A 52224-nucleotide genomic window follows, 5' to 3' on the forward strand; every position below is an offset into this window, starting at 1 on the left:
CGCTTCTTAAGCGGTTTCTCTGAATAATACATAATAAGTTGATTTTGTGTCAACTTATTTTAGGACGGGACATTTTTCTCATAAAAAAAGCCTCTCAAAACTGAGAGGCTTTTTTGGTGCGGGCGGGGAGACTCGAACTCCCACACCTTGCGGCACCAGATCCTAAGTCTGGCGTGTCTACCAATTCCACCACGCCCGCGTGGTAATTGTGGGTGCAAATATACACAATACTTACAAATTGCAAAGGAGATATTAAATATTTTTTTTATCAATTTTAATCCAAAAAAAAATCCGTAATTTTGATTAAAATAAATACAATTTAATGGAAAATATTAAAGCATACGTTCAAAAAAATAAAGAAAGATTTATAAATGAACTTATTGAATTATTAAAAATACCTTCAATAAGTGCAGATTCAGCTTATAGCCAAGATGTTTTAAATACTGCTGATGCGGTTAAAGAAGCTCTAGAAAAAGCCGGTTGTAATACTGTAGAAATTTGTGAAACTCCAGGTTATCCAATAGTTTATGGAGAAAAAATAATAAACCCAAAACTTCCAACTGTACTAGTTTATGGGCATTATGATGTTCAACCTGCTGACCCAATTAACTTATGGACCTCTCCTCCTTTTGAGCCCGTAATAAAAGTAACAGATAAACATCCTGATGGGGCCATATTTGCTCGCGGAGCTTGTGATGATAAAGGACAAATGTACATGCATGTAAAAGCTTTAGAGTATATGACTACTAATAATGAGCTTCCTTGTAATGTAAAATTTATGATTGAAGGTGAAGAAGAAATTGGATCTTCAAGTTTAGCTTGGTTTGTTGAAAGAAATCAAGAAAAATTAGCTAATGATGTTATTTTAATTTCTGATACTGGAATGATTTCCAACACACAACCATCAATAACTACTGGATTGCGAGGTTTAAGTTATGTTGAAGTTGAAGTAACTGGTCCAAACAGAGATTTACATTCTGGCTTATATGGTGGTGCAGTTGCAAATCCAATCAATATTTTAACAAAAATGATTGCATCATTGCACGATGAAAACAATCACATCACCATACCTGGATTTTATGATAAAGTTCAAGAACTTTCAATAGAAGAAAGAGCTGAAATGGCAAAAGCCCCTTTTTCATTAGAAAATTACAAAAATGCTTTTGCTATTGAAGATGTTTATGGAGAAAAAGGATATACAACCAACGAACGTAATTCTATCCGTCCAACTTTAGACGTGAATGGGATTTGGGGTGGATATACTGGTGAAGGAGCTAAAACAGTAATAGCAAGTAAAGCCTATGCTAAAATCTCTATGCGATTGGTTCCAAACCAAGATTGGAAAGAAATCACCGAGTTATTTAAAAATCATTTTGAAAATATTGCACCTAAATCTGTAAAAGTAAAAGTTACACCTCATCATGGTGGACAAGGTTATGTTACTCCAATTGACAATATTGGTTATCAAGCTGCTAACAAAGCCTATACTGAAACTTTTGGTATTCCTGCAATTCCGCAAAGGTCTGGAGGAAGTATTCCTATTGTTGCACTATTTGAAAAAGAATTAAAAAGCAAAACTATATTAATGGGATTTGGTTTAGATAGTGATGCTATACATTCACCAAATGAACATTTTGGTATTTTTAATTACTTAAAAGGCATAGAAACAATACCTTTATTTTATAAATATTTTACCGAATTACATTCCTAAAAATAAAAAAGGGTTTCATTCTGTAATGAAACCCTTTTTTATTTAGGTACTATTCTAATTAATTGGAATATAAATTTCTGTCACCCATTTTGTTGGGTTTGATGTGTTTTCTGGTCCAACTTTGTAAATCTCAAAAGGCTCTCCATTTTCTATTGTAACAAAACCTGCATCTGCAATTGCTTTGTAAGCGGCAAGCCAAGCTTCTTCAGAATATTTGTAATCTCCAGTAAATTCAGTTTTAAAAGTTTTTACAGGTTCTAAAAAGCCTGTTAAAACATCCCCAGTGGTTATTATTCTTTCATTCACAGGAAAACAAGTTGAAAACATTGTTGTATTATTTTCTTGATCCCATTTATGATACAAAATAAAAGGTTTTCCATACTTTTCAATAGAATTTTCAATCATAAAACTTGAAACTGTAGAAAGCATATCTTTCATTTTGTTGTTAAACAAATCCGTTTTACACGAGGTAGTTTGATATAAATAAAAACCACCTCCATAATCTACCACACCTTTAAAATTAACCGTATGTTTATCCATTTCTTTAATTAAATACAAGTCTAATAATTCCAATCCTCTATTAAACATTGGCGTCATATTTTTTTCTATTCCACCTTTATAAAGCCAGTATATTTTTTCACTAAAACTATTTTTTCCACGCATTCCCCATGTAACTTCAGTAACGTTTTTAACAGCATTAAATTCCCAATAAACTTCAGGAGTACTTCCAGATCCAAAATCTATTTGTTGAATAATCTCTTTATTTGGTATGAATGAAATAGTTTTCATGGATCCAATACCTTCTTTTCCAGTCCAAGTGTAGGAAGCGCCAACTCCTGAAGTAATTTCAGGATACGATGCAACAATTGAGCTATCCATTTCTAACCAAGGTCCCCAATTTTTCCAATTTTTAAAATCATTAATTTCTTCAAAAACAACTTCAATTGGAGCTTTTATAATCCGAGTACTTTTTATGTTGTATTCAGCATTTAAAGTAGCCACATATATGGAGCCACCTATAATTAAAATCAACAGAAATAATAAAATATACTTAAACGCTCGCATAATAATTGTATTAGTTTTTTGCCTAGCTAAATTAATAAATAAATCAATGAAATTTTAGTAAATTTGGCATTCAATCAAATTTTAATAATATGAAAATTAAATATTTAGTGTTATCAATGCTCTTAGTGTCGGTTTTATTTTCTTGTAAAAAGGAAAAAGAAGCAATTGTAGAAGTGCCGTTTCAATATGAAGTGGAGCAATTTGCAGATATTAAAATACTTCGTTATCAAATTCCTGGTTTTGAAAACCTAACTTTAAATCAGAAAAAACTAGTGTATTATTTATCTCAAGCTGGTATGGCTGGTAGAGATATTATGTATGATCAAAATTACAGACATAATTTAAAAATAAGACGCGCATTAGAAAATATTTACCAAAATTATAAAGGTGATAAAACATCTGAAGACTGGAAAAATTTTGAAATTTATTTAAAGCGAATATGGTTTGCCAACGGAATTCATCATCATTATTCAAATGATAAATTTATTCCAGAATTTTCTAAGGAATATTTTGATAGCCTATTAAAAGAAACAACTACTGAACTTTCGGGAGAAGCATATGAAGTTATTTTTAATGATGCCGATGCTAAAAAAGTAAATTTAGATGAAAGTAAAGGATTGTTAGAAGGTTCTGTTATTAATTTTTATTCGCCAAATGTAACGGCTGCTGATGTTGATGCTTTTTATGCTAATAAAATTGATAAAAACAATGCAACTCCAATCGAATTTGGATTAAATTCTAAATTGGTAAAAAATGATGATGGAACTTTAGAAGAAAAAGTATGGAAAGTTGGTGGGATGTACAGTGCATCTATCGAAAAAATTGTGTTTTGGTTAGAAAAAGCTGTTGAAGTAGCAGAAAACGAAAAACAAGCCGAAGCTTTAAAATTACTAATTGCATATTACCAAACAGGCGATTTAAAAACTTGGGATGATTATAACATTGCCTGGGCTACAAGTACTGATGGAGATATTGATTATATAAACGGATTTATTGAAGTATACAACGATCCAAAAGCATACAGAGGATCTTACGAAACTGTTGTTCAAATTAAGGATTTTGATATGTCTAAAAAAATGGCCGTTTTATCAGAAAACGCACAATGGTTTGAAGATAATTCTACGCTTTTACCTGAACACAAAAAGAAAAATGTTGTTGGAGTTTCTTATAAAACTGTAAATGTAGCCTCTGAATCTGGAGATTCTTCACCTTCAACACCAATAGGTGTAAATTTACCAAATAGTAACTGGATTCGTCAACAACATGGTTCTAAATCTGTTTCATTAGGAAACATTATTGAAGCCTATAATCAAGCTGGCGGAACGGATAAATTAAAAGAATTTGCTTTTGATGAAGCTGAAATAAATGCTGAAATAGAGTTTGGTCAAACTGCAGATAAATTACACACATCTTTACATGAAGTTATTGGACACGCAAGCGGACAAATAAATGAAGGTATTGGACAGCCAAAAGAAACCTTAAAAAATTACGCTTCAACTTTAGAAGAAGCGCGTGCCGATTTAGTTGGTTTGTATTATTTACCTGATGCAAAATTAGTTGAAATGAAAATTTCGCCAAATGCAGAAGGAATTGGAAAAGCTGCTTACGATGGTTATATTAGAAATGGTTTATTAACACAATTAGTTCGTTTAAATTTAGGCGATGATATTGAAGAAGCTCATATGAGAAACAGACAATTAGTTGCTGCTTGGGCTTTTGAAAAAGGAAAAGCGGAAAACGTAATTGAGAAAGTTGTTAAAAATAATAAAACCTACTTTGTAATTAGAGATTACGCTAAATTAAGAGTTTTATTTGGCGATTTATTACGTGAAATTCAACGTATAAAATCTGAAGGAGATTTTGAAGCTGGTAAAGCGTTGGTTGAAACGTATGGAGTAAAAGTTGACCAAGCAATTCATAAAGAAGTTTTAGAAAGAAATGCTAAATTTAAATCTGCTCCTTACAGTGGTTTTGTAAACCCAGTTTTAACTCCAGTAACGGATGCTGATGGAAATATAACAGATATAAAAGTTGTGCAACCAACTAGTTTTGTTGAGCAAATGTTAGAATATGCTAAAAATTACACAACGTTGCCAAACGAAAATTAAAAAATAAAATTTATCAATTTTTAAATCCGTTTCAATTTTTTTGAAGCGGATTTTTTTTAGTGTAATGAAAAAGTTATTAAAGTAAAAATGGCGATAATTAAAAACATTGCAATAATAACTATAAAGCTATTTTTATAATATTTTTTATGAATTTTTATATCTTTTCTGTAACTCCAAATCATAGCAATTGTAAATGCAATTACAAATAAACCTGCAAAAATAAGTTGTCCTTTACTAAACATTTTAATTGTGTATATTTACCGTAAAAGTACAAATTTTTTGTTATGAAAAGGGCATTAATTATCGGAGCAACTTCTGGTATTGGAAAACAATTAGCTAAAATTTTAGTTGAAAAAGGCTATACCGTAATTATTACAGGAAGAAGATTAGCTTTATTAAAAGAAATTAAAAAAACAAATCCTGAAAAATATATAGTAAAAGAGCAGGATGTTACAAATCTTGAAAATAACATAGTGCTGTTTGAAACACTAAAAACCGAGTTTAAACATATAGATTTAATTGTTTACAGCTCTGGAACAGGTGAAGCCAATTACAATTTAAATTGGGAGCAAGAAAACAATGTAATTCAAACAAACGTGTTAGCTGCTGCTCAAATTTATGGATTAGCTTATAATTTTTTCAGAAAGCAAGGCTACGGACATTTGGTGGGTATTTCATCTATTGCATCTATAAGAGGAAACAGACATGCGCCATGTTATTTTGCTTCAAAAGCATTTCAGGCCAATTATTTAGAATCTTTATATATGAAAGGCAAAAGAAGTAAAGCTAAAATTATGGTCACCGATATTCAGCCAGGTTTTGTGGATACAGCAATGGCATTGGGCGAAACTTTCTGGATGGCTTCCGTTGATAAAGCTACTAATCAAATTTATGATGCAATTAAAAAGAAAAAAAGAAAAGCATATATAACTAAAAGATGGGCGTTAGTTGCTTGGGTTTTAAAATTTGTCCCAACATCGTTATTGTATAAGTTTTCTTAGAAAAAATAATCTACTGACAAAAAACATATTTTAAATGAAGAATAAAATAAAAGCTGTTCAAGAATTTCATGAAGCATTTGGTTTAGGAATTCAACAACAACCAATTGCAAATTTAGATGAAAAGAAACTTCAATTGCGATTCGATTTAATGGCCGAAGAAAATGAGGAGTATTTAGAAGCCGCTAAAAATAATGATATTGTTGAAGTGGCCGATGCTTTGGGTGATATGTTGTATATTTTATGTGGAACAATTTTAGAACACGGAATGCAACATAAAATTGAAGAAGTTTTTAATGAAATTCAGCGTAGCAACATGAGTAAATTAGGAGCAAACGGAAAACCTATTTACCGAGAAGATGGCAAAGTTATGAAAGGTCCAAACTACTTTAAACCTAACATTCTAGCTGTAATTTCTAAAAAATAGCTACTATAAATCTAAGTCAACATTATAAAACCCACCTTTATTTTCTTTTCTATTTTTTGAAAATTGGGTGATTAAATAGGCTGTAGTTATAAGGTTTCGTAATTCGCACAAATCAACTGAAAGCTCAGAATAATCATATAAACGTTTATTGTCTTCATATAATACACGCAATTTTCTTTCGGCCCTTAACAGTCGTTCATTTGAGCGAACAATTCCGACGTAATTACTCATTATAGTTTTTACTTCATTTCTATCATGCGTAATTAGTATTTTCTCCATATTTTTTGCAACACCACTATCATTCCAAACAGGAACTCTTGTTGGTTCTTTAATTTTAGGAAACCGTTTCATTAAATTTTCAGCAGCTCTATGCGAAAAAACAAGGCCTTCTAATAATGAGTTTGAAGCTAATCTATTTGCACCGTGAAGTCCAGATTTAGTTACTTCACCACAAGCATATAAGTTTTTAATAGAAGTTTTTCCCTTTTTATTTACATTTACTCCACCACAAATATAGTGCTGTGCAGGAGAAACAGGAATAAAATCTTTTCGAATATCAATTCCTAAACTTTTACATTTTTCAGTAATATTTGGAAAATGTTTTTTGAAGGATTTGTAATCAATATGTGTACAATCTAAGTAAACATTCGGTGTTCCACTTTTTTTAAGTTCACTATCAATAGCTCTTGCTACAATATCTCTTGAAGCTAATTCTTCACGAGAATCGTATTTATGCATAAACCGTTCGCCATAATAATCTCTTAAAATTGCACCTTCACCTCTTACTGCTTCAGATATTAAAAATGCAGGATATTCACCCGGATTATATAATGCTGTTGGATGAAATTGTATAAACTCAACATCAGAAATTTCGGCTTTAGCTCTATAAGCCATTGCAATACCATCGCCAGTCGCAATTACTGGATTTGTAGTTGTTACATATACTTGTCCATTACCTCCAGTAGCAAGCATGGTTACTTTTGCAGAAAATGTTTTTACAATATTTTTTTTCTCATCCAAAACATAAGCGCCAAAGCAGGTAATTTTCCCCCGTCTATTAGTTAACTTCTTATTAACCTGATGCTCTGTTATTAAATCGATTGCATAATGATAGGTTAAAAAATCGATGTTTTCAGTTTTATCAACTTGTTCAATTAAAGCTCTTTCAATTTCGGCACCTGTAATATCTTTGTGATGTAAAATTCTGTCTTGAGAATGTCCTCCTTCTCTTCCTAGAGAGTATTTTCCATCCTCAGTTTTGTCGAATTGTGTTCCCCAATCAATTAATTCTTGCAATCTTGCAGGCGCATCCTTAACAACCATTTTAACTACCTCTTCATCACAAACTCCATCACCAGCAATTAAAGTATCTTGTATGTGCTGTTCAAATGAATCGACCGTTTTATCCCATACTGTAGAAATTCCTCCTTGTGCATATTTGGTATTACATTCGTTTTTTTCATTTTTAGAAATGATAGTTACCTTTTCATTTTTAAATTTATTTGCAATTTTTAATGCAAAAGATAATCCTGCAATACCAGATCCAATTACTAAAAAATCTGTTTTATGTATTTTTTTTTCGGCGTTCATTTACTTTTCTTATTTAGAAAGTTCTAACATTCTTTCTATTGAAACTAGTGCTTTTTTGCTTAACTCTTCATCAACTTCCACAAAAGGAAGTTCGTGTTTTAAACATAAATATAATTTTTTCATTGTATTCATTTTCATATAAAAACACTCACTACAATTACAGCTATCATCTTCAACTGGAGCCGGAATTAATATTTTATCAGGAGATTCTTGTCTCATTTTGTGTAAAATACCAACTTCTGTAGCCACAATAAAAGTTTTAGCTGGACTAGTTTTTACGTAATTTAATAGTCCTGAAGTAGATCCAACATATTTGGCTACTTTTAATAGATGTGCTTCAGATTCAGGATGTGCAATTATTTCAGCTCCTGGATTTTCAGCATATAATTTCAAAATTTTATCAATTGAAAAAGCTTCATGAACCATACAAGCGCCATCCCAAAGTAACATTTCTCTTCCTGTTTTTTTAATGAGCCAAGCTCCTAAATTTCTGTCAGGAGCAAAAATAATTGGTTGATCTTTTGGGATAGAATTTATAATTTTTTCAGCATTAGATGATGTACAAACAATATCAGTTAATGCTTTAATTTCCGCAGAAGTATTCACATAAGAAACTACAATATGATTTGGATGTAATTTTTTAAAAGCCTCAAATTCAGAAGGCGGACAAGAGTCTGCTAATGAACAACCTGCCTTTAAATCTGGCAATAAAACCTTTTTAGTTGGGTTTAATATTTTAGCAGTTTCAGCCATAAAATGAACTCCTGCAAAAACAATAATATCTGCATTTGTTGTTGCAGCTTTTTGTGCTAATGCTAAACTATCTCCAACAAAATCTGCAATGTCTTGTATTGCATCTTCTTGATAATAGTGTGCTAAAATAACAGCATTTTTCTTTTTCCTGAGTTTTTTTATTTCCTTAACATAGTCTATGCTTTTTGGAATTTCAATATCTAAAAACCCTTTTTCTTGGATGTTTCTTTTAGCTTTTTCAAGTAGTGTCATAAGTTTTTTTATTTGATAAGGTCAAATAATATACCAAACAATCGGATTAATATCCGATTGTTTGGTATCTGCAATTTATAAAAAGTTATAGTTTTAGACAAACTATACTTTGCATATAGGTTTTATTGAATTTTATATCTCCAGCCAAATTTATCTTCAGCTAAGTTTCTTTGTATATCTGTAATACTTTTTTTAATAAAAGATGCGTAACTATTTTCTACTTTAGGAAGTTCAAATTTTTCGCCTTTATGAGCAAAACCTAAAATTGGACTTATTACGGCTGCCGTACCTGCTCCAAACATCTCTAAAAGTTCTCCTTTTTTTGCTGCTTCAACTATTTCTGCAACTTTTACAGGTCTTACTTCAACTTTAATTCCTTTATCTTCGGCAAATTGAATGATACTTTTGCGCGTTACTCCATCTAAAATTCGTTCACTAGTTGGCGCAGTTAGCAAAGTGTCATTCACTCTAAAAAACACATTCATAGTTCCTGCTTCTTCTAAAAGTTCGTGTGTTGAAGCATCTGTCCATAAAACTTGTTGATAGCCTTTTTGAGCAGCTAATTTAGCTGGATAAAAAGAAGCTGCATAATTTCCTGCTGCTTTTGCGTAACCAACACCTCCGTTTGCAGATCTACTATATTTGTCTGCTATTTCAACTCTTACTTCTCCGGCATAATATGCTTGAACTGGCGAGCAAATAATCATAAATTTATAGTTAGTTGAGGCTGATGCCGAAACACAATTTTCGGTTGCAATTACAAATGGACGAATGTATAACGAGTTTCCTTCCCCTTTTTGAACCCAATCTTTATCTAATTTTAATAATTCTGTTAATCCTTCAAAGAAATATTCTTTTGGAAAAGCTGGCATATCCAATCTTTCTGCAGATTTATTTATACGTTCTTGGTTTTGATCTGGTCTGAATAACCAAACGTCATTATTATCATCTTTGTAAGCCTTCATTCCTTCAAAAACAGCTTGTCCATAATGAAAAACTTTTGCAGAAGGGTCAAAAGCTATTGGTTGATATGGTCTAATTTTTGGTGTTTGCCAAGCTCCATTTTCATAATCACATTCAAACATATGGTCTGTAAATATTTGACCAAATTTTAAATTGTTAAAATCAACAGATGATATCTTTGATTTTGATATTTTTTCAATATGTAAAGCCATAATTCATATTATTTTAATTTAAGCAAAATTACTTAATTTTTTTTATTCATAATTTTGCTTTGTACAAAGGGTACTGCCTTATTTTTAATATATTTGGGTAAAAATATTCAATAAAATAATAACATTAAAATAAAATTACATTATTAGTTGGTTTTAATTCTCTTTTTTTGATTTTAATATAAAAATTTTATTTTTATATTTTATTAAAAACACTAATAATTAGTTAGTTATATACATATACTCTTGGAAAGAAAAGTAATAGTAACCGCCGATGGATCTTCTACAATTCATTTAAGTGAATGGGATGAAAATTACCATTCAAAACACGGAGCCATACAAGAAGCAAAACACGTATTTATTAAAAGTGGTTTGTCGCTTTTTTCAAATGCTAATATTTCAATTTTAGAAATAGGATTTGGAACTGGCTTAAACAGTTTTATTACATTTTTAGAAGCTAAAAAATTTAATTTAGAAGTTGATTACGTGGGTGTTGAAGCATATCCTGTTTCTGCAGATGAAATTAAATACTTAAATTATGTAGAACAATTAGAAGCAACTGATTTTGAAGCTGTTTTTGCAAAAATGCATCAACAAAAATGGGAATTAAAAACTGAAATTTCACCAGTTTTTTCACTCACCAAAAGGCAACAATTTTTTAATGATATTAATGATGAAAATATATTTAATTTAATTTATTTTGATGCTTTTGGAGCGAGAGTTCAGCCAGAATTATGGACTGAAGAAATTTTCTCAAAAATGTATAATGCTTTAAAAAAAGAAGGTGTTTTAGTAACATATAGTGCTAAAGGAAGTGTGAGACGAGCTTTACAAACTGTAGGGTTTTTAGTTGAAAAATTACCTGGCCCGCCTGGAAAAAGAGAAATGTTACGTGCAACAAAAAAATAATAACTAGTATGGATAATAGATTTAAAAAAAGAAAAAAACCAAATTATAAAAGAGGAATTATTTTAGTTTTAGCATTGTTTTTAATATTGTATTTATGGTTAAATGCAGAAACAATAATTACAGCTTTGTTTCATAAACAATAATTACTTTTTATAGGTTTTACCTTTCCATTCGTATTTTTTAAAGTTAGTAATAACCGCAATAAAAATGATGAAAAAAGGATATAACAAACTAATTATAGGGAAATATTTAAGAGACTTTTTATTTTTTAAAAATTGAGCAGTTTTATTAATTAAAATAAAATCAAATAGTGTTTTTTGAATAAATATTATGAATCCAATTTTCCAATAAAGAGGGTTTAATAAAGCCATAGTTATTGTTAATAACACTAATAAATTCTCTGCAAAAACAGTAATTCCAACAAATTTTGCAAAGTTATTTTTATAAGAAGTAGATTTTGATGCCCAACGTATTTGCTGATTTAAAAATTGCTTCCAAGTTTTTTCAGAATTTGTTAAAACAATTGCATCTTCAGATTTTAAAAAGTGTGTTTTAATTGGATATTTTTCTGTCATTTTTTCTAATAAAAAAATATCATCACCGCTTGCTATATTTTCATTTCCTGCAAATCCGTTTAATTCAATAAATATTTTTTTAGAATAACATAAGTTGGCGCCATTACACATAAATGGTTTTTTAATTCCAAAACCGCCAATGGTACTTCCAATTAAGCTAATAAAATTTAAATTTTGAAAATGAAATAAAAAGGAGTTTTTATTATTGAATGAAACAGGTGCACTTATTAAAAATGGTTTTTTTTCTTCAATAACCTGGTTAAAATTTTGCAACCAATTTATTGGAACTTCACAATCAGCATCAGTTGAAACAATCCAATCGAATGTTGAATTTTGTATTCCTGTTGAAATGGCATCTTTTTTTGGTGAATTTGATATTCTTTTATTGTTTAATAAAACAATTGGGAGTTGTGGGTTTTGGTTTATAAAATTGGTAATTATTTTTTCAAATCCATCAATAGAATTATCGTTTACTAAAAGTATTTCAAACAAATTAGCTGGATAATTAATTTTAGAAATTGATTGTAAAAGGTTGGGTAAATTTTCAACTTCGTTTTTAAAAGCAATTACAATTGAAAATGTATTTTTCGGTATAAATTTAATATTCTTAAAGGTTTTAAGATTATTGAAGCCAACAATAAAACCAATAATTAATGATGAATATAGTACCGATATTACAATAGCAATGTACATCATTCGCTTTTTTCAAGTTTAAAATTCAACACAAAAATACTTCCAATAATTGCTGGAATTGCAAAATTCAACATCCACATAATTGCTGTAATTGTAATAATAGTGAGTTCATTTACGCCAACAAAACTAAATAACCAAACAGCCACAGAACCTTTTATTGCCCAATCAAAAATTGCGATACTTGGAATTATGGAAGCTAAAAAATACATGCAAAATAGTAAATTTAAGGCTGTAAAATACTCGATTTCAACAGAAAATAGGCTCAATAAAAATATAAATTGATGCGAGAAAAATAAATATCTTAAAAGTGAAAGTGCGAGTGTTTCAACATATAATTTATTAGAAATATTTTTAAGATAATCTTTCACTTTTTTCAACTTTAATTTATAGCTAAATACAATCGCAATAACAATTAAAGCAATAAAAAACAGTGTTTTCAACATGTTAATTTCAGGATATTGAAAACTATAGGTTCTAACTAAAAAAAGCAAACCAAAAACTCCAAAAAGCACAGTGATAGTAAGTTGACTTAAATTTCCGAGAAGGTTTAAAAGCGTTATTTTCTTTCTTTTTCCTTTTTCAAAATAAATTGATTTTGCGCCATATTCTCCAATTCTATTAGGCGTAATTATGGATGCAGTTAATGATGCAAAACATTGTTCATAAGCTTCAAAAAAAGATATTTTATTTTCAATACTTGCTAATTTTTTCCATTTAAAAATTTCTAATAACCAATTGGCATCTGTAAAAAGCAATAAAATTAAAATTGCCAAAATTCCTTTAGAACCAACTATTGAAAGTTGTTCCAAAAATGCATGAAAAGGCAAACGCTCGTTATTGGCAATTTTTACATATAAAAAATAAAAAGCACCTACAACAATGAGTAGCTTAACAAGTAAAAAAAAGGTGCGTTTATATTTGTTCAAGATATTGTACATTTGGTTTTACAAATAAACAACTTATTGAGTTCAGAAAAAATCATATTAGGAATTGATCCTGGAACCACTATTATGGGTTTTGGGTTGATAAAGGTGGTCAATAAAAAAATGGAATTAATTGTTTTAGATGAATTAATTCTAAAAAAATATGACGACCATTATATAAAGTTAAAATTAATTTTTGAACGTACTATTCAATTAATTGAAACCTATCATCCCGATGAAATTGCAATTGAAGCTCCTTTTTTTGGTAAAAATGTGCAATCCATGTTAAAATTAGGACGTGCACAAGGTGTTGCAATGGCTGCAGGTTTATCTCGTGAAGTTCCAATTACAGAGTATTCGCCAAAAAAAATTAAAATGGCAATTACTGGGAATGGAAATGCCAGTAAAGAGCAAGTGGCAAAAATGCTTCAAAATTTATTAAAAATTAAAGAATTACCTACAAATTTAGACGCAACTGACGGTTTAGCCGCTGCTGTTTGTCATTTTTATAACAGCGGGAAAATTACATCAGGCAAAAATTATACAGGCTGGACAGCCTTTGTAAAACAAAACGGAAACAGAGTAAAAGAGTAGTTAAATAACCACATCACACTCATAAAATTCATATTTTTTTTCAATCACCAATTGACGGTGTTCTCTAAATAAATGATATTCTTTAGAGTTTTCCATTTTAACTCTATCTTCTTTAGAATTCCAATATTCCACTAAAAAATATCTATTTGGCTCATTTCTATCTTTAAAAATATGAAAATGATCTAATCCGGCAGGTTTTGCTTCCGTCAATTCTTCAAATTTTTGAAGCTCAACAAACGTTATCCCTTCACCTTCTTTAACTTTAAAAGAAACAATATATGTATACATAACAGCTGTAGTTTTCTCAAATTTACAATACCAAATTGGTAAAAAAGGTAACAAAAATCACCTTTCATACTTTTTTTTAAATGTGTACATTTATAGCACTCTAATTTTTTTATTTTGGCTGGAATTTATTTACATATACCTTTTTGTAAGCAAGCATGTTACTACTGCGATTTTCATTTTTCCACCTCTTTAAAAAGAAAAGAGGAAATGATAAAAGCTTTAGAAAAAGAATTGCTTTTAAGAAAAGATGAATTAAAAAATGAAATTGTTGAAACAATTTATTTTGGAGGTGGAACACCATCATTACTTTCAATTGAAGAATTACAATTATTAATTAATACCATTTATAGTAAATATAAAGTAGCAGAAAATCCCGAAATTACTTTAGAAGCAAATCCAGATGATTTATCTGAAATTAAAATAATTGAGCTCTCTAAAACTCCTATAAACAGATTAAGTATTGGAATTCAATCTTTTTTTGATGACGATTTAAAATTTATGAATCGAGCGCATTCAGCCGAAGAATCAAAAAAATGTTTAACAATTGCAACCAAATATTTTGATGATATTACCATTGACCTTATTTATGGTGTGCCAAAAATGACAAATAAAAAATGGCAGAAAAACCTAAAAATGGCTTTTGACTTTGGAGTTCCTCACATATCAAGTTACGCTTTAACTGTTGAAGAAAAAACAGCATTAGATACTTTTATTAAAAAAGGAAAAGTACCGCCAATTGATGAAAATTTAGCATTAGAACATTTTAATATTTTAATTAAAGAAACTGAAAAACAAGGTTTTATTCAATATGAAATTTCAAATTTTGGAAAACCAAATTATTTTTCAAAACACAATACTTCCTATTGGTTGGGGAAAAATTATTTAGGTATTGGTCCGTCTGCACATTCATTTAACGGAGCAGAAAGAGCTTGGAATGTTTCAAACAACGCCAAATATATAAATTCAATAAATGAAAACAAATTACCAATTGAAATAGAAAAATTAACTGGAAATAATAGGTTTAACGAATATATTATGACTGGTTTACGCACAATTTGGGGCGTTGAATTTGAAAAAGTAGAAAAAGAATTTGGCGCTTTGCGATTAGAATTGTTGAAAAAGAATGCAGAATCTTTCGTCAAAAAAGGTTTATTAGAAATTCAACTGGGCGCTTTTTCAAGTCCAATATTAATTACAACAAAAAAAGGTAGATTTTTAGCCGATGGAATTGCAAGTGATTTGTTTATTGTTTAATAAGGGAAAAAGTGAACATAGAAGAATTTAGAGAATATTGCTTATCAAAAAAATATGTAACGGAATGCTTTCCGTTTGATAATGTTACTTTAGTTTTTAAAGTTGCAAATAAAATGTTTGCACTTTCAGGATTGGAACATCATCCTTCTACTGTAAATTTAAAATGCAATCCTGAAAAAGCGATAGAATTACGCGATCAATACAACGATATTATTGAAGGTTATCATATGAGCAAAATACATTGGAATACAATTACTATTGAAGGAGGTTTATCAAATGAATTTATTAAAGAATTAATAGACCATTCTTATGATTTAGTAGTGCAAGGATTAACCAAAAAATTACAAAAAGAACTTGGCTTTTTATAATTTATTAGTGTTTCTTTTTATATTCAGAAGGTGTAACACCTTTTACAGCTTTAAATTTTCTATTAAAATTAGCCAAATTATTAAACCCCGATTTATATGAAATTTCTGTAATACTTAAATCGTTATTTTTAGCTAATAATTTACAAGCATTCCCTATTCTAATATCAATTAAAAAATTAACAAATGTTTTTGTAGTTCGCTGTTTAAAATACCTACAAAACGCATTTGGAGTCATATTTGCTATATCAGAAACTTCATTTAAAGTAATTTCTTTATGAAAATTATCCATGGTGTATTTAAAAATATCACTCATTCTTTTCCCTTCATCACCAGCATATTTTTTTAAATTTATCATAGATGATAATTTTCTTTTTTTGGCAGAAGAAATTAAATTTAAAATTTCTAAAAAAGCAATAAACTGTTCATATTTGGTGAGCGAATTAATATTTAACAATAAAGTATTCAATGCTACTTTATTACTTAGTACCTCATAGCCTAAAACAGCATTATTAAAAAAGTTTTGAAAATGCTCAAATTCAGGTAAATCAAAAAAGCTCTCGCCATAAGAATTTTTAGAAAAAAACACAGTACTCATTTCACATTCCTGTTCAAAAGCATCATCTCTTTTAAAAACGTGCGGTAAATTTTCACCAATTACAAAAATGTCATTTTTTTTAAATTCCCCAACACAATCACCAATTATATAAGTGCCTTCTCCAACAACTACCGAACTTATTTGTATTTCTTTATGCTGATGTAATTTTTCGTAAAAAGTATCACCCTTGTATTGCTCAGTATACAAGGTAACATTTTCAGGCTTTGGAATTGTAAACGGTAAAACTTTCATTCAAAAATATATACATCAAAATTAATCATTTTATTTCAAAATAACACACAATTAAGGTAAAATAATATTATTAAAAGTGATTTTAGATACTGAATTCATTAAAATATCCAAATAAATTTGTATAAAGTGAAATCATAAAAACAACCATTTACAAATAATTTTTTGTTTCTTTTTTTCCAAAATTATTAAAACAAAATCAGATTTTTTTTAAAATAAATATTTAATAAATTATCTTTGGGGTGTTACCACAAGCGGTCGTGCTTTCGTTTCAATCTTTTTTTGCTATACTTGCAAAAAAAGGATACCACCTCAATCACTAACACAAAACAATTAATTATTAAAAATGATTACAGGAAAAAATTACATTGGAAATCTTCTATCTTCTATCGGAAAAGTAAACTTTAAAACATTCAATCCACAAACAAATTTAGAAAATACGGTTGTTTATTCAGAAGCGTCCACAATAGAAATTGAAAAAGCAATTGAATTAGCAGAAGAAGCATTTCAAGAATTTAAAAATATTTCAGGTATCAGAAAATCAGAATTTTTAAATGAGATTGCTAATGAAATAGAAGCTTTAGGAAACAAATTAATTGAAACCTATTGCTCTGAAACAGGTTTGCCACAAGACAGAGCAATTGGTGAGCGAGGGAGAACAATTTTTCAATTACGTAGTTTTGCAAATTTAGTAAAAGAAGGTTCTTGGGTAGAAGCCTCAATAGATACGGCCGATTTAAACCGTCAACCAATTCCAAAAGTAGATATTCGCAAAATGCTAGTTCCTTTAGGACCAGTTGTAGTTTTTGGAGCAAGTAATTTTCCCTTGGCATATTCTACTGCTGGTGGAGATACTGCTGCCGCGCTAGCCGTTGGCTGCCCGGTAATTGTTAAATCACATCCAATGCATGCAGGAACCGGAGAATTAGTAGCATCTGCAATTATAAAAGCTGCTGAAAAAACCAATATGCCAAACGGAGTATTTTCAAATTTAAATAGTAGTGGAATTGAAGTTGGTATTACTTTGGTAAAACATCCAAAAGTGAAGGCTGTTGGATTTACAGGAAGTATTCGTGGAGGAAGAGCTTTATATGATATGGCTGCTCAACGTCCAGAACCAATTCCGGTTTTTGCCGAAATGGGAAGTGTAAATCCAGTAATTATTTTACCGAATGCAACTAAAAATAAGGGAATGGAATGGGCTAAAATTTATGCCGGATCTATAACTATGGGATCAGGACAATTTTGCACAAATCCAGGATTAATTTTAGGAATTAAAGGGGACGGTTTAACGCACTTTATTAAAAATTTATCTGAAGAAATTGTAAAAATTGAACCAACGTGTATGTTGCACCCAAATATTATTGGCGCTTATGAAACTAATAAAGCCAAAATGCAAACACAAAAAGGATTACAAACTACTGCAACTATTGAAAAAGAAATTTTAAAAAATTACGGAAGACAAGTAATTACCACCGTTGAAGGTGATACTTTTTTAAACAACACAGCATTGCATCAAGAAGTTTTTGGACCATTTTCTATGGTTGTTCAATGTGAAAATACTGAACAGTTAGAAGAAATTATTTCAAAATTAGAAGGGCAATTAACAGGTACTATTTTAGCTGAAAATGATGAGTTAAAAAATTACACACAAATTGTGAGTGCACTTCAAAATAGAGTTGGACGCATTATTTTTAATGGTGTTCCAACTGGCGTAGAAGTTTGCCCAGCAATGGTTCATGGTGGTCCTTATCCAGCTTCAACAGATAGTAGATTTACAGCTGTTGGAATAAATTCTATAAAACGTTGGGTACGACCTTTTAGTTACCAATCTTGGCCAAATGAATTATTACCAGATGAATTAAAGAACGAAAATCCGCTTAGAATTTCTCGTTTTGTAGATAGCGTACAAACTCAAAAAGCACTAAATAAATCGTAATTAACTTTTGTTATTTTAGCATTTAAAAACAAATAATCATTTTTTATGTAAATTGGCAAATGACTATTATCGATATTTTAATAAAATTGAGAAAAATTGTACGCTCTGTTAACTTAGAAAGTAAACAAGTTGAAAAAGAACAAGGTGTAAGTATTCCTCAATTATTATGTTTACAGTTTTTAGCCGAACAAAAAGATTTTAAAGCAAATGCTACGCAACTTAAAGATTTTTTAAATTTAAATGCTAGTACTATTTCTGGGATTTTAAGACGATTAGAAAAAAAAGGGTTGGTTGCAAAACTTCCAAAAGCTTCAGATAAAAGAATAACGCTATTATTATTAACTACTAACGGAATGAAGTTAATTAAATCTGCGCCTATTACATTTCAACAAAAATTAAGCGAAAAACTACAAGCACTTCCTCCTGAAAAATTACAAACAATTATTGATGGAATAGATATATTAACTAATATTATGGAAGTTGATAAGGTTGATGCTTCGCCAATAATAACTTCTGAAGAATATCCGATCAATTAAATATTCTTTCATTTTTATAGTTTTTGATTTTTATCAATTTTCAATTTGTTCTGCACAAAGGATGTGTTATTTGTAGAAAACAATCTTAATTCATACGAATTAGCATAGTTACTATAAATTTTATTGAATTTTGATTATTAAACCTTCCCTATATTAATAGTTTCTATAGAAACTATTTTGTATTTTAGCAGAAATCATAAATAATTAAATACATATATGTTAATAATACCAGTAAAAGAAGGTGAAAATATTGATAGAGCTTTAAAACGTTATAAAAGAAAAACAAGAAATACAAAGTTGCTAAATCAATTAAGAGAGAATAAACAGTATATAAAAAAATCTGTAAAAAAAAGAAAGCAATTAGGAAAAGCTTCCTATATACAACATTTACGAGATCAAGAAAATCTATAAAATGGAGAATTTTAAAATCTATAACAAGTCACTTAAACCAACTGAACAAGAAAAGGATGAAGTTGTTCAGTTTTTGTTTCAGCATCTGCAAGAGTATGGTGATAAAACAGAAGACATCAGCAAATGTTTTGATTTTGCTATGAGAGATTCTAAAGAGGGCCTTGGGGGATTTGTATTGATTCTTTTTGAAAATAATGAAATTAATGGAATTACCATTGTAAATAAAACAGGTATGGGAGGTTTTATTCCTGAAAACATACTTGTTTATATTGCAGTTCATGAAAATGCCAGAGGAAAAGGTATTGGAAAAAAACTAATGAATAAAGCCATTGAATTGGCTGATGGTGATATTGCCTTGCATGTAGAACCTAACAATCCTGCAAAACATTTGTACGAAAAATTAGGGTTTGAAAACAAGTACTTAGAAATGCGACTTAAAAAGCAACACTAAACTTCATTGCTTTTAAGATATTGCTGTTTTGTGGTTTATATGATCAATTTATTGGCCATAATTTTTTTAGTAACGTATTTAGTCGTTAAAAAATAAACTAGAAAAAAATTATGATGACAAATTTATTAACTATTGAAGAAATAAATTATTTAACAAATTTTAGAAAAAAACTACATCAATTTCCCGAATTATCAGATAACGAGCAGCTAACAGCCCAATCTGTTGTTAATGAACTAAAATTATGTAATCCAACAACTATATTATCTAAACTTGGTGGAAACGGTGTTGCCGCTATTTTTAAAGGAGATTTAGAAGGTGAAACGTTGCTTTTTAGAGCAGAGTTAGATGCGTTACCTATTCAAGAAGAAAATACTTTTGAGCACACATCTAATTACCCAGGGATTTCTCATAAATGCGGTCACGATGGACACGCTACTATATTAATTGGTTTGGCCAGAATGTTAAAAAATAATCCACCTTTAAAAGGCGAAGTTATTTTATTATTTCAACCAGCGGAAGAAAATGGAAATGGTGCTAAAGCCGTTTTAGCGGATGAAAAATTTAAATCAATTATACCCGATTTTGTTTTTTCATTACATAATGTTCCTGACTTTGAAAAAGGTGCTATAATTGTAAAAAACAATTCATTTACCCCTTCAGTAACAAGTTTAAAAATTACGTTAAAAGGAAAAACTTCTCATGCTGCAGAGCCAGAAAATGGTATTAATCCAGATATAGCTTTACAAGAATTAATAGTTGCAATTAAAGGATTGGCTGATAACAATTTAGAAAGTGAAACCTTTACAGTGGTAACAACGGTTTATGCTACATTAGGATCTGAAGATTATGGAATTTCAGCAGATTATGCAGAGTTACATTTTACAATTCGATGTTGGACCGCTAAACAATTGAAAAATTTAAAAGAAATTTGCGCTAATTTAGTACAAGTTATTAGTAAAAAACACCAGCTTAAATACTCAATGGATTGGATTTATGAATTTGATTCAAATAATAATGATGATAAAGCAGTTGATTATATAATAAAAGCAGCTGCATCAAATTCTTTTAACATAATTAAAAAACAAACCCCATTTAAATGGGGCGAGGATTTTGGCACATTCACTCAACAATATAAAGGCGCCATGTTTGGCTTAGGCGCAGGTAAACAAACACCTGCTTTACATAACCCAGATTATGATTTTCCAGATGAAATTACTTCCTATGGAATACAAATGTTTTACGCAATAATCAAATTAATTCATGCATAATTCAGTTATTCAAATTAGCAAATCAGCACTAAAAAATAATATAGATTTTATAAAATCATTAATTGACACATCTGTAACCCTATCATCTGTAATAAAAGGAAATGCTTATGGACATAGCATTTTAGAAATGGTTCCTTTGCTTCAGGAATTTAATGTGAATCACTTTTCGGTATATAGTTCTTTTGAAGCAAAACAAGTATTTAAAGTTGCAAAAAAAGACTTTACAATACTAATTATGGGAGATATAAGCAGTAGCGATGAAGATTGGATTATTGACAATTCCATAGAATTCTTTGTTTTCAATATAAATAGATTGAAAAAAATGCTTTCAAAAGCAAAGGAAAAAAAGAAGGTTTTAAATATTCATATTGAGATTGAAACTGGAATGAATCGAACAGGATTTAATCAAAAAGATTGGATTCAGGTTATTCAATTAGTAAATGACCATAAAGATTTTATAAAAGTGAAAGGCTTATGCACTCATTTTGCTGGTGCAGAAAGTTTAAATAACTATGTTAGAGTAAAAAAACAGCAAATAGTTTTTAATAAAGCAATTAAGTTTTTTAAAACTCAAGAAATTGAACCTCAACAAATTCACTGCTCATGTAGCGCTGCTGTTTTAGCATTTCCTACTAAAAATTATGATATGGTTAGAGTAGGAATTTTACAATATGGTTTGTGGCCAAGTAGAGAATCTTATATTGCTTACATATCTAAATTTAAAATAAATACAAATCCTTTAAAACCAGTTTTAAGTTGGAAATCGTATATTATGGATATAAAGCAAGTGCCTAAAGGTGATTTTATTGGATATGGCAATTCTTATTTAGCAGAAAATGAGACTAAAGTAGCTTCTATTCCAATTGGTTATGGTTATGGATATAGCAGGGGCTTAAGTAATTTAGGACGTGTTATTATTGACAACAACAGATACAGCGTAATAAGTACTATTAACATGAATATGTTTTTAGCAGATATAACTTCCAATGATTCAATTGCAATTAACGATGAAGTTATTTTAATTGGATCTAGTACTGATTTAGATATTTCTTTATCTTCCTTTTGCAATATGACAGATCAACTTAATTACGAAGTACTTTCAAGAATAGACAAAGACATCCCACGAAATATAATAAAATAATTATGGCATATATTACTTTAAACAAAAAATCATTAGCAATAAATTATAGCTACCTACAACAATTGTTTAAAAAAAACAGTATTGAATGGGCTCCCGTTTTAAAGATGCTATGCGGAAATAAAACCTATCTTGAATATGTTTTATCATTAGGTGATGAACAAGTTTGCGATGCTAGATTATCTAATTTAAAAAAAATAAAAGCTATAAATCCACAGAAAGAAACTATTTACATAAAACCGCCTGCCAAAAGAAGCATTGCTAAAGTAGTAAAATATGCAGATGTTAGTTTTAATACAGAATTTACAACCATAAAATGGCTATCTGAAGAAGCTGTAAAACAAGAAAAAATCCATCGAATTATTATTATGATTGAGTTGGGTGATTTACGTGAAGGGATTTTGGGTGAACATTTAATAGCTTTTTATAAGAAAATATTTGAGCTACCTAATATTACTGTTTCAGGCATTGGAGCAAATTTAAATTGTTTAAGTGGTGTTATGCCAAGTAAAGATAAATTAATTCAACTTAGCTTATATGAACAATTGATTGAAGCTAAATTTGGAAAGAAAATCGACTATGTTTCAGGTGGATCTTCTGTTATGATTCCACTCTTATTAACAAAACAAATTCCAAAAGGGGTCAATCATTTTAGAATTGGTGAAACCTTATTTTTTGGTGTTGACTTATTTTCAAATAAAACAGTTCCTAAAATGAAGGATGATGTTTTTTTACTTTTTGCTGAAATTATTGAAATAACAGAAAAATCAGTGGTTCCTTATGGAGAACTGGAAGAAAACCCATCAGGAGAAACAATTGAAATTGACCATAACGACTATGGAAGAAATCATAGCAGAGGAATTTTAGATATAGGCCTTTTAGATATTTCTAAAACTGAATTTATAATGCCTGTTGATAAAAATATAACCTTTATTGGCGCAAGTTCTGATATGTTGGTTGTGGATTTAAGTCAAACAAATAAAAAATATAAAGTTGGAGATTTAGTGTCTTTTAAAATGAAATATATGGGTGCTTTGCGCATCATGAATTCTGAATATATAGAAAAGAAACTAATTTAATGTATTGTTTTATATCTAGGCTAATAAGAACCTTATTTAAGGTGATAAATTTTACTTCAAAATTGATTTTAAAGCAAAAAAACTTCAGTAAATTTAAACCTTTAATTTTAAAGAAAATTTTAAATAAAAATGAAGTTTATTAAATCTCTTGTATTATTTATTGCAATTACATTTTCAGTTACTGGTTGTAGAACTATCAAATTAGAACCAGTTGAAATTTTAACATTTAAACAAAAGTTAGAAAAGCTTTTCCCAACGGCAGAAATAACTACAATCAAAGAAACTGCACATTTTACAAAAGCCTACCAAATTGTTTTAAATCAACCATTAGATCATAAAAATCCTACTGCAGGAACTTTTAAACAATATGTTTACCTTTCACATGTGGATGAAACTAAACCAACAGTTTTAGTAACCGAGGGTTACAATGCAACTCCGAAAACATATGAATTAACTGAAATCTTTAAAGGAAATCAGGTTCAAGTAGAATATCGTTTTTACGGAAAATCACGTCCAGATACTATCCAATGGAACTATTTAAAAAATGATCAAGCCATTGAAGATTATCATAAAATAGTAACAAAATTAAAACGAATATATACTGGAAAATGGATTTCAACAGGTATTAGTAAAGGTGGAGAAACCGTTTTAATTTATAAAAGTAAATATCCGTGGGATGTTGAAGTTGCCGTTCCTTATGTAGCTCCATTAATTAACACTCAAGAAGATTCAAGAACACAAACTCACATAAATTCTATTGGAACTGATGAATGTAGAGAGAAAATAAAAAAATTTCAACGAGAGTTACTATTGAAGAAAGAATCAATATTAACTGAAATAATGGAATATGCTGAAATTAAAGGAATGACGTACACAGAATTATGTTATGAAGAAGCATTAGAATATGCCGTTTTAGAATTTCCATTTTCGTTTTGGCAATGGGGAGGAAAGTGTGAAGAAATACCAGGTAATGAAGCATCTTCTGAACAAATGTTTAATTATTTAAATAAAATTGTTGGTATTAGCTTTTATAATGATACCACTTATTTTGATTTATTACCATCTTATTACCAACATATGACAGAATTGGGTTATTATGGTTTTGATATTACTCCAGTAAAAGATTTATTAAAAATTGTTCATAAACCAACTAATTTACGCTTTGCCCCAAAAAATGTTGATTTGACTTACAAGCCAAATTACATAAAAGAAGTACGAGATTTTGTAGAAAATAAAGGAAAAAAAATACTATATATTTATGGTGAATACGATACCTGGGGCGCTTGTGCTCCAAACCCAAAACCTCATGTTGACGCCTTAAAAATGATTTTAAAAGGAGGTTCTCACAGCACAAGAATTAAAAATTTCTCCAAAGAAGATCAACAATTAATTTATAATAAACTGCAAGGCTGGCTAGGATACAGTGTAACAATTTACCCTTTAGAAAATTAGCTAATTATTTTTTGTTGACTTTTATAAAAAGCATCTGCTTGAATTTGTAAAATTTCACGAGCCTTTTGCTTTTTATAATTATACAACTCTTCTTCTTCAGCTAACTCTTCATAAATGGCTTCATTTAATTTAGCATCGGTATTTAAAATATTTGCTCTTTGACTTTCTTTTTGGTATACCCAAGTTTTAATAGCATTATCAATATCCTGAATTTTATAATCGTACTCCCCTTTTGGCGCTATTAATTTAGAAAATATTGGAGAAGTTTCAATTGCTAAAAATAATAAAAAAATAAAAAATGATGGTAACCAAGGTAGTTCATTTAAAGCATTAATTCTGGCCATTAAACCATCAAAGCCGTCAATAATAGGCTGTGATTTAACAACTTGGCCATTTTGTTTTGCTACTAAAGCCACAATTTGAGCTTCTTTTTCATTAATTTTTATTTTATTCTCATTTTTTAATTGTTGCAACTCTAATAAAGAAGCATCATGTTTCTCCCTCTTTTCTTTGTAAACTGGCCCTTTTCCTAATAATTTTGTTCCTGCTGTTCCTTCTGCTTCAGAAATGTAGGTATCATATAAGGCGTTAGATTCAGCTTCCTTTGTTGCAATTTCTTGTTTTAATTGGTTGATGTCATTTTGAAAAGCAGTGATTTCAGGAGTAAATTGATTTGCTATTTGATTTTTATTCGCTAAGGTTAATTCATTCTTTTGAGTTAATATAACTTGGTTAATTTCCTTTTCGAATATTTTCATTTCCAGAGGTTTAGATATAACTACAGCTATAATAATTGCTAAAACTATACGTGGTGTTGCCTGCCATATTTCTTTCCATTTATTGTCTTGTTTTTTTATTGTTGAAACAATAAACCTATCTAGATTAAAAATTAACAAGCCCCAAATTAACCCAAAAAAAACAGCTGTGTAATACGTATCAAAAACAGTAAACAAAGCATAGCTTGATGCAATAAATGCCATTACAGCAGTAAAAAATACCGTACCCCCTATTCCTGCAAATTTAATTTGTTCAGCTTTTGAACTTGTTTTTAAAATATCGGTATCTGCGCCAGAGCACATCCAAAAGAATTTTTTAAGCATAACATAGTAGTTTGTTATGCAAATAACGCAACTATTTTATGTTTAGTATATTAAAATATTCATAATTTAAATTTATAAAACTTAAAGTACTATATTTTATTGCGTTAGGGATAGAAGAGAAAAGCCCACAGCCTTAGCGAGGACTTGAAACGTATAGCCCGACCGAAGGTAACGCCCAAATTATTGAAATTAAATGGGGTTGTGATACCAAATTTTTAAATGTATTTTTGCGTTTCTAAAAAACAAATAATGAGTTTATCTAAAGAATTATTAGTACGCAGCGATAATAAATGTGAATTATGTGGCGCTACTGAAAACTTAAATGTCTTTGAAGTAGCACCATCTGCAGAAAACATTGTGGCGTGTTCTACTTGTATTGACCAAATTGAAAACGAAGAAAATGTAAATGCAAATCACTGGCGATGTTTAAATGATAGTATGTGGAGTCAGGTTCCGGCCGTTCAGGTAATGGCTTGGAGAATGTTAACTCGTTTGCGTTCTGAAGGCTGGCCTCAAGACTTATTGGATATGTTATATTTAGATGATGAAACGTTGACTTGGGCAAAGGCTACTGGAGTTGGAGAAGACACCTCAAATAAAGTTATACACAGGGATAGCAATGGTGTAATTTTAGAAGCTGGCGATTCGGTTGTGTTAATTAAAGATTTACCTGTAAAAGGTTCAAGTATGGTTGCAAAAAGAGGAACTGCCGTTAGAAGAATTTCATTAGACCATGAAAATGCAGAATATATTGAAGGAAAAGTTGATGGAATACAAATTGTAATTATTACAAAATTTGTAAAGAAAATTGGATAATTCACTTTTTTAAGCATAAAAAAGGATCAACAGATGTTGAGCCTTTTTTATACTTGCTGATATCTAAAACAATCTTTTATATGGTCGTTCACCATACCAGTTGCTTGCATATGTGCATAAATTACAGTGGAACCAACAAACTTAAATCCTCTTTTTTTCAAATCTTTTGAAATTATATCCGAAATTTTAGTTGTTGCTGGAACATCACTCATATTATTCCACTCATTTTTAATTGGAACATTATTTACAAAGCTCCAAATATATGTTGAAAATGAGCCAAATTCTTCTTGAATTTGTATAAAAGCCAAGGCATTTGAGATAGTTGCTTTAATTTTTAATTTGTTTCTAATAATTCCTGCATTTTGCAATAATTCTTCACTTTTAGTTTCATTGTATTTAGAAATTTTTCTAAAATCAAAATTATCTAATGCAGCTCTAAAATTTTCTCTTTTTCGTAAAATTGTAATCCAACTTAAACCTGCTTGAAACGTTTCTAAAATTAAAAATTCAAATAATTTCTTATCATCATAGACTGGAACTCCCCATTCTTTATCGTGATATTCCATATAAAGAGGATCTGTTCCACACCAATTACAACGCTTTTTCTCCATTATTTAATTATTTACATACCAGCTAAATTACTTAAATTAAACTAAAAAATGGAATAGTTTTTGTAACTTTAATACAATCAATACCAGTTAATTATGAAACCTATATTTAATTGCTTTTTACTTTCACTATTTATAATTAGTTGTGGCTCTAATTTAAAAAGCGTAGCAAATCAAAATTCTGATGAAACCGAAAGCGCTGTTAGAATAGCAAATGACAGTTTAGAATACGAAATTATTATTATAGATATTGGGTTTGAAAATTACTTAAATACCATAGCAAAACCAGCTAGTTTTTATTCGCAGAATTATTATGAAATGAAAAATAAATTTTATGTAACCCAATGGAATATAAGAGCCAGAAACCCTTTAAAATATAATAGTTCAATTTATGAAAACGAAATTGATTATGATTTTAATACAGACTATGGATTGGATGTAAATTACAAATTATACAATTACTTTAAATTTGTTGAATACAAATATAAACAGCGGTTTTAAAACAAAAAAAGCTAGATAAAATCTAGCTTTTTTTGTTTGCTAACTGCCCACAGGCAGCATCTATATCTTTACCTCTACTTCTTCGTACATTAACAATAATATCGTTCATTTCTAAAATACTAATATAATCGCTTATTGCTTGTTGATTTGCTTGTTGAAAATCACTGTCATCAATAGGATTATATTCTATTAAATTTACTTTACAAGGTACATGTTTACAAAATTTTACTAAAGCATTTATGGCTTCTTTAGTATCATTTATTCCTTTCCAAACAACATACTCATAAGTAACTCTACTTTCAGTTTTTGCATACCAATATTCTAACGATTCTTTTAAATCTATTAATGGAAATGCTTTACTAAATGGCATAATTTCAGAACGCACCTCATCAATTGCGGAATGTAAAGAAACTGCCAAATTAAATTTTACTTCATCATCCGCTAATTTTTTAATCATTTTTGGTAATCCCGAAGTTGAAACGGTAATTCTTCTTGGTGAAATTCCTAAACCTTCAGGTGATGTGATTTTTTCAATGGCCTTTAAAACATTGTTATAATTCATTAAAGGCTCACCCATTCCCATAAAAACGATGTTAGAAAGTTTATGATTGTAATACAATAAACTTTCCTGATTTATTGCGGCAACCTGATCAAAAATTTCATCAGGATTTAAGTTTCGCATCTTTTTTAAACGTGCAGTAGCACAAAAACTACAATCTAAACTACAACCAACCTGACTAGAAACACAAGCTGTTGTTCTAGATTCTGTTGGAATTAAAACAGATTCTACTATTAATCCATCGTGAAGTTTTACAGCATTTTTTACAGTTCCATCAGAACTGCGTTGCATATGATCTACTTTTATATGATTAATAACAAAATTACACTCTAGCATTTCACGAGTTTCTAAAGAAATGTTGGTCATTGCTTCAAAAGAATGTGCACTTTTACTCCACAACCACTCATACACTTGATTTCCTCTAAAAGCCTTGTCGCCTTGAGAAACAAAAAAATCTCTAAGTTCTGTTTTTGTTAAAGCTCTTATGTCTTTTTTTTCACTCATTATATTGGTTCTAGTTTATAAAAAGATTCCCGCATTAGCGGGAATCAAACTTAAAAAAATAGTTTTTTCTTAGATAATTAACATCGCATCACCATACGAGTAGAATTTGTATTTTTCTTTTACAGCTTCATCATACGCTTTCATTAAAAAGTCGTAATCAGCAAATGCAGCAACCATCATCATTAAAGTAGATTTTGGTGTATGAAAATTTGTAATCATACAATTTGCAATACTAAAGTCATACGGAGGGAAAATAAACTTATTTGTCCAACCGTTAAATGAATTTAAACGGCTATTAGAAGAAACAGAACTTTCAACTGCGCGCATTACAGTTGTTCCAACAGCACATACTCTTCTTTTTTTATCAATAGCGTTATTTACTATCTCTACTGTCTCATCATTAATTATGGCTTGTTCAGAATCCATTTTATGTTTAGATAAATCTTCCACCTCAACAGCGCTAAAAGTTCCTAAACCAACATGTAAAGTTACTTCTGCAAAATCAATTCCTTTAATTTCTAAACGTTTCATTAAATGTTTAGAAAAATGCAAACCAGCTGTTGGTGCAGCTACAGCTCCTTCATGTTTTGCGTATATAGTTTGGTAACGCTCTTCATCTTCTGGTTCAACCGGTCTGTTTATATATTTTGGAAGTGGAGTTTCTCCTAACTCTTGTAATTTTTTTCTGAATTCTTCATAAGAACCATCATATAAAAAACGTAAAGTTCTTCCTCTTGATGTAGTATTATCAATAACTTCTGCTACTAAACTTTCGTCATCTCCAAAAAATAATTTATTCCCAATTCTTATTTTTCTTGCTGGATCAACTAATACATCCCACAATCTGCTTTCGGCATTTAATTCTCTTAATAAAAAAACTTCAATTCTAGCACCTGTTTTTTCTTTTTCGCCGTACATTCTAGCTGGAAAAACCTTTGTGTTGTTCATAATCATTAAATCTCCTTCATCAAAATAATCAATAATATCTTTAAACAATTTGTGTTCAATAGTTTTATCTTTTCTATTTAAAACCATCAATCGAGACTCATCTCTATGTTCTGCTGGGCGTTCAGCTAATAATTCTTCAGGTAAATCGAATTTAAAATGTGATAATTTCATGTATTATTTTTATTAATTGTGCGCAAATATACAACATCGGCATAGGCGTTGTCAAGTGTTTATGAATAAAACTTTGTTTTTTAGGTTTTTATAGTGTTACTTTTCCAAAATCAGCCCAAAATGTTGGGTAACTTTTTGAAACAACATCAGCATCTTCTATTATAATTGGAACCTTTAATGCTAGTGGAGCAAAAGCCATGGCCATTCTATGATCGTGATAGGTAGCAACACTAATATTCTCTTTTATTTTTGAAGATTTTTTTAAATGTAAGGTTTCATCAGTTATTTCCACTTCTCCACCCAATTTTTCAATTTCTGTTTTTAAAGCAACCAACCTATCGGTTTCTTTAATTTTTAAGGTGTGTAATCCTGTTAAAAAACATTCAATTCCTAACCCAAAACAAGTAACAGCAATTGTTTGCGCAATGTCTGGAGCAGATTTTAAATCTAAAGTTAAAAGGTTAAAATCTCCAATTTTTGATTCGTTTGATAATAGAATTGAATTTTCTTCAAATACTGTTTTTACGCCTAATTGTTGATAAATTTCAGCTAAAACAGCATCGCCTTGTAAACTTGATTGCTTATATGAAGACAATTTAATTTTAGAATTTGCACTTAATGCACATAAACTGTAATAATAAGATGCAGAACTCCAATCCGATTCTACTACAATAGTTTTTGAAGGGATTTCTGGTTTTGGATGAATTGAAATACTATCATCATCCCAAGAAAGTTCAACCCCTAACCCAGCTAATAAAGTCAATGACATTTTTATATAAGGAACAGATGTTATTTCGCCTTTAAACTTTAATTTCAAGCCATTTTCTAGAATAGGTGCAATTAAAAGCAATGCAGAAATATATTGACTACTCACATTTCCTTCAATTTCAACAAAACTTTTAGTTAGTTTTTTTCCTGTAATTTTTAGTGGTGGAAATCCTTCGTTTTCAACATATTCAATATTTGCACCTAATGAAATTAACGCATCAACCAAAATTTTAATTGGTCGTTCTTTCATTCTATGTGAACCTGTTAAAATAATTTCTGAATTTTCTTTTACCGAGAAATAAGCAGTTAAAAAACGCATTGCTGTACCAGCATGTCCAATATTTATTTCTTTTGAAGTATTTGAAAGCGCGTTTTTAACCAATACAGAATCATCTGAATTTGAAACATTCTCAATTTTTAAATTTGGGTAAAACTCTTGTAAAACCAACAATCTATTTGTTTCACTTTTAGAACCCGTAATTTCAATTGTACCAGATACAACTTTTTCAATTTTATTAATTTTTAAGATACTCATTAGTGTAAAATTAGTCGCTTTTAATAAATTTATTTTTAATAGCTTTACTTTTCAGATTATTTTTCAATCAATTCAACCAAAAGTCATGAAAAAATACCTTTTTTTAATTTGCTGCTTTTTCTTTTTATCAGTGCACAAAGTTAATGCTCAAAAAATAGTAACCAAATTTAGTGAAGAATTTTACAAATCTATTCAATGGCGTAATATTGGACCATTTAGAGGGGGAAGAAGTGCTGCTGTAACTGGTGTTTCGGATAAAGCAAATTTATATTATTTTGGATCAACTGGCGGCGGCGTATGGAAAACTACTGATGCTGGAAATACATGGAGCAACATTTCTGATGGCTTTTTTGGCGGATCAGTAGGTGCAATTGCAGTTAGCGAATCTGATAATAATGTAATTTATGTTGGCAATGGTGAAGTTACCGTACGAGGAAATGTTTCTTCAGGAGATGGTATGTGGAAAAGTGTTGATGCCGGAAAAACTTGGAAACATATTGGTTTAGAAAAATCTAGACATATTCCAAGAGTGCGTGTTCATCCTAAAAATTCAGACATTGTTTTTGCTGCAGTTTTAGGAGATTTGTACAAATCATCTGAAGAAAGAGGAATTTACAAATCTGTTGATGGTGGAAAAAACTGGAAAAAAGTATTATTTTCAAATTCCGATGCTGGAGCCGTAGATTTAATTATCAATCCCACAAATCCACGTATTTTATATGCATCCACTTGGAATGTTAGAAGAACTCCTTATAGTTTATCAAGCGGCGGCGATGGTTCTGCAATTTGGAAAAGTACCGATGAAGGTGAAAATTGGGTAAATATTTCAACTAATGAAGGACTTCCAAAAGGCATTTGGGGAATTAGTGGAATAGCTGTTTCACCCTTAAATTCAGATATTATTTGGGCTTTAATTGAAAATAATGATGGTGGCGTTTACAAATCTTTAGATGCTGGTAAAACTTGGAAACTAGTAAATAGCGACAGGGCTTTACGTCAACGCGCTTGGTATTATACGCGCATTTATGCTGACACTCAAGACGAAAATACTGTTTATGTAGTGAATGTTAGTTATCATCAATCTAAAGATGGCGGCACTACTTTTAAATCGTTTAATGCACCTCATGGTGATCATCACGATTTATGGATTGCTCCTGAAGATAATCAACGTATGATTATTGCCGATGATGGCGGTGCGCAAATAAGTTTTGATGCTGGTGAAAATTGGAGTACAATGATGAATCAACCAACAGCACAATTTTACCGAGTGGTAACTGATAATTATTTTCCGTACAGAATTTATGGCGCACAACAAGATAATTCAACCGTTCGAATTTCTCATAGAACAAATAGCGGAACAATTAGCGAGAGTGATTGGCAAAGCACCGCTGGTGGAGAAAGCGCACATATTACTGTTGATCCTTTAAATAATGATATTGTGTACGGAGGAAGTTATGGTGGTTTGTTAACAAGAGTAAATCATAAAACCGATGAAAGCAGAGTGATAAATGTTTGGCCAGATGACCCAATGGGACACGGAGCGGAAGACATGAAATATCGTTTTCAATGGAATTACCCAATTTTCTTTTCACCACACAATAAAAAGAAATTGTATACTGCCTCAAATCATTTGCACGTAACTTATAATGAAGGACAATCTTTTGAAGTAATTAGTCCAGATTTAACAAGAAACGATCCAAAAACCTTAGGAGTTTCTGGTGGACCAATAACAAAAGACAATACTGGCGTAGAATATTACGGAACTATTTTTGCCGCTGTAGAATCTCCTTTTGAAGAAAATTTAATTTGGACCGGATCGGATGATGGATTGGTACATATTACAAAAGATGGTGGCAAAAACTGGGAAAATGTTACACCAAAAAAAATGCCTGAGTGGATGCTAATTAACTGCATTGAAGTTGATCCTTTTATTGCTGGTGGTGCTTATATTGTAGGAACACGTTACAAAATGGGTGATTATGCTCCCTACATTTACAAAACCGAAGATTATGGAAAATCTTGGAAACTACTAATAAATGGAATGGCCTCAGAACATTTTACAAGAGCTTTAAGAAGTGATCCAAATAGAAAAGGATTGTTATATGCCGGAACCGAAAATGGCATGTATATCACTTTTGACGATGGTTTAAATTGGAGTCCTTTCCAATTGAATTTACCAATTGTTCCCATTACAGATTTAACTATAAAAAACAATAATTTAATTGCTGCAACACAAGGAAGATCCTTTTGGTTGATTGATGATTTAACACCGTTGCATCAAATTAATACTGAAATTATTTCAAAAGAAGCTTTCCTATACAAACCAATGGATAGTTATAGAATGGGTGGAAGTAGCAGAATGTCAAAAACTGCTGGACAAAATCATCCTGGCGGCGTTTTAATTAATTATTATGTGAAAAATGTTTCAGAAAAAGATACTATTTCATTGGCCTTTTTTGAAGCGGATGGGAAGCATATTAAAACATTTTCAACCAATCCAGATGAAGATCAAAACGAAGAAAAATTAAAAGTTGAAAAAGGTTCAAACGTATTTAACTGGGATATGCAATATCCTGATGCTGAAAAAATTAAAGGTATGATTTTATGGTGGGCGTCTTTAAATGGACCAAAAGCATTACCTGGAAATTATAAAGTTAAGTTATCTGTAAATGAAGAAATAGTTTCTGAACAGCAATTTACATTGTTAAAAGATCCAAGAAGTTCTGCAACGGATAATGATTTACAAAAACAATTTAATTTTATTATTGAAATTCAGGAAAAGCTAACAGAAATTCATAAAACATTAAAAAATATTACAATAGTTAAAACTCAAATTGAACAACTGAAAAAATCTATTTCAGATAAAGAAAAAAACAAAGAAATTATTGAATTTGCAGATACTATTGTTAAAAACCTTACTACTTATGAAAATGAATTGTATCAAACAAAAAGTAAAAGCAATCAAGACCCTTTAAATTTTCCAATTAAGTTAAATAATAAATTAGCGCATTTAAATTCATTAAGTTCTATAGGAGATTTTAAACCAACAGACCAATCGGTTGAATTTAAAAATGAAATCACTAAATTAATAGATGTTGAATTGTCTAAAATTTATGACATTTTTGAAAATGATGTAAAATCACTCAATAAAAAAGTAAGAGAAAGTGATATTGAGTTGATAAATTTAGATTAATAAAAGAAGTTGTTTTAAAATAATATTTTCGTTAACCCGAACTTGATTCAAATTCTCATAATGTTTAAAAATCAATGTAATGAGATTCTGAATCAAGTTCAGAATGACGTTTTATTTTGTATTATTTTTTTATAAACTTATACCACCCAGCCATAAAAACTCCATAAAATGCTGACATAAAACCAATTCGTTTTACAAAATATTGCCATTTTCCATCTGAAAAAACTTGTTCTGCCATTACTGAAAAACTCATATTTTTTAAAACAGAAAAGCCCACTTCAAAAACAGTAACCAACACCAAAAAAACAATTGCAAACCTAATTGCTATTTTAAAAAACGGTTGTGATTTATATTTATTCATTTATTTTAATTTTTCATTATTTTGATGACGATCGTGATCGCGTTTTGTTTTTACATCCATTTTCTTATCAAAAGCGGCTTGTAAATCTATTCCTGTTTGGTTTGCTAAACATAAAACAACAAAAACAACGTCGGCTAATTCTTCTCCTAAATCTTTATTTTTATCACTTTCTTTTTCGCTTTGTTCACCGTAACGTCTTGCAATAATACGAGCAACTTCACCAACTTCTTCGGTTAATTGCGCCATATTTGTTAATTCATTAAAATATCGAACTCCATGTTCTTTTATCCAAGTATCAACAACTAATTGTCCATTTTTTAAATCCATTTTTCTAACTTTTAAAGTTCAAATATACTGAACTAATCATACTTTATTCTTTTAAATATTCCAAAAAGTCTACTCTTGAAATTTCACGGGCGCCCAAACTATCTAAATGATTATTATACACTTGGCAGTCTAACAATTTGTAATTTTCCTTTTCTAATTTTTGAACCAAATAAATAAATGCCAATTTTGATGTATTGCTTACTTTACTGAACATACTTTCTCCACAAAAAACGTGACCTAAATCTATTCCGTATAAACCGCCAACCAACTCATCTTCAAGCCAAACTTCTACAGATTTTGCAACGCCTAATTTATGTAATTCCAAATAAGCCTTTTCCATTTTACTGGTTATCCAAGTTCCACCCTGTCCATCTCTATAAATATTTTTACAATTTGAAATTACGTCACCAAAATTCTGATTATATGTAATTTTAAATTCATCTTTTTTGAGAATTTGGCGCATACTTTTTGAAATTTTTAATTCGTTTGGAAACAACACCATTCTTTCTTTTGGGCTATACCAAATAATTGGTTCGCCCTCATTATACCAAGGAAAAATTCCACTTTTATAAGCTAACAATAATCTTTCAACAGATAAATCACCTCCAATTGCCAAAATACCATCTTTATTGGCTAAATGAACTGGCGGAAAAATTATTTCTTTTGGAAGTAAATACACTTTTAACTATTTTTTTTACAAATATACTGAAACAAAAAAAGAGAAAAACCGAAGCTTTTCTCTTTTTAAATTATTTTAATTACCTGAAATTAAAAAGGTAAATCATCTGGTTCGTTATCATCAACATCTGATGTAGTTTTAAAACTTTCAATTGGTGCAGATGGCGCTCCTTCACCACCTTCTAATTGAGCAGCTTCAACTCTCCATCCTTGAATTGAGTTAAAATAAACAGCTTCACCTTGTGGGTTTATCCATTCTCTACCTCTTAAATTAATAGAAACTTTTACATCTTGCCCTACTTTGTAATTATTTAATAAATCACATTTATCTTGTACAAATTCCACCATTAACATTTGTGGATATTGTTCATTTGTAGTAACAACCATTTCTCTTTTTCTAAAACCACTTGCTCCAAAAGTTTTAGTTTCATCAATTTTTTTAATTTTTCCTGTAATTTCCATTTTTCTAATTATTTCATTAAAAGTGCTTTCCAAGCACTAACAACATCATTTTTTTCTAAAAGTGATTTCACAAATGTATGTTTTTTTAAAGAATCAATCCCAATAAATTGGGCATGTTCTTTTGCAAACTTATTAACATCTTCATCTGTGGGTATTGCTTCAACATTTCCTAACAAACCTAAATCATTTCCAGATAAAATCGTACTTTCCCTATATTCTATAGGAATAGCATCAACTCCAACTCCTAATGTTGACAATGGTTTTGGAATTTCAAAAAAACCTTCTTTTGCTCTTGAATAGTAATTTCCACCAGCTCTAGCAACTAAATCTAGTTTATGTTGATTAATTGCTCCTTTATCATCTAAATATTTTTCATTAATATGAATTTTAACAACTTCACAAATAACCAAATTTCCAGCGCCACCTTCAGTTCCAAGTTCAATAATATTATTCACTTTACATTCTAGTTGAATGGGAGATTCACCTACTCTAAAAGGCTTCACTTTTTCTGATGAAACCATAGTAAATCCCGCTTTTTTAAACTCATTTACACTTTTATCATATTCTGTACTTGAAAGCGACATTTGCTGAACCATATCAAAATTTACAGTGTTTATGACAACTTCTTTAACGTTTTTCACATTTTCTAACGTGTGTTTTGTGGTATTATCACGCACTCTTCTGGCTGGAGAAAATATTAAAATTGGTGGCTGCGTACTAAACATATTAAAAAAACTAAAAGGCGATAAATTCGGATTTCCATTTTCGTCAATAGTACTTGCAAAAGCAATTGGCCTGGGTGCAACTGCACACTGTAAATAAGTTTGTAATTTTTCTACAGAAATCTCTGAAGGATTGATACTTAACATTTTTTTGATTTTTAACAAATGTAATTATTTCAACTTTAAAATAATATCGATTTAAATTTTAAGTTATTAGTACATATATTTTATATTTGAATAATGGCTTCACAAAAAAACATACAACTTATTAGATGGGCAGTAATTATAGTTTCATTTATAATTGTTGCTTCTATTTTATGGAATACGTATGATTTCTTTCAGAAATTTAAAAATGAAGAAAGAGCTAAAATGGAAATATTAGCTGGCGCTTATGAACGTTCTAGTAGTGCAGATTTAAATGCTGATTTTTCATTAGAAGATAAAATTATTGGGAAAAACCATAATATCCCTATGATTATTACCAATGAAAAGGATAGTATTACGGCTTGGGCTAATTTAGACTCCATAAAAACATTAAAAAGTGTTTATTTGCACAATGAATTAGATATTATGAAAAATCAAAATCTTCCAATTTTGGTAAGCCATAAAAGAAGTAATGTAAAACAATTTATTTATTATAGAGATTCTGATTTATTAACAAAACTCAAATATTACCCTATTGCATTAATTCTTATACTAATTTTATTTGCCAGTGTTATATTTTTATTTTTTAAATCGAACAAAGTTGCCGAGCAAAATAAACTTTGGACAGGAATGGCAAAAGAAACGGCACATCAAATTGGAACTCCTTTATCTTCTTTAATGGGTTGGGTTGAAATTTTAAGATTAGAAAATACCGATGAAAATACAGTTGCTGAAATTGAAAAAGATGTTGTTAGATTAAATACAATTGCCGAACGTTTTTCTAAAATAGGTTCAAATCCTATTCTAAAAAAGCACAATATTATTGAAGCAACAGAAAACTCATTTTTATATTTACAATCTCGCAGTTCTAAACAAGTTGAATTTATATTCAATTCTTTAAACAACAATATATCCGTGCAATTAAATTTACAATTGTATAGTTGGGTAATTGAAAACTTGGTGAAAAATGCAATTGATGCCATGGAAGGAAAAGGTAAAATTTCCCTTTCTATAACAGAAAATGATAAAAACGTTTTTATATTAATTTCTGATAACGGCAAAGGAATACCAAAACATTTGCAACAAAAAATATTTACCCCTGGTTTTACCACAAAAAAACGCGGTTGGGGATTGGGATTATCTTTAGCCAAACGTATTATTGAAGATTACCATAATGGTAAAATAAACGTACATAAATCGGAAATTGGGAAAGGAACGTCCTTCTTGGTTTCTTTAAAAAAATAGTCTATAAATTATCTGAAATAGCTTTTGCAATAGCAACAAACTCTTCTGAATCCAATTTTACTTTTTTATTAAATTGAATATCTTCCATTGCTTGTAAAGGAATTAAATGAACGTGTACGTGCGGAACTTCTAAACCAATTACAGCCATCCCAATTCTTTTACAAGGAACCGCTTTTTCTAAGGCAATTGCAATTTTACGAGAGTAACTCATTAATGAGTTGTACACATCTTCTTCTAATTCAAACAACTTATTTACCTCCATTTTTGGCACAACCAATGTATGCCCTTTTGCATTTGGATTGATATCTAAAAAAACAAAAAAATCATCGTTTTCTGTTATTTTATAAGAAGGAATTTCTCCACTAATAATTTTGGTGAATATTGAGCTCATACGTTATTTTTTATCAAAAATAAGAAACCCTTTTCAATTCGCAAACTGAAAAGGGTTTCATTAAATGCTTTTCATTAATATTATCTTGAAATCTCTAAAACTTCAAAAGTCATAACACCATTTGGCACTTGAATTTCGGCAACGTCTCCAACTTTCTTTCCTAATAATCCTTTTCCAATAGGTGAATTAACCGATAATTTTCCTTCTTTTATATTTGTTTCAGAATCTGCAACTAACGTGTATTTAAACTCCATGTTATTGGCAGTATTCTTAATTTTAACAATTGAATGAATTAATATTTTTGAAGTGTCTAATAACGATTCATCAATAACTCTGGCGTTAGAAACAACTTCTTTTAACTTAGCTATTTTTAATTCTAAAAGCGATTGTTCTTCTTTTGCAGCATGGTATTCAGCATTTTCACTTAAATCTCCTTTATCTCTTGCCTCAGCAATATCATTACTAACTCTTGGACGCTCCACATGTTCTAAAAAATCCAATTCTTCTTTTAGTTTTTTCAATCCTTCTTCTGTGTAATACGAAATTTTACTCATAAATAATTAATTTTTTAAGACAAAAAAATCTCAAAACTGTCACCCAGCATGAGATTCTACACAAATGTACAAAATATTTGTAAATTGCAAACGTTTACTATTAAACTTGATATTACAACTATGCAAAAGCTATTTTTATTGTTAATTTTAGTTGCTTTTTTTTCTTGTGAAAAAAACAATACCGATGATTTTCTACCAACCACCAGTGTAGATGTAACTCTTAATTTAAATTTACCACAATATCAAGACCTTTTAATACCAACGGGCTGGGTTTATATTGAAAAAGGAGCTAATAAAGGACTTCAAGGAATATTAATACAAAATACCGGTTTAACACCAAAGTATAAAGCCTTTGAAAGAGCTTGTCCTAATAACGATTGTAATTCTCCAATGACTTTTGATGGCAGCTTAAAAATGAAATGTAGTTGTGATCAAAGTGAGTACAGTATTATTGATGGAGCGCCTCAAACTTCTGGAAATTCACATTTTGCCAGAGAATACAGAGTATTGGTTTTAAATAGTTCAACCATAAATATTACCAATTATTAAGTTACTATTTAAAAACAGATTACTATTTTTGTCCGAAACCTTTAAAAAGTGAAAAATTATTTCTCATCAAATTTTAAATTAGGCGTTTTAGGCGGTGGTCAATTAGGTAAAATGCTATTGACTGAAACACAAAAATTCGATATTTATACCAGTATTTTAGATGCAGCAAAAGATGCGCCTTGTGCGCAAATTTGTAATGAATTTCATTTAGGAAGCTTATTAGATTTTGATACTGTTTATAACTTCGGAAAAAAAGTAGACCTCTTAACCATTGAAATTGAACACGTTAACACTGATGCCTTATTAAAATTAGAAAAAGAAGGTTTAGAAATTTATCCTCAACCTAGTGTTTTACAAATAATACAACACAAAGGAAAACAAAAGGATTTTTTTGTAGCTAATAACATTCCAACATCACCACATAAAAGATTTAACAATTTACAATCCTTAAAAAAGGAAACTTTAAATTTTCCATTTGTATGGAAATCTGCTCAATTTGGTTATGATGGAACAGGTGTTAAAATTGTTAGAACTAAAAATGATTTGGACGTTTTAACAGATACAGAGTGTATTATTGAAGAATTAATTCCTTTTAAAAATGAATTGGCTGTAATTGTTGCTAGAAATAAAAACGGAGAAATAAAAACCTATCCAGTTGTTGAAATGGAATTTCATCCGGAAGCAAACCAGGTAGAATATGTAATTTGTCCTGCCAGAATTTCTGATGAAGTTGCATCTAAAGCTAGAAAAATTGCGTTAAACGTAGCTGAATCTTTTCAACATATTGGTTTATTAGCTGTGGAATTATTTCAAACAGAAGATGACCAAATTTTAGTGAATGAAGTTGCTCCAAGAACACATAATAGCGGACATTATAGTATTGAAGCTTCTTATACAAGTCAGTTTGAACAACATCTTAGAAGCATTTTAAACTTACCTTTAGGAAATACCGACAGTAAAGTTGCAGGAATTATGGTAAATTTGGTTGGCGAAGAAGGTTTTTCTGGTGAAGTTGTATATGAAAATATGGAAGAAATTCTAAAAATGGATGGTGTAACACCACACATTTATGGGAAAAAACAAACCAGACCTTTCAGAAAAATGGGACATGTTACAGTTGTAAATAACAAATTAGCCGAAGCCAGAAAAGTTGCCGAAAAAGTAAAAAACACTATTAGAGTAATCAGTAAATAAACAAATTATGAGCAAAGTAGGAATAATAATGGGAAGCGCTTCTGATCTTCCAATAATGCAACAAGCCATTGATATTTTAAAATCTTTTGAAATTGAAACTGAAGTTGATATTGTTTCTGCACATAGAACTCCAGAAAAATTATTTGATTACGCCACAAACGCACACAAAAGAGGTATTTCAGTAGTTATTGCTGGAGCAGGTGGCGCAGCACATTTACCGGGAATGGTCGCATCTATGAGTCCTTTACCAGTAATTGGTGTTCCGGTAAAATCTAGAAATTCTATTGATGGTTGGGATTCTGTTTTATCAATACTTCAAATGCCTGGCGGAGTTCCAGTAGCAACTGTAGCTTTAGATGGCGCTTTAAATGCTGGAATTTTGGCAGCTCAAATAATAGGAAGTTCAAATTCAACAATTTTAGATAAAATTGTTGAATACAAAGAAAATTTAAAAACCAAAGTTTATAAATCTTCCGAAGAACTTAAAAAATAATTTATAACGTTGTATTTTTACTAACCAAGTATACTTTGCCCGTTTTTATTAACATACGTAAATTTAGGCATTATGGTATTTATTTGAAATTTGTTATTGGTTTTCATGTGCTAATTAATTTCTATTTAAATTATTGTTCTTTTCTTCTAAAATTAAGGCTTTCTTAAAACCGTAATTTTGTGATTATTAAAACGGCTATTACCTAAAAAAATTATTTAAAATTATTAAATAATTAAATTTATTTACAAACCGGGTGTAATTATATGACGCCTTAAAGACTTATTAGTCACTTCTTAATAATATATTTGCAAATCAATAATTTATTTCATAAAAAACATGAGTAATCCACTTTTAAAAAAATTTACTACTTACAACGAAACTGCTCCTTTTTCACAAATAAAAATAAAGCATTTTAAACCTGCTTTTATAGAAAGCATTAAAAATGCCAAAGCGGAAATTGATGCAATTACACATAATAAAAGTGTACCAACTTTTGAAAATACTATTGAAACGTTAGAATTTAGCGGACAACAATTAAATAGAATTTCGAGCATATTTTTTAATTTAAATTCTGCCGAAACTACTGATGAAATTCAACAAATAGCCCAAGAAATATCTCCACTATTAACTGAGTTTTCAAACGACATCACTTTAAATGAAGATTTATTTAAAAGAGTAAAGTTAATTTATCAAATTAAAGATGATTTAAATTTAACTCCAGAACAAAACATGCTTTTAACAAATAAGTATAAAAGTTTTGTTAGAAATGGCGCTAATTTAAATGAAGTGCAAAAAACTGAACTCAGAAAAATAGATACAGAGCTTTCTAAATTAAAATTAAAATTTGGTGAAAATGTTTTAGCCGAAACACAAGATTTTGAATTACACTTAACTAACCAAGAACAATTAAGTGGTTTGCCAGAAGGTGTTATTGAAGCTGCAGAGTTAACTGCTAAGCAAAAAGAAAAGGATGGCTGGGTTTTTACATTAGATTATCCTAGCTATGTTCCGTTTATGACCTATGCCGAGGATAGAAAACTAAGAAAACAAATGGCATTTGCTTTTGGCGCAAAAGCTTTTAGAAATAATAAAAATGACAATCAACAAATTGTTTTAGACATTGCTAATTATAGATATAAAAGAGCTACTTTACTAGGTTACAAATCGCACGCACATTTTGTTTTAGAAGAACGCATGGCAGAAACTCCTGCAAATGTTATTTCCTTTTTAGATGATTTATTGGTTAAAGCAAAACCTGCTGCTACTGAAGAGTTTAATAAAATTGAAGGATTAGCTAAAAAAGATGCTATTAAACATCTTGAAAAATGGGACAGCGCTTATTATTCTGAAAAATTAAAAAAAGAATTATTTGATTTAGAAGAAGAAAAACTAAAACCTTACTTTAAATTAGAAAATGTAATTGAAGGTGTTTTTCAAATTTCAAATAAATTATACGATTTGCAATTTGAAGAAATAACAACTATTGAAAAGTATCACGATGAAGTAAAAACATATAAAGTTACAGATACTTCAGGAAATTATATTGCTATTTTATATGCAGATTTTTTTCCTAGAAAAGGAAAAAGAAATGGTGCTTGGATGACTTCGTACAAAAATCAATGGAAAAAAGATGGCAAAAATTCCAGACCACACATTTCAATTGTGTGTAATTTTACCAAACCTACCAAAACTAAACCATCATTATTAACTTTTAATGAAGTAACTACACTTTTTCACGAGTTTGGACACGCATTGCACGGAATGTTAGCCAACACAAATTACCCAAGTTTATCTGGCACAAGTGTGTTTTGGGATTTTGTAGAATTACCAAGTCAGGTTTTTGAAAACTGGTGTTATCAAAAAGAAGCCCTTAATTTGTTTGCGAAACACTATGAAACTAATGAGTTAATTCCAATGGAATTAATAGATAAAATTAAAAAATCTTCTAACTTTTTAGAAGGTATGCAAACTTTACGACAATTGAGTTTTGGTATTTTAGATATGGATTGGCATAGTAAAAATCCTTCTGAAATTAAAAATGTAAAAGAATTTGAAACTGCATCTTTTAAAAACACTCAATTATTTCCTGATGTTAAAGAAAATTGTATGAGTACTTCTTTCTCACATATTTTTCAAGGCGGATATTCTTCTGGATATTATTCTTACAAATGGGCTGAAGTTTTAGACGCCGATGCTTTTTCTTTATTTTTAGAAAAAGGAATTTTTGATAAAGAAACTGCGTTAAAGTTTAAATCAACTATTTTAGAAAAAGGTGGCACCATAAAACCTATGGATTTATACCTAAATTTTAGAGGTCAAAAACCAACTAACGAAGCTTTATTAAAACGAGCCGGTTTAAAGAAATAAAAAAAAATCATAAAAAAGAGCGTATTTTTTATTAAAAAGTACGCTCTTTTTTTGTTTTAAAATATTGGCTATTAATTATTTCCCTCTTTTAATTAAAATTTTTACACACATTTCTGAATAAACCTCAAATATATAAATAGTTATTTTTCTATAATAAACGGATGTTTTTTGTTAACAAATGGTAATTTTTTTCAATTTTTATTTTTTTGTATTGTTTTTATTTGTATCTTAGCTATGTTAAAATTTATCAACCCCAACAATTTTTTTTGACATATTGATAAGATTATTTATAATCTGTTTGAATTTCCTAAATGGAAAAATAAAATCACCAAGTTTTCACGACACTTGGTGATTTTAATAAAAAAATTAAAAAACCAATTAAAAAATTACACACTTTAAAAAGCAAAATATCAACCCCCAAGAAACCCCACAAAATGAAATCATTAGCCCCACAATTATTATCGATACTTCTTTGTACTGTTTTTTTATTTTCTTGCTCTCCAGCAGATGATGGTATTTATTTTAGCGAATCAAATGAAACTATTAATACATCCGTTGCTTATTCTGATATTGAAACAGATATATTAACACTTGTTAATGAATACAGACAAAGTATAGGTTTAACTGAATTAATTCCTTTAAATATTATCTCAGGTGTAGCAGATGGTCATACAAATTATATGGTTACAACTGGTCAAGTAAACCATGATAACTTTAGCGTAAGAGCTCAAACTTTAATAGATAATGCGAATGCCAAAAGCGTTTCAGAAAATGTAGCTTACGGTTATAGTACTGCACAAGGTGTTGTAAATGGGTGGTTAAATAGTGAAGAACATAGAAAAGCTATTGAAAATCCTAAAAATACACATTTTGGAATTTCAACTGAATCAAACAGTGAAGGAAGAAATTATTTCACACAAATATTTATAGAAAAATAATTATTTACCCCATAGCAATGGCTACTTTTAAATAGTAAAGTAGCATTTAATTTAAATCTTTAATTATGAACGCAACCCCACAAATTTTAGAAAAAAAGGAACTTCATTTAAAAGTTGTAAAAAGCTCATTAAAAAGAAACCCAAAAACAAATAGAATTTATATCAATACATTATTCCCAAATTTTAGTTATAGAAATCATTTAGGTGAAACCATTTCTAACCCTGAAAAATGTATTTTACTTTAGAGAAAATATAAAGTTAGTTAGAGTTTAGTGAAAGTAAGAAACAGTCGTAAAATAACTTGATTAAGTCGCCCCAACGATAGTTAAGTGTTTATTTAACGACTGTTTTTTTATTTTCAAGAATGGACGTCAATTTAATAAATCAAGGTCATAATATTGTGTTTTCATTCTAAATAAAATCCCTCAAACATCTTTAAAACAAAAAAATCAATAATTTACATTATTGATTTTTTTGTTTTAAAGAAGCAGTCGTAAATAACTTGAGAAAATTGTCGTCCCCACAACGGTAGTATGTCAAGATTTATATTTTACGACTGCTATTTTATTATTTCATTTTAATTATAATAAACTCTGTTCTTCTATTTAACTGGTGCTCTGCTTCCGAACACTTAACACCATTTGAACATTTATTTACTAATTGAGTTTCTCCAAATCCTTCGTATTTTGTTATTCTAGCAGGATCTATCCCTTTAGATATAATGTACTTATAGGTAGATTTTGCTCTTCTATTAGATAAATCAATATTATATTGATCATCAGCTCTACTATCCGTATGAGATTCCATTCTAATCACCATTCCCGGATATTTATTCATTAATGTAACCACCTTATCTAATTCTAACGCAGCATCAGGCCTAATATTTGATTTATCAAGATCAAAATAAATAATATCTAAATCAGCCAAAATAACTACATCCTCAATTGGAGCAATATTAAGATCTAAATTAACTATTAGCTCTTTTTCTTTTTCTAAACCAAATGAATTAAAATCATTTTGTATGCTATTATACTTTTCTTTAGAACCTTTTAAAACAAATTCTTTATCTCTTTCAATTAAATGTTCATAATAGCCATCTTTTTCTGTAATAAAATAAGCAATTTCCTCTCCATTTTTTCTAGTCAGCGCAATTTTTGCACCTTCAATAGGTTCATTGTTTACGGCATCTCTAATTTGACCTTTTAAGGTTAAAGGCGGAATTCTAGTAAATGCATAAATATCATCACCTCCAACCCCTCCTTTTCGGTTGGAAGAAATATAACCAGAAAAACCTTCTTTAGATAAATAGTAAGCAAAATCATCATATTTACTATTTATAGGTGCTCCTAAATTTATAACATTTACAATTTCATCATTTTCATTTTTCACCGTTGCGAAAACATCTAACAAACCTAATCCAACATGACCATCAGATGAAAAATACAAACTATTTTCTTCTTGATAAATAAATGGAAACGATTCATTTCCTTCAGTATTAACAATTGAACCTAAATTAACTGGAGTAGCAAGTGATCCATCTTCATTTACATCACTAACATAAATATCTGTTCCTCCAAATCCACCAGGCATATCAGAAGCAAAATATAACTTTTTACTATCACTGCTAATTGTTGGGTGGTAAACAATATAATTCGGACTGTTTAAATTGGTAGGTTTCACATTTACCCATTTTCCATCTACAAAATCTGCTGTGTATATTCCTAGTTGCATTATGCCCTTTTCATCTTGAATTTTTTTATCATTATAATAATTATTTCTTGAAAAGTACATTTTATTTCCATCAGCACTAAATACTGCTGGACCATCATGTTGAATTGAGTTTACATCTCCAATTATTTTTGATGTAGATTCTACAGATACATTACCTAATGGAACTTGAAAAATATCAATAAATGGCTGTGCATCCCAACTATATAATCTTTTAATTGACACCCCCTCATCTCTTGATGATGCAAAAACTATGTTATCATTTAAATCAACTGCACCAAAATCATTAAATTTAGTGTTTAAATTTAAAGTTTTTATGGTGTTTTTTTCAGTAACATTAAATATTGCACTTGCCAAATCATCATTCTTATAGAAATCTTTTACTCTTAAATCATCTTCATTTCCAGCATCTTTAAACTTTTTCATCCATTTTTTCGATTCTTCATAATTCCCATTTGCTCTTAAAGTTTGTGCATAGAATAAGAAATACTCTGAAGGTACATTTTCTTGTTGCACTACTTTTTCATAAATCTCCAGTGCCTTTTCAGGTTGACGCAACATAATATAAGCATCACCTAATTTTCGCATTGCATAGTTTTTATTAAAACTGGTGTCTATTAGCTTTTCGTATGTTTTAATAGCTTTTACAAACGAAAAATTATTAAATTCTCGCTCTGCTCTTTTTTGTTTCACTGTTTGACCAAAAGAGGATGCACATATTAAAACAAAAGCAATAAGTATTAGTTTACTATTTTTCATAATCTTCATCATTATTTGGTTAGAAATATCTAGGAGATTTTAGTTTATTTTTCATAAATCTGAACTCATACATTAATAATATTTCATGTGATCCTGATGTATATGGCCTAATTTCTCCTGTTGGAATTTCATAGGTATACCCAACTCTAAACTGATCGGTTACCTGAAAATCAACCAATGCACCTAAATCTCTTTGAATTCCATTAAATCTATAAGAGCCTCCTATCCAAAATTTTTCATTAAATAAAAAATTTGCGGATAAATCTGTAGAAAAAGGAGCTCCTTCTGTGTATTTAAATAAAAAGGATGGTTTTAACTTTATATTGTTACTTAAATCAAAAACATAGCCACCAATTCCATAAAAGTGAACCGTTTCTAACGCGGCATATTCGGTATTATTATTTAAATCATGATTTATTATTTTTGGAACCGACAAGCCTAAATACCATTTATCTGAATGGAAAAGTATTCCTGCTCCAAAATTAGAATTCCATCTATTTAATCGCTCATCAAAATATGGATCTTGATTTACTTCAGAGGAGTTATATAATTCTTCAGCTAATTTATAATACGTCATACCTGCTTTTAAACCAAAACTTAACTTGGTGTCATCATTCACATCAATTGTATAAGAAAAATCACCATAAACATATGTAAAATTTTCAAATCCAGTTTTATCATTAATTAAAGATAAACCTAACCCAACTTTTTCATTTCGCAATGGTGAATGAATTGAAAGTGTTTGTGTTTGGGGACCTCCATCAAAACCTGCCCATTGATTTCTATTCAATGCAACAATACTTAAAGCTTGTCTACTTCCTGCATATGCTGGGTTTACAGCAATAGTATTATACATATATTGTGTAAACTGTGGTAATTGTTGCGCATTTGTAAACTCTATACTTGCAAACACAATTACTATTATAATTATTAATCGCTTCATAGTTTTTTATTTTTAATGAGTTCCTAAGTAAATATATCCCGTAATTGGCTTATAACCACTTCCTATTATTTTAACTATATAATAATAAGTTCCAGCTGGTAATTTATTATTTGTATTTAACGTTAACCCTGAATTATCGTGGTAACCTTTCCAATCATTTAAATAATTAGTAGATTGATAAACAATTTTACCCCATCTATTAAATATTTGAACTTCAGCAGTAAATCCACAAGAAGCTACATCAGAAATAGTAAACGTATCATTAAAACCATCATCATTTGCAGTAACAACTTTTGATATTTTTATTGTTCCTTCTGTTGAACAAGGCAATACTATACAATCGTCATTAACGTTTACATAAACTGTAATTGATCTTCCACAAGATCCTGGTTCAGTATACACAAATTCATAATCTTTTAAATTTACAATACTAGGATCAAATAAATCACCACTTAATCCTCCACTATTAAAACTGTCTGTCCAAGCACCTCCTGAAACATACCCTTCAATTAATAATGTTTTTAAATCATATGGAACTTCTGTTATACATAAATCAATAGAATTTCCTTCAATTTCTTCAGGTGAATTTCCTTGACCTATCTCAATATTTATTGATGTAGAACATCCGTTAACATCTGTAACTGTAACAGAGTATAAACCTGATGCTAAATTGTTAGCTGTTGCTGTAATTTGATTATTACTCCATAAATAATTATACGGTGAGGTTCCTCCAGAAGCTACAATTGTAGCTGTACCATCAGATAAATTAACACAACTAGGTTTATCATTTTTGCTGATAACAATACTTAAAGCATTTGTTGGTTGTTCAACAGTCACATCATGTGTAATGTTACAACCATTAACATCTGTAATTTTAACAGAATAATTACCTGCAATCACATTATTAAGGTCTTCAGTTGTTGAACCATTATTCCAAACAAATGTGTACGGAGCAACTCCTCCCTCAACTGTAATATTTATATTACCATTATCCTCTCCAAAACATTTTACATCATCTACTGTAGAAGTTACACTTAAACTTGAACAGTTATTTGGATTTACCGATATAACAACTGTCGCTTGATCACAAGCCACTGGATTGCCAGCATCACATACTTCATAAACAAAACTATCTGTGCCAGTAAATCCAATTGTTGGTGTATATATAAATGTTCCATCAGAATTTAATACTAATATTCCATTTGCTACATTTATAATTGGAGCAGTATTCACTGTTTGAATATCACCCTCAGGATCAAAATCATTTGATACCACATTTCCTGATAATACACTTCCTGAATTTCCATTATAAGCATCATCATTAGCATACGTATCATTTGAATTTCCATCTGTTGGGATTACCGTAATGTAAACTACCGCTGTATCACACAATACTGGATTTCCATCATCACAAATAGTATAACTAAAGGTATCAACTCCTATAAATCCAGCTGCTGGTGTATAAGTATAAGTACCATTTGAATTAATTACAACTGAACCATTATTTGGATCTGTAACTGGTGTGGTATTTACTGTAATTGGATCTCCGTTTGGATCAAAATCATTCGGTAATAAACTTCCATCTACTGGTGTTCCCTCTTCCGTTGTTGCAGTATCATTATTTGCAACTGGTGGATCATTTTGTGTAACTGGTGTTATTCCTAATACTTCAATAGTTACTGTGGCTGTACTACAAGCCTGTGGAATTCCATTATCACAAATAGTATATTCAAAACTATCTGTTCCTACAAATCCTGTTGGTGGTGTATACGTATAAGCTCCTGAAACTGGATTTATGCTAACAACAACTCCTTCTACTGACGTAACAACCGAAGTAGTTATTGTTTGAATGTCTCCTTCTTCATCCTCATCATTCGTCAATACATTTCCAGATACACTTAAATCCATATAAGTGTTATTTATATCTGCTATTGCATACGTTGTATTCACTCCATTTATCGTTATAACAACTGTCGCTTGATCACAAGCCACTGGATTGCCAGCATCACATACTTCATAAACAAAACTATCTGTGCCAGTAAATCCAATTGTTGGTGTATATATAAATGTTCCATCAGAATTTAATACTAATATTCCATTTGCTACATTTATAATTGGAGCAGTATTCACTGTTTGAATATCACCCTCAGGATCAAAATCATTTGATACCACATTTCCTGATAATACACTTCCTGAATTTCCATTATAAGCATCATCATTAGCATACGTATCATTTGAATTTCCATCTGTTGGGATTACCGTAATGTAAACTACCGCTGTATCACACAATACTGGATTTCCATCATCACAAATAGTATAACTAAAGGTATCAACTCCTATAAATCCAGCTGCTGGTGTATAAGTATAAGTACCATTTGAATTAATTACAACTGAACCATTATTTGGATCTGTAACTGGTGTGGTATTTACTGTAATTGGATCTCCGTTTGGATCAAAATCATTCGGTAATAAACTTCCATCTACTGGTGTTCCCTCTTCCGTTGTTGCAGTATCATTATTTGCAACTGGTGGATCATTTTGTGTAACTGGTGTTATTCCTAATACTTCAATAGTTACTGTGGCTGTACTACAAGCCTGTGGAATTCCATTATCACAAATAGTATATTCAAAACTATCTGTTCCTACAAATCCTGTTGGTGGTGTATACGTATAAGCTCCTGAAACTGGATTTATGCTAACAACAACTCCTTCTACTGACGTAACAACCGAAGTAGTTATTGTTTGAATGTCTCCTTCTTCATCCTCATCATTCGTCAATACATTTCCAGATACACTTAAATCCATATAAGTGTTATTTATATCTGCTATTGCATACGTACAATTGTATAAAATTTCAATTTCTAATGAATCCTCCATTTTACAACCATTTGCATCTCTAACATACACGCTATAAATTCCTGCTTCCAATTCATCAAACAACCCTAAAGTATTAGTATATTCAACATTATCTAAGCTATAATAATATGGTGCTTCACCTCCGGAAGCACTAATTGCAAATGCTCCTTTTGAATTATTATTACAGGCTATATCAATATGTGATTCAACTAATTCAATAGCTTTCACATTACCAATTTCCTGAATTATAGTGATACTAATATTAGATTCACAACCATTTTGATTATCTCTTACTGTTACCGAATAAATACCCGGTTCTTCCACATCAATAGTTGAAGTAGTTTCTCCTGTACTCCATTTATAGCTTGCAGAACCTTGTACTATAGAAGCACTAGCATCTAATGTAACAACTGTATTATCACAAGTTAATTTCTCATTTCCCTTTATAGAAATAATTGGTTGATAATTATTTTGAGTTATCACTATTTTTTCTCCGCTAATACAACCATTATAACTATCAGTTACAACAAGTAAATACTCTCCAGGCTCTGTAACCACAAGACTTGAGCTTGTAGCACCCGAAATTAGTTTAAGATCTTTACTCCATAAATAACTCGGTGTACCTTGTATGTTATTTAATTGTGCATTTAATATAATACTAGGAGTGTTACAAGTTAAATTCGTTTGTTCCGCATTTAGAGCAATCTCCGGTTTTAAAATATTTTTAATAACCACCGCTGAACTACTTGCAGAGCAACCATTATTAATATCTGTTACAGTAACAGTATAGTTACCTGCAACTGAAACTTCAATTGCTTTTGTTATTTGACCCGTATTCCACAAATAACTTAAATCATTTTCATTACTTGAATTTGCAACTAAAGTAACTGTATCTTTTAAACAGCTTAACTCTTGATTTCCTGTAATTGAAATATTTGGTGCTGTTTTGTCTACAGTGACCGTTACCTCATCGGTATCAGTACATCCATTCGATCCTGTTACAGTTACTGTA

51 protein-coding genes and 1 tRNA gene are annotated in these 52224 nt (G+C 29.8%); 27 read left to right on the top strand and 25 right to left on the bottom strand.

The window, feature by feature from the left end:
- Positions 1–114: 114 nt before the first annotated feature.
- A tRNA-Leu gene (locus JEY78_RS14540) sits at positions 115–199 on the bottom strand.
- Positions 200–322: 123 nt separating this feature from the next.
- Here JEY78_RS14540 and JEY78_RS14545 point away from each other — a divergent pair.
- On the top strand, positions 323–1711 hold the full coding sequence (locus JEY78_RS14545) for a dipeptidase (RefSeq protein WP_291852970.1): 1389 nt from the start codon (positions 323–325) through the stop codon (positions 1709–1711).
- 54 nt (positions 1712–1765) lie between these two features.
- On the opposite strand, the gene JEY78_RS14550 is transcribed toward JEY78_RS14545, so the two are convergent.
- Complete coding sequence (locus JEY78_RS14550) at positions 1766–2776, bottom strand: effector binding domain-containing protein (protein ID WP_291852973.1); 1011 nt, start codon at positions 2774–2776, stop codon at positions 1766–1768.
- A gap of 89 nt (positions 2777–2865) precedes the next feature.
- Here JEY78_RS14550 and JEY78_RS14555 point away from each other — a divergent pair, with 89 nt between their 5' ends.
- Entirely contained in the window at positions 2866–4884 is a 2019-nt protein-coding gene (locus tag JEY78_RS14555) for a dihydrofolate reductase (RefSeq protein ID WP_291852976.1), read from the top strand.
- A gap of 56 nt (positions 4885–4940) precedes the next feature.
- On the opposite strand, the gene JEY78_RS14560 is transcribed toward JEY78_RS14555, so the two are convergent.
- Complete coding sequence (locus JEY78_RS14560; RefSeq protein ID WP_090225447.1) at positions 4941–5126, bottom strand: hypothetical protein; 186 nt, start codon at positions 5124–5126, stop codon at positions 4941–4943.
- Between the two features lie 42 nt (positions 5127–5168).
- Between JEY78_RS14560 and JEY78_RS14565 the strand changes: the two genes are divergently transcribed.
- Together JEY78_RS14565 and JEY78_RS14570 are read left to right on the top strand one after the other, a co-directional pair.
- The gene (locus JEY78_RS14565) at positions 5169–5885 is read left to right on the top strand and encodes an SDR family NAD(P)-dependent oxidoreductase (RefSeq protein ID WP_291852982.1); all 717 of its coding nucleotides are present in this window, start codon (positions 5169–5171) and stop codon (positions 5883–5885) included.
- Positions 5886–5919: 34 nt separating this feature from the next.
- Positions 5920–6309 (top strand): nucleoside triphosphate pyrophosphohydrolase family protein, encoded by a 390-nt coding sequence (locus JEY78_RS14570; protein ID WP_291852985.1) that lies wholly within the window; start codon positions 5920–5922, stop codon positions 6307–6309.
- Between the two features lie 3 nt (positions 6310–6312).
- Here JEY78_RS14570 and nadB read toward each other — a convergent pair whose 3' ends face one another.
- From nadB to JEY78_RS14585, 3 genes are all read right to left on the bottom strand, one after another.
- Complete coding sequence (gene nadB / locus JEY78_RS14575) at positions 6313–7899, bottom strand: L-aspartate oxidase (RefSeq protein WP_291852990.1); 1587 nt, start codon at positions 7897–7899, stop codon at positions 6313–6315.
- Positions 7900–7908: 9 nt separating this feature from the next.
- The gene (gene nadA, locus JEY78_RS14580) at positions 7909–8904 is read right to left on the bottom strand and encodes a quinolinate synthase NadA (protein WP_291852993.1); all 996 of its coding nucleotides are present in this window, start codon (positions 8902–8904) and stop codon (positions 7909–7911) included.
- A 122-nt stretch (positions 8905–9026) separates the two neighbouring features.
- Complete coding sequence (locus tag JEY78_RS14585; protein WP_291852996.1) at positions 9027–10079, bottom strand: branched-chain amino acid aminotransferase; 1053 nt, start codon at positions 10077–10079, stop codon at positions 9027–9029.
- Positions 10080–10322: 243 nt separating this feature from the next.
- Between JEY78_RS14585 and mnmD the strand changes: the two genes are divergently transcribed.
- Positions 10323–10985 carry a tRNA (5-methylaminomethyl-2-thiouridine)(34)-methyltransferase MnmD gene (gene mnmD / locus JEY78_RS14590; protein ID WP_291852999.1) on the top strand — a complete coding sequence of 221 codons (663 nt, stop codon included), beginning with the start codon at positions 10323–10325 and terminating at the stop codon, positions 10983–10985.
- A gap of 8 nt (positions 10986–10993) precedes the next feature.
- Positions 10994–11128 (top strand): hypothetical protein, encoded by a 135-nt coding sequence (locus JEY78_RS14595; RefSeq protein WP_291853003.1) that lies wholly within the window; start codon positions 10994–10996, stop codon positions 11126–11128.
- On the opposite strand, the gene JEY78_RS14600 is transcribed toward JEY78_RS14595, so the two are convergent.
- Positions 11129–12256 (bottom strand): glycosyltransferase, encoded by a 1128-nt coding sequence (locus tag JEY78_RS14600; protein ID WP_291853006.1) that lies wholly within the window; start codon positions 12254–12256, stop codon positions 11129–11131.
- Positions 12253–13179: a hypothetical protein gene (locus JEY78_RS14605; RefSeq protein ID WP_291853009.1), complete on the bottom strand. Its 927-nt coding sequence runs from the start codon at positions 13177–13179 to the stop codon at positions 12253–12255. The genes JEY78_RS14600 and JEY78_RS14605 overlap by 4 nt, the downstream gene beginning before the upstream one ends.
- Positions 13180–13215: 36 nt before the next feature.
- Between JEY78_RS14605 and ruvC the strand changes: the two genes are divergently transcribed.
- The gene (gene ruvC, locus JEY78_RS14610) at positions 13216–13770 is read left to right on the top strand and encodes a crossover junction endodeoxyribonuclease RuvC (protein ID WP_291853012.1); all 555 of its coding nucleotides are present in this window, start codon (positions 13216–13218) and stop codon (positions 13768–13770) included.
- Here the strand turns inward: ruvC and JEY78_RS14615 are convergent, their stop codons facing one another.
- Positions 13771–14058, bottom strand: a complete 288-nt coding sequence (locus JEY78_RS14615; protein WP_291853016.1) for an antibiotic biosynthesis monooxygenase — start codon at positions 14056–14058, stop codon at positions 13771–13773. It abuts the gene before it with no gap.
- A 114-nt stretch (positions 14059–14172) separates the two neighbouring features.
- On the opposite strand from JEY78_RS14615, the gene hemW reads away from it, so the two are divergent.
- Positions 14173–15312 (top strand): radical SAM family heme chaperone HemW, encoded by a 1140-nt coding sequence (gene hemW, locus JEY78_RS14620; protein ID WP_291853019.1) that lies wholly within the window; start codon positions 14173–14175, stop codon positions 15310–15312.
- A gap of 11 nt (positions 15313–15323) precedes the next feature.
- Positions 15324–15680, top strand: a complete 357-nt coding sequence (locus JEY78_RS14625; protein WP_291853021.1) for an MmcQ/YjbR family DNA-binding protein — start codon at positions 15324–15326, stop codon at positions 15678–15680.
- Positions 15681–15684: 4 nt separating this feature from the next.
- On the opposite strand, the gene JEY78_RS14630 is transcribed toward JEY78_RS14625, so the two are convergent.
- A complete protein-coding gene (locus tag JEY78_RS14630; RefSeq protein ID WP_291853024.1) occupies positions 15685–16527 on the bottom strand; it encodes an AraC family transcriptional regulator in 843 nt (280 codons plus the stop codon).
- A 343-nt stretch (positions 16528–16870) separates the two neighbouring features.
- Here JEY78_RS14630 and JEY78_RS14635 point away from each other — a divergent pair, with 343 nt between their 5' ends.
- From JEY78_RS14635 to JEY78_RS14670, 8 genes are all read left to right on the top strand, one after another.
- Positions 16871–18463 carry an aldehyde dehydrogenase (NADP(+)) gene (locus JEY78_RS14635; RefSeq protein ID WP_291853027.1) on the top strand — a complete coding sequence of 531 codons (1593 nt, stop codon included), beginning with the start codon at positions 16871–16873 and terminating at the stop codon, positions 18461–18463.
- A gap of 86 nt (positions 18464–18549) precedes the next feature.
- Positions 18550–18999 (top strand): MarR family transcriptional regulator, encoded by a 450-nt coding sequence (locus JEY78_RS14640; protein WP_291853030.1) that lies wholly within the window; start codon positions 18550–18552, stop codon positions 18997–18999.
- Between the two features lie 216 nt (positions 19000–19215).
- Entirely contained in the window at positions 19216–19410 is a 195-nt protein-coding gene (gene rpsU, locus JEY78_RS14645) for a 30S ribosomal protein S21 (protein WP_291853033.1), read from the top strand.
- A gap of 1 nt (position 19411) precedes the next feature.
- Complete coding sequence (locus tag JEY78_RS14650; protein WP_291853037.1) at positions 19412–19861, top strand: GNAT family N-acetyltransferase; 450 nt, start codon at positions 19412–19414, stop codon at positions 19859–19861.
- A gap of 110 nt (positions 19862–19971) precedes the next feature.
- Positions 19972–21129: an amidohydrolase gene (locus JEY78_RS14655; protein ID WP_291853040.1), complete on the top strand. Its 1158-nt coding sequence runs from the start codon at positions 19972–19974 to the stop codon at positions 21127–21129.
- Positions 21122–22270 carry an alanine racemase gene (gene alr, locus JEY78_RS14660; RefSeq protein ID WP_291853043.1) on the top strand — a complete coding sequence of 383 codons (1149 nt, stop codon included), beginning with the start codon at positions 21122–21124 and terminating at the stop codon, positions 22268–22270. Before JEY78_RS14655 ends, alr begins: the two co-directional genes overlap by 8 nt.
- A 2-nt stretch (positions 22271–22272) precedes the next feature.
- Positions 22273–23346 (top strand): alanine/ornithine racemase family PLP-dependent enzyme, encoded by a 1074-nt coding sequence (locus tag JEY78_RS14665; RefSeq protein WP_291853046.1) that lies wholly within the window; start codon positions 22273–22275, stop codon positions 23344–23346.
- Positions 23347–23475: 129 nt separating this feature from the next.
- Positions 23476–24798, top strand: coding sequence for a S28 family serine protease (locus JEY78_RS14670; protein WP_291853049.1), 1323 nt, complete (start codon positions 23476–23478; stop codon positions 24796–24798).
- Here JEY78_RS14670 and JEY78_RS14675 read toward each other — a convergent pair.
- Entirely contained in the window at positions 24795–25898 is a 1104-nt protein-coding gene (locus JEY78_RS14675) for a DUF4407 domain-containing protein (protein WP_291853052.1), read from the bottom strand. The genes JEY78_RS14670 and JEY78_RS14675 overlap by 4 nt on opposite strands.
- 249 nt (positions 25899–26147) lie before the next feature.
- Between JEY78_RS14675 and JEY78_RS14680 the strand changes: the two genes are divergently transcribed.
- Complete coding sequence (locus JEY78_RS14680) at positions 26148–26714, top strand: alkylphosphonate utilization protein (RefSeq protein WP_291853055.1); 567 nt, start codon at positions 26148–26150, stop codon at positions 26712–26714.
- Positions 26715–26761: 47 nt separating this feature from the next.
- Here the strand turns inward: JEY78_RS14680 and JEY78_RS14685 are convergent, their stop codons facing one another.
- Positions 26762–27325, bottom strand: coding sequence for a DNA-3-methyladenine glycosylase I (locus JEY78_RS14685; RefSeq protein WP_291853058.1), 564 nt, complete (start codon positions 27323–27325; stop codon positions 26762–26764).
- A 93-nt stretch (positions 27326–27418) separates the two neighbouring features.
- On the opposite strand from JEY78_RS14685, the gene JEY78_RS14690 reads away from it, so the two are divergent.
- A complete protein-coding gene (locus tag JEY78_RS14690) occupies positions 27419–27823 on the top strand; it encodes a DUF6146 family protein (protein WP_291853061.1) in 405 nt (134 codons plus the stop codon).
- Positions 27824–27845: 22 nt separating this feature from the next.
- Here the strand turns inward: JEY78_RS14690 and rlmN are convergent, their stop codons facing one another.
- The 3 genes from rlmN to JEY78_RS14705 form a co-directional block, all read right to left on the bottom strand.
- Entirely contained in the window at positions 27846–28889 is a 1044-nt protein-coding gene (gene rlmN / locus JEY78_RS14695) for a 23S rRNA (adenine(2503)-C(2))-methyltransferase RlmN (RefSeq protein ID WP_291853124.1), read from the bottom strand.
- Positions 28890–28955: 66 nt separating this feature from the next.
- On the bottom strand, positions 28956–30005 hold the full coding sequence (gene queA, locus JEY78_RS14700) for a tRNA preQ1(34) S-adenosylmethionine ribosyltransferase-isomerase QueA (protein WP_291853064.1): 1050 nt from the start codon (positions 30003–30005) through the stop codon (positions 28956–28958).
- A gap of 88 nt (positions 30006–30093) precedes the next feature.
- The gene (locus JEY78_RS14705) at positions 30094–31308 is read right to left on the bottom strand and encodes a 3-phosphoshikimate 1-carboxyvinyltransferase (protein WP_291853066.1); all 1215 of its coding nucleotides are present in this window, start codon (positions 31306–31308) and stop codon (positions 30094–30096) included.
- 85 nt (positions 31309–31393) lie between these two features.
- Between JEY78_RS14705 and JEY78_RS14710 the strand changes: the two genes are divergently transcribed.
- Positions 31394–34501, top strand: coding sequence for a glycosyl hydrolase (locus JEY78_RS14710; RefSeq protein WP_291853069.1), 3108 nt, complete (start codon positions 31394–31396; stop codon positions 34499–34501).
- Positions 34502–34622: 121 nt separating this feature from the next.
- Here JEY78_RS14710 and JEY78_RS14715 read toward each other — a convergent pair whose 3' ends face one another.
- The 5 genes from JEY78_RS14715 to JEY78_RS14735 all read right to left on the bottom strand — a co-directional run bounded on the left by JEY78_RS14715 (position 34623) and on the right by JEY78_RS14735 (position 37198).
- Complete coding sequence (locus JEY78_RS14715) at positions 34623–34862, bottom strand: hypothetical protein (protein ID WP_291853072.1); 240 nt, start codon at positions 34860–34862, stop codon at positions 34623–34625.
- Positions 34863–35189: a nucleotide pyrophosphohydrolase gene (locus tag JEY78_RS14720; RefSeq protein WP_291853075.1), complete on the bottom strand. Its 327-nt coding sequence runs from the start codon at positions 35187–35189 to the stop codon at positions 34863–34865.
- A 43-nt stretch (positions 35190–35232) separates the two neighbouring features.
- Positions 35233–35868, bottom strand: coding sequence for a leucyl/phenylalanyl-tRNA--protein transferase (aat, locus tag JEY78_RS14725; RefSeq protein WP_291853079.1), 636 nt, complete (start codon positions 35866–35868; stop codon positions 35233–35235).
- 89 nt (positions 35869–35957) lie between these two features.
- Positions 35958–36329 carry a DUF3127 domain-containing protein gene (locus JEY78_RS14730; RefSeq protein WP_291853084.1) on the bottom strand — a complete coding sequence of 124 codons (372 nt, stop codon included), beginning with the start codon at positions 36327–36329 and terminating at the stop codon, positions 35958–35960.
- 8 nt (positions 36330–36337) lie between these two features.
- Entirely contained in the window at positions 36338–37198 is an 861-nt protein-coding gene (locus JEY78_RS14735; protein WP_291853087.1) for a flavin reductase family protein, read from the bottom strand.
- Positions 37199–37291: 93 nt separating this feature from the next.
- On the opposite strand from JEY78_RS14735, the gene JEY78_RS14740 reads away from it, so the two are divergent.
- Positions 37292–38440 (top strand): HAMP domain-containing sensor histidine kinase, encoded by a 1149-nt coding sequence (locus JEY78_RS14740; RefSeq protein ID WP_291853090.1) that lies wholly within the window; start codon positions 37292–37294, stop codon positions 38438–38440.
- A 1-nt stretch (position 38441) separates the two neighbouring features.
- On the opposite strand, the gene JEY78_RS14745 is transcribed toward JEY78_RS14740, so the two are convergent.
- Both JEY78_RS14745 and greA read right to left on the bottom strand, forming a co-directional pair.
- Positions 38442–38831, bottom strand: coding sequence for an HIT family protein (locus JEY78_RS14745; protein ID WP_291853093.1), 390 nt, complete (start codon positions 38829–38831; stop codon positions 38442–38444).
- An 80-nt stretch (positions 38832–38911) separates the two neighbouring features.
- Positions 38912–39385 (bottom strand): transcription elongation factor GreA, encoded by a 474-nt coding sequence (greA, locus tag JEY78_RS14750; protein ID WP_291853096.1) that lies wholly within the window; start codon positions 39383–39385, stop codon positions 38912–38914.
- Positions 39386–39505: 120 nt separating this feature from the next.
- Here greA and JEY78_RS14755 point away from each other — a divergent pair, with 120 nt between their 5' ends.
- The 6 genes from JEY78_RS14755 to JEY78_RS14780 all read left to right on the top strand — a co-directional run bounded on the left by JEY78_RS14755 (position 39506) and on the right by JEY78_RS14780 (position 45171).
- A complete protein-coding gene (locus tag JEY78_RS14755) occupies positions 39506–39934 on the top strand; it encodes a hypothetical protein (RefSeq protein ID WP_291853099.1) in 429 nt (142 codons plus the stop codon).
- 48 nt (positions 39935–39982) lie between these two features.
- On the top strand, positions 39983–41128 hold the full coding sequence (locus JEY78_RS14760) for a 5-(carboxyamino)imidazole ribonucleotide synthase (RefSeq protein WP_291853101.1): 1146 nt from the start codon (positions 39983–39985) through the stop codon (positions 41126–41128).
- Between the two features lie 7 nt (positions 41129–41135).
- Positions 41136–41621: a 5-(carboxyamino)imidazole ribonucleotide mutase gene (gene purE, locus JEY78_RS14765; RefSeq protein WP_291853104.1), complete on the top strand. Its 486-nt coding sequence runs from the start codon at positions 41136–41138 to the stop codon at positions 41619–41621.
- Between the two features lie 336 nt (positions 41622–41957).
- Positions 41958–43988, top strand: coding sequence for a M3 family metallopeptidase (locus JEY78_RS14770; protein ID WP_291853107.1), 2031 nt, complete (start codon positions 41958–41960; stop codon positions 43986–43988).
- A 434-nt stretch (positions 43989–44422) separates the two neighbouring features.
- Entirely contained in the window at positions 44423–44926 is a 504-nt protein-coding gene (locus tag JEY78_RS14775) for a CAP domain-containing protein (RefSeq protein WP_291853110.1), read from the top strand.
- 65 nt (positions 44927–44991) lie between these two features.
- A complete protein-coding gene (locus JEY78_RS14780; protein WP_291853113.1) occupies positions 44992–45171 on the top strand; it encodes a hypothetical protein in 180 nt (59 codons plus the stop codon).
- A gap of 322 nt (positions 45172–45493) precedes the next feature.
- Here JEY78_RS14780 and JEY78_RS14785 read toward each other — a convergent pair whose 3' ends face one another.
- From JEY78_RS14785 to JEY78_RS14795, 3 genes are all read right to left on the bottom strand, one after another.
- A complete protein-coding gene (locus JEY78_RS14785; protein ID WP_291853116.1) occupies positions 45494–47413 on the bottom strand; it encodes an OmpA family protein in 1920 nt (639 codons plus the stop codon).
- Between the two features lie 19 nt (positions 47414–47432).
- Positions 47433–48356, bottom strand: coding sequence for a type IX secretion system membrane protein PorP/SprF (locus JEY78_RS14790; RefSeq protein ID WP_291853118.1), 924 nt, complete (start codon positions 48354–48356; stop codon positions 47433–47435).
- A gap of 12 nt (positions 48357–48368) precedes the next feature.
- A partial coding sequence (locus tag JEY78_RS14795; protein ID WP_291853121.1) for an Ig-like domain-containing protein occupies positions 48369–52224 on the bottom strand: 3856 nt, incomplete at its 5' end.

Origin of the sequence: Lutibacter sp., from assembly GCF_016342705.1 — a bacterium.
In the GTDB taxonomy this organism is placed as follows: Bacteria; Bacteroidota; Bacteroidia; order Flavobacteriales; family Flavobacteriaceae; genus Lutibacter.

What these genes read in the sequence shown, in the direction of transcription:
- JEY78_RS14655 (WP_291853040.1), top strand. Translation starts at nt 19,972, where the DNA reads ATGATGACAAATTTATTAACTATTGAAGAAATAAATTATTTAACAAAT.
- JEY78_RS14595 (WP_291853003.1), top strand. Translation starts at nt 10,994, where the DNA reads ATGGATAATAGATTTAAAAAAAGAAAAAAACCAAATTATAAAAGAGGA.
- JEY78_RS14790 (WP_291853118.1), bottom strand. Translation starts at nt 48,356, where the DNA reads ATGAAGCGATTAATAATTATAATAGTAATTGTGTTTGCAAGTATAGAG.
- queA (WP_291853064.1), bottom strand. Translation starts at nt 30,005, where the DNA reads ATGAAATTATCACATTTTAAATTCGATTTACCTGAAGAATTATTAGCT.
- JEY78_RS14715 (WP_291853072.1), bottom strand. Translation starts at nt 34,862, where the DNA reads ATGAATAAATATAAATCACAACCGTTTTTTAAAATAGCAATTAGGTTT.
- JEY78_RS14735 (WP_291853087.1), bottom strand. Translation starts at nt 37,198, where the DNA reads ATGTTAAGTATCAATCCTTCAGAGATTTCTGTAGAAAAATTACAAACT.
- JEY78_RS14565 (WP_291852982.1), top strand. Translation starts at nt 5,169, where the DNA reads ATGAAAAGGGCATTAATTATCGGAGCAACTTCTGGTATTGGAAAACAA.
- JEY78_RS14745 (WP_291853093.1), bottom strand. Translation starts at nt 38,831, where the DNA reads ATGAGCTCAATATTCACCAAAATTATTAGTGGAGAAATTCCTTCTTAT.
- JEY78_RS14670 (WP_291853049.1), top strand. Translation starts at nt 23,476, where the DNA reads ATGAAGTTTATTAAATCTCTTGTATTATTTATTGCAATTACATTTTCA.
- greA (WP_291853096.1), bottom strand. Translation starts at nt 39,385, where the DNA reads ATGAGTAAAATTTCGTATTACACAGAAGAAGGATTGAAAAAACTAAAA.
- JEY78_RS14570 (WP_291852985.1), top strand. Translation starts at nt 5,920, where the DNA reads ATGAAGAATAAAATAAAAGCTGTTCAAGAATTTCATGAAGCATTTGGT.
- purE (WP_291853104.1), top strand. Translation starts at nt 41,136, where the DNA reads ATGAGCAAAGTAGGAATAATAATGGGAAGCGCTTCTGATCTTCCAATA.
- JEY78_RS14705 (WP_291853066.1), bottom strand. Translation starts at nt 31,308, where the DNA reads ATGAGTATCTTAAAAATTAATAAAATTGAAAAAGTTGTATCTGGTACA.
- JEY78_RS14770 (WP_291853107.1), top strand. Translation starts at nt 41,958, where the DNA reads ATGAGTAATCCACTTTTAAAAAAATTTACTACTTACAACGAAACTGCT.
- JEY78_RS14730 (WP_291853084.1), bottom strand. Translation starts at nt 36,329, where the DNA reads ATGGAAATTACAGGAAAAATTAAAAAAATTGATGAAACTAAAACTTTT.
- JEY78_RS14600 (WP_291853006.1), bottom strand. Translation starts at nt 12,256, where the DNA reads ATGATGTACATTGCTATTGTAATATCGGTACTATATTCATCATTAATT.
- JEY78_RS14710 (WP_291853069.1), top strand. Translation starts at nt 31,394, where the DNA reads ATGAAAAAATACCTTTTTTTAATTTGCTGCTTTTTCTTTTTATCAGTG.
- JEY78_RS14740 (WP_291853090.1), top strand. Translation starts at nt 37,292, where the DNA reads ATGGCTTCACAAAAAAACATACAACTTATTAGATGGGCAGTAATTATA.
- JEY78_RS14755 (WP_291853099.1), top strand. Translation starts at nt 39,506, where the DNA reads ATGCAAAAGCTATTTTTATTGTTAATTTTAGTTGCTTTTTTTTCTTGT.
- JEY78_RS14550 (WP_291852973.1), bottom strand. Translation starts at nt 2,776, where the DNA reads ATGCGAGCGTTTAAGTATATTTTATTATTTCTGTTGATTTTAATTATA.
- JEY78_RS14545 (WP_291852970.1), top strand. Translation starts at nt 323, where the DNA reads ATGGAAAATATTAAAGCATACGTTCAAAAAAATAAAGAAAGATTTATA.
- rpsU (WP_291853033.1), top strand. Translation starts at nt 19,216, where the DNA reads ATGTTAATAATACCAGTAAAAGAAGGTGAAAATATTGATAGAGCTTTA.
- nadB (WP_291852990.1), bottom strand. Translation starts at nt 7,899, where the DNA reads ATGAACGCCGAAAAAAAAATACATAAAACAGATTTTTTAGTAATTGGA.
- JEY78_RS14665 (WP_291853046.1), top strand. Translation starts at nt 22,273, where the DNA reads ATGGCATATATTACTTTAAACAAAAAATCATTAGCAATAAATTATAGC.
- JEY78_RS14650 (WP_291853037.1), top strand. Translation starts at nt 19,412, where the DNA reads ATGGAGAATTTTAAAATCTATAACAAGTCACTTAAACCAACTGAACAA.
- JEY78_RS14680 (WP_291853055.1), top strand. Translation starts at nt 26,148, where the DNA reads ATGAGTTTATCTAAAGAATTATTAGTACGCAGCGATAATAAATGTGAA.
- JEY78_RS14615 (WP_291853016.1), bottom strand. Translation starts at nt 14,058, where the DNA reads ATGTATACATATATTGTTTCTTTTAAAGTTAAAGAAGGTGAAGGGATA.
- JEY78_RS14630 (WP_291853024.1), bottom strand. Translation starts at nt 16,527, where the DNA reads ATGAAAGTTTTACCGTTTACAATTCCAAAGCCTGAAAATGTTACCTTG.
- JEY78_RS14635 (WP_291853027.1), top strand. Translation starts at nt 16,871, where the DNA reads ATGATTACAGGAAAAAATTACATTGGAAATCTTCTATCTTCTATCGGA.
- JEY78_RS14675 (WP_291853052.1), bottom strand. Translation starts at nt 25,898, where the DNA reads ATGCTTAAAAAATTCTTTTGGATGTGCTCTGGCGCAGATACCGATATT.
- JEY78_RS14685 (WP_291853058.1), bottom strand. Translation starts at nt 27,325, where the DNA reads ATGGAGAAAAAGCGTTGTAATTGGTGTGGAACAGATCCTCTTTATATG.
- JEY78_RS14555 (WP_291852976.1), top strand. Translation starts at nt 2,866, where the DNA reads ATGAAAATTAAATATTTAGTGTTATCAATGCTCTTAGTGTCGGTTTTA.
- JEY78_RS14785 (WP_291853116.1), bottom strand. Translation starts at nt 47,413, where the DNA reads ATGAAAAATAGTAAACTAATACTTATTGCTTTTGTTTTAATATGTGCA.
- JEY78_RS14690 (WP_291853061.1), top strand. Translation starts at nt 27,419, where the DNA reads ATGAAACCTATATTTAATTGCTTTTTACTTTCACTATTTATAATTAGT.
- JEY78_RS14775 (WP_291853110.1), top strand. Translation starts at nt 44,423, where the DNA reads ATGAAATCATTAGCCCCACAATTATTATCGATACTTCTTTGTACTGTT.
- JEY78_RS14585 (WP_291852996.1), bottom strand. Translation starts at nt 10,079, where the DNA reads ATGGCTTTACATATTGAAAAAATATCAAAATCAAAGATATCATCTGTT.
- JEY78_RS14560 (WP_090225447.1), bottom strand. Translation starts at nt 5,126, where the DNA reads ATGTTTAGTAAAGGACAACTTATTTTTGCAGGTTTATTTGTAATTGCA.
- JEY78_RS14720 (WP_291853075.1), bottom strand. Translation starts at nt 35,189, where the DNA reads ATGGATTTAAAAAATGGACAATTAGTTGTTGATACTTGGATAAAAGAA.
- alr (WP_291853043.1), top strand. Translation starts at nt 21,122, where the DNA reads ATGCATAATTCAGTTATTCAAATTAGCAAATCAGCACTAAAAAATAAT.
- nadA (WP_291852993.1), bottom strand. Translation starts at nt 8,904, where the DNA reads ATGACACTACTTGAAAAAGCTAAAAGAAACATCCAAGAAAAAGGGTTT.
- JEY78_RS14780 (WP_291853113.1), top strand. Translation starts at nt 44,992, where the DNA reads ATGAACGCAACCCCACAAATTTTAGAAAAAAAGGAACTTCATTTAAAA.